Origin of the sequence: Mycobacterium sp. ACS4331, from assembly GCF_001667265.1 — a bacterium.
GTDB lineage: Bacteria > Actinomycetota > Actinomycetes > Mycobacteriales > Mycobacteriaceae > Mycobacterium.
Genome location: NZ_LZHW01000065.1, coordinates 1 through 56,509 on the forward strand (window position 1 = coordinate 1; position 56,509 = coordinate 56,509).

General features: G+C 68.9%; 60 protein-coding genes (1 of these 60 cut by a window edge). 13 read left to right on the top strand and 47 right to left on the bottom strand.

All coding sequences use genetic code 11. The features are described 5' to 3' along the window. The 5 genes from A5727_RS15080 to A5727_RS15100 form a co-directional block, all read right to left on the bottom strand. A partial coding sequence (locus A5727_RS15080) for an HNH endonuclease signature motif containing protein (protein ID WP_157521396.1) occupies positions 1-1,265 on the bottom strand: 1,265 nt, incomplete at its 3' end. A gap of 341 nt (positions 1,266-1,606) precedes the next feature. Beyond that, on the bottom strand, positions 1,607-1,843 hold the full coding sequence (locus A5727_RS15085) for a hypothetical protein (RefSeq protein ID WP_068250741.1): 237 nt from the start codon (positions 1,841-1,843) through the stop codon (positions 1,607-1,609). A 395-nt stretch (positions 1,844-2,238) separates the two neighbouring features. Further along, positions 2,239-2,472: a hypothetical protein gene (locus A5727_RS15090; protein WP_157521397.1), complete on the bottom strand. Its 234-nt coding sequence runs from the start codon at positions 2,470-2,472 to the stop codon at positions 2,239-2,241. Positions 2,473-2,641: 169 nt separating this feature from the next. Then, complete coding sequence (locus tag A5727_RS15095) at positions 2,642-3,073, bottom strand: SRPBCC family protein (protein WP_068250747.1); 432 nt, start codon at positions 3,071-3,073, stop codon at positions 2,642-2,644. Continuing rightward, positions 3,070-3,399 carry an ArsR/SmtB family transcription factor gene (locus tag A5727_RS15100; RefSeq protein ID WP_068250751.1) on the bottom strand — a complete coding sequence of 110 codons (330 nt, stop codon included), beginning with the start codon at positions 3,397-3,399 and terminating at the stop codon, positions 3,070-3,072. Before A5727_RS15100 ends, A5727_RS15095 begins: the two co-directional genes overlap by 4 nt. Before the next feature lie 80 nt (positions 3,400-3,479). On the opposite strand from A5727_RS15100, the gene A5727_RS15105 reads away from it, so the two are divergent. Then, the gene (locus A5727_RS15105) at positions 3,480-4,160 is read left to right on the top strand and encodes a DUF899 domain-containing protein (protein ID WP_068250754.1); all 681 of its coding nucleotides are present in this window, start codon (positions 3,480-3,482) and stop codon (positions 4,158-4,160) included. Positions 4,161-4,269: 109 nt separating this feature from the next. Here the strand turns inward: A5727_RS15105 and A5727_RS27520 are convergent, their stop codons facing one another. The 9 genes from A5727_RS27520 to rplS all read right to left on the bottom strand — a co-directional run bounded on the left by A5727_RS27520 (position 4,270) and on the right by rplS (position 10,567). Beyond that, positions 4,270-4,443: a hypothetical protein gene (locus A5727_RS27520; RefSeq protein WP_157521398.1), complete on the bottom strand. Its 174-nt coding sequence runs from the start codon at positions 4,441-4,443 to the stop codon at positions 4,270-4,272. 195 nt (positions 4,444-4,638) lie between these two features. Continuing rightward, the gene (dprA, locus tag A5727_RS15110) at positions 4,639-5,775 is read right to left on the bottom strand and encodes a DNA-processing protein DprA (protein WP_068250757.1); all 1,137 of its coding nucleotides are present in this window, start codon (positions 5,773-5,775) and stop codon (positions 4,639-4,641) included. Further along, a complete protein-coding gene (locus tag A5727_RS15115) occupies positions 5,772-7,283 on the bottom strand; it encodes a YifB family Mg chelatase-like AAA ATPase (protein WP_068250760.1) in 1,512 nt (503 codons plus the stop codon). The genes dprA and A5727_RS15115 overlap by 4 nt, the downstream gene beginning before the upstream one ends. After that, complete coding sequence (locus A5727_RS15120) at positions 7,283-7,660, bottom strand: YraN family protein (RefSeq protein ID WP_068250764.1); 378 nt, start codon at positions 7,658-7,660, stop codon at positions 7,283-7,285. The genes A5727_RS15115 and A5727_RS15120 overlap by 1 nt, the downstream gene beginning before the upstream one ends. A 98-nt stretch (positions 7,661-7,758) precedes the next feature. Further along, positions 7,759-8,187: a DUF6188 family protein gene (locus A5727_RS15125; protein WP_068250975.1), complete on the bottom strand. Its 429-nt coding sequence runs from the start codon at positions 8,185-8,187 to the stop codon at positions 7,759-7,761. Positions 8,188-8,309: 122 nt separating this feature from the next. Further along, entirely contained in the window at positions 8,310-8,615 is a 306-nt protein-coding gene (locus A5727_RS15130; protein WP_003893809.1) for a DUF2469 domain-containing protein, read from the bottom strand. A 47-nt stretch (positions 8,616-8,662) separates the two neighbouring features. Beyond that, on the bottom strand, positions 8,663-9,358 hold the full coding sequence (locus A5727_RS15135; protein WP_068250767.1) for a ribonuclease HII: 696 nt from the start codon (positions 9,356-9,358) through the stop codon (positions 8,663-8,665). Beyond that, positions 9,359-10,162, bottom strand: coding sequence for a signal peptidase I (gene lepB, locus A5727_RS15140; protein WP_068250770.1), 804 nt, complete (start codon positions 10,160-10,162; stop codon positions 9,359-9,361). Between the two features lie 63 nt (positions 10,163-10,225). Continuing rightward, a complete protein-coding gene (gene rplS, locus A5727_RS15145) occupies positions 10,226-10,567 on the bottom strand; it encodes a 50S ribosomal protein L19 (RefSeq protein WP_068250773.1) in 342 nt (113 codons plus the stop codon). Between the two features lie 315 nt (positions 10,568-10,882). Between rplS and A5727_RS15150 the strand changes: the two genes are divergently transcribed. Further along, positions 10,883-11,800, top strand: coding sequence for a serine hydrolase (locus A5727_RS15150; protein WP_068250778.1), 918 nt, complete (start codon positions 10,883-10,885; stop codon positions 11,798-11,800). On the opposite strand, the gene trmD is transcribed toward A5727_RS15150, so the two are convergent. The 5 genes from trmD to A5727_RS15175 all read right to left on the bottom strand — a co-directional run bounded on the left by trmD (position 11,801) and on the right by A5727_RS15175 (position 14,339). Then, positions 11,801-12,499, bottom strand: a complete 699-nt coding sequence (gene trmD, locus A5727_RS15155) for a tRNA (guanosine(37)-N1)-methyltransferase TrmD (RefSeq protein ID WP_068250781.1) — start codon at positions 12,497-12,499, stop codon at positions 11,801-11,803. It lies immediately after the preceding gene. Continuing rightward, positions 12,496-13,023, bottom strand: a complete 528-nt coding sequence (gene rimM / locus A5727_RS15160) for a ribosome maturation factor RimM (RefSeq protein WP_068250784.1) — start codon at positions 13,021-13,023, stop codon at positions 12,496-12,498. The genes trmD and rimM overlap by 4 nt, the downstream gene beginning before the upstream one ends. A 5-nt stretch (positions 13,024-13,028) precedes the next feature. Beyond that, positions 13,029-13,271 (bottom strand): RNA-binding protein, encoded by a 243-nt coding sequence (locus A5727_RS15165; RefSeq protein ID WP_003878715.1) that lies wholly within the window; start codon positions 13,269-13,271, stop codon positions 13,029-13,031. Continuing rightward, entirely contained in the window at positions 13,268-13,732 is a 465-nt protein-coding gene (gene rpsP / locus A5727_RS15170) for a 30S ribosomal protein S16 (RefSeq protein WP_068250787.1), read from the bottom strand. The genes A5727_RS15165 and rpsP overlap by 4 nt, the downstream gene beginning before the upstream one ends. Positions 13,733-13,919: 187 nt before the next feature. Next, the gene (locus tag A5727_RS15175) at positions 13,920-14,339 is read right to left on the bottom strand and encodes a nuclear transport factor 2 family protein (RefSeq protein WP_068250790.1); all 420 of its coding nucleotides are present in this window, start codon (positions 14,337-14,339) and stop codon (positions 13,920-13,922) included. A 49-nt stretch (positions 14,340-14,388) separates the two neighbouring features. Between A5727_RS15175 and A5727_RS15180 the strand changes: the two genes are divergently transcribed. Both A5727_RS15180 and A5727_RS15185 read left to right on the top strand, forming a co-directional pair. Further along, on the top strand, positions 14,389-15,261 hold the full coding sequence (locus A5727_RS15180) for a D-alanyl-D-alanine carboxypeptidase family protein (protein WP_068250793.1): 873 nt from the start codon (positions 14,389-14,391) through the stop codon (positions 15,259-15,261). Between the two features lie 75 nt (positions 15,262-15,336). Next, positions 15,337-16,152, top strand: a complete 816-nt coding sequence (locus A5727_RS15185; RefSeq protein WP_068250981.1) for a D-alanyl-D-alanine carboxypeptidase family protein — start codon at positions 15,337-15,339, stop codon at positions 16,150-16,152. Position 16,153: 1 nt separating this feature from the next. Here the strand turns inward: A5727_RS15185 and A5727_RS15190 are convergent, their stop codons facing one another. The 6 genes from A5727_RS15190 to ftsY all read right to left on the bottom strand — a co-directional run bounded on the left by A5727_RS15190 (position 16,154) and on the right by ftsY (position 24,681). Beyond that, positions 16,154-17,224, bottom strand: a complete 1,071-nt coding sequence (locus tag A5727_RS15190) for an amidohydrolase family protein (RefSeq protein WP_068250796.1) — start codon at positions 17,222-17,224, stop codon at positions 16,154-16,156. A gap of 2 nt (positions 17,225-17,226) precedes the next feature. Beyond that, positions 17,227-18,789, bottom strand: coding sequence for a signal recognition particle protein (gene ffh / locus A5727_RS15195; protein WP_068250799.1), 1,563 nt, complete (start codon positions 18,787-18,789; stop codon positions 17,227-17,229). A 42-nt stretch (positions 18,790-18,831) separates the two neighbouring features. Next, positions 18,832-21,312, bottom strand: a complete 2,481-nt coding sequence (locus tag A5727_RS15200) for a [protein-PII] uridylyltransferase (protein WP_068250802.1) — start codon at positions 21,310-21,312, stop codon at positions 18,832-18,834. A gap of 87 nt (positions 21,313-21,399) precedes the next feature. Next, on the bottom strand, positions 21,400-21,738 hold the full coding sequence (locus tag A5727_RS15205) for a P-II family nitrogen regulator (RefSeq protein WP_068250805.1): 339 nt from the start codon (positions 21,736-21,738) through the stop codon (positions 21,400-21,402). Positions 21,739-21,777: 39 nt separating this feature from the next. Beyond that, positions 21,778-23,130 carry an ammonium transporter gene (locus tag A5727_RS15210; RefSeq protein ID WP_068250983.1) on the bottom strand — a complete coding sequence of 451 codons (1,353 nt, stop codon included), beginning with the start codon at positions 23,128-23,130 and terminating at the stop codon, positions 21,778-21,780. Positions 23,131-23,313: 183 nt separating this feature from the next. Continuing rightward, complete coding sequence (ftsY, locus tag A5727_RS15215; protein WP_068250808.1) at positions 23,314-24,681, bottom strand: signal recognition particle-docking protein FtsY; 1,368 nt, start codon at positions 24,679-24,681, stop codon at positions 23,314-23,316. A gap of 43 nt (positions 24,682-24,724) precedes the next feature. Between ftsY and A5727_RS15220 the strand changes: the two genes are divergently transcribed. After that, a complete protein-coding gene (locus A5727_RS15220; protein ID WP_068250813.1) occupies positions 24,725-25,174 on the top strand; it encodes a type II toxin-antitoxin system Rv0910 family toxin in 450 nt (149 codons plus the stop codon). Here A5727_RS15220 and smc read toward each other — a convergent pair whose 3' ends face one another. The 6 genes from smc to A5727_RS15250 are packed head-to-tail and all read right to left on the bottom strand — an operon-like array spanning position 25,175 to position 31,624. Further along, positions 25,175-28,759 (bottom strand): chromosome segregation protein SMC, encoded by a 3,585-nt coding sequence (gene smc, locus A5727_RS15225; protein ID WP_068250816.1) that lies wholly within the window; start codon positions 28,757-28,759, stop codon positions 25,175-25,177. 29 nt (positions 28,760-28,788) lie between these two features. Continuing rightward, entirely contained in the window at positions 28,789-29,073 is a 285-nt protein-coding gene (locus A5727_RS15230; RefSeq protein WP_068250819.1) for an acylphosphatase, read from the bottom strand. Continuing rightward, positions 29,070-29,483 carry an OsmC family protein gene (locus A5727_RS15235; RefSeq protein ID WP_068250822.1) on the bottom strand — a complete coding sequence of 138 codons (414 nt, stop codon included), beginning with the start codon at positions 29,481-29,483 and terminating at the stop codon, positions 29,070-29,072. Before A5727_RS15235 ends, A5727_RS15230 begins: the two co-directional genes overlap by 4 nt. Beyond that, positions 29,480-30,349, bottom strand: coding sequence for a bifunctional DNA-formamidopyrimidine glycosylase/DNA-(apurinic or apyrimidinic site) lyase (gene mutM / locus A5727_RS15240; RefSeq protein WP_068250825.1), 870 nt, complete (start codon positions 30,347-30,349; stop codon positions 29,480-29,482). Before mutM ends, A5727_RS15235 begins: the two co-directional genes overlap by 4 nt. A gap of 1 nt (position 30,350) precedes the next feature. Further along, positions 30,351-31,043, bottom strand: coding sequence for a ribonuclease III (gene rnc, locus A5727_RS15245; protein WP_068250828.1), 693 nt, complete (start codon positions 31,041-31,043; stop codon positions 30,351-30,353). Next, positions 31,043-31,624 (bottom strand): YceD family protein, encoded by a 582-nt coding sequence (locus A5727_RS15250; protein WP_068250831.1) that lies wholly within the window; start codon positions 31,622-31,624, stop codon positions 31,043-31,045. The genes rnc and A5727_RS15250 overlap by 1 nt, the downstream gene beginning before the upstream one ends. A 213-nt stretch (positions 31,625-31,837) precedes the next feature. Between A5727_RS15250 and A5727_RS15255 the strand changes: the two genes are divergently transcribed. Beyond that, complete coding sequence (locus A5727_RS15255) at positions 31,838-33,007, top strand: LLM class flavin-dependent oxidoreductase (RefSeq protein ID WP_068250834.1); 1,170 nt, start codon at positions 31,838-31,840, stop codon at positions 33,005-33,007. Beyond that, positions 33,004-34,224, top strand: a complete 1,221-nt coding sequence (locus A5727_RS15260) for an SfnB family sulfur acquisition oxidoreductase (protein ID WP_068250837.1) — start codon at positions 33,004-33,006, stop codon at positions 34,222-34,224. Before A5727_RS15255 ends, A5727_RS15260 begins: the two co-directional genes overlap by 4 nt. Before the next feature lie 3 nt (positions 34,225-34,227). Here A5727_RS15260 and sepIVA read toward each other — a convergent pair whose 3' ends face one another. After that, on the bottom strand, positions 34,228-34,965 hold the full coding sequence (sepIVA, locus tag A5727_RS15265) for a cell division protein SepIVA (RefSeq protein ID WP_068250840.1): 738 nt from the start codon (positions 34,963-34,965) through the stop codon (positions 34,228-34,230). Between the two features lie 94 nt (positions 34,966-35,059). After that, positions 35,060-35,539, bottom strand: coding sequence for a pantetheine-phosphate adenylyltransferase (gene coaD / locus A5727_RS15270; protein WP_068250844.1), 480 nt, complete (start codon positions 35,537-35,539; stop codon positions 35,060-35,062). A 193-nt stretch (positions 35,540-35,732) separates the two neighbouring features. Between coaD and A5727_RS15275 the strand changes: the two genes are divergently transcribed. Further along, positions 35,733-36,824, top strand: coding sequence for a helix-turn-helix transcriptional regulator (locus tag A5727_RS15275; RefSeq protein WP_068250847.1), 1,092 nt, complete (start codon positions 35,733-35,735; stop codon positions 36,822-36,824). Here A5727_RS15275 and rsmD read toward each other — a convergent pair. The 7 genes from rsmD to A5727_RS15310 all read right to left on the bottom strand — a co-directional run bounded on the left by rsmD (position 36,814) and on the right by A5727_RS15310 (position 45,569). Next, on the bottom strand, positions 36,814-37,371 hold the full coding sequence (gene rsmD / locus A5727_RS15280) for a 16S rRNA (guanine(966)-N(2))-methyltransferase RsmD (RefSeq protein ID WP_068250850.1): 558 nt from the start codon (positions 37,369-37,371) through the stop codon (positions 36,814-36,816). The two genes, A5727_RS15275 and rsmD, sit on opposite strands and share 11 nt — an antisense overlap. Beyond that, the gene (locus A5727_RS15285; protein WP_068250853.1) at positions 37,368-40,751 is read right to left on the bottom strand and encodes a pyruvate carboxylase; all 3,384 of its coding nucleotides are present in this window, start codon (positions 40,749-40,751) and stop codon (positions 37,368-37,370) included. Before A5727_RS15285 ends, rsmD begins: the two co-directional genes overlap by 4 nt. A 74-nt stretch (positions 40,752-40,825) precedes the next feature. Further along, positions 40,826-41,680, bottom strand: coding sequence for an HTD2 family dehydratase (locus A5727_RS15290; protein ID WP_068250856.1), 855 nt, complete (start codon positions 41,678-41,680; stop codon positions 40,826-40,828). After that, positions 41,677-42,831: an acyl-CoA dehydrogenase family protein gene (locus tag A5727_RS15295; RefSeq protein WP_068250860.1), complete on the bottom strand. Its 1,155-nt coding sequence runs from the start codon at positions 42,829-42,831 to the stop codon at positions 41,677-41,679. The genes A5727_RS15290 and A5727_RS15295 overlap by 4 nt, the downstream gene beginning before the upstream one ends. Positions 42,832-42,911: 80 nt before the next feature. After that, positions 42,912-43,553 carry a vitamin K epoxide reductase family protein gene (locus tag A5727_RS15300; RefSeq protein ID WP_068250863.1) on the bottom strand — a complete coding sequence of 214 codons (642 nt, stop codon included), beginning with the start codon at positions 43,551-43,553 and terminating at the stop codon, positions 42,912-42,914. Then, complete coding sequence (locus A5727_RS15305; RefSeq protein ID WP_068250866.1) at positions 43,550-44,338, bottom strand: DsbA family protein; 789 nt, start codon at positions 44,336-44,338, stop codon at positions 43,550-43,552. The genes A5727_RS15300 and A5727_RS15305 overlap by 4 nt, the downstream gene beginning before the upstream one ends. A 76-nt stretch (positions 44,339-44,414) precedes the next feature. Further along, entirely contained in the window at positions 44,415-45,569 is a 1,155-nt protein-coding gene (locus tag A5727_RS15310) for an alpha/beta hydrolase (protein ID WP_082949830.1), read from the bottom strand. A 60-nt stretch (positions 45,570-45,629) separates the two neighbouring features. Between A5727_RS15310 and A5727_RS15315 the strand changes: the two genes are divergently transcribed. Then, entirely contained in the window at positions 45,630-46,478 is an 849-nt protein-coding gene (locus A5727_RS15315) for an aldo/keto reductase (RefSeq protein WP_068250871.1), read from the top strand. A gap of 1 nt (position 46,479) precedes the next feature. On the opposite strand, the gene A5727_RS15320 is transcribed toward A5727_RS15315, so the two are convergent. From A5727_RS15320 to A5727_RS15330, 3 genes are read right to left on the bottom strand one after another with little or no spacing between them, the layout of a single operon-like run. Further along, positions 46,480-47,190: an HNH endonuclease family protein gene (locus A5727_RS15320; RefSeq protein WP_068250872.1), complete on the bottom strand. Its 711-nt coding sequence runs from the start codon at positions 47,188-47,190 to the stop codon at positions 46,480-46,482. Then, positions 47,187-49,427 carry an ATP-dependent DNA helicase RecG gene (gene recG, locus A5727_RS15325; RefSeq protein ID WP_068250873.1) on the bottom strand — a complete coding sequence of 747 codons (2,241 nt, stop codon included), beginning with the start codon at positions 49,425-49,427 and terminating at the stop codon, positions 47,187-47,189. The genes A5727_RS15320 and recG overlap by 4 nt, the downstream gene beginning before the upstream one ends. A gap of 4 nt (positions 49,428-49,431) precedes the next feature. Continuing rightward, positions 49,432-51,063 (bottom strand): DAK2 domain-containing protein, encoded by a 1,632-nt coding sequence (locus A5727_RS15330; RefSeq protein ID WP_068250875.1) that lies wholly within the window; start codon positions 51,061-51,063, stop codon positions 49,432-49,434. 194 nt (positions 51,064-51,257) lie between these two features. On the opposite strand from A5727_RS15330, the gene rpmB reads away from it, so the two are divergent. Then, on the top strand, positions 51,258-51,452 hold the full coding sequence (gene rpmB / locus A5727_RS15335; protein WP_068250986.1) for a 50S ribosomal protein L28: 195 nt from the start codon (positions 51,258-51,260) through the stop codon (positions 51,450-51,452). 60 nt (positions 51,453-51,512) lie between these two features. Then, entirely contained in the window at positions 51,513-51,857 is a 345-nt protein-coding gene (locus tag A5727_RS15340; protein WP_068250881.1) for a hypothetical protein, read from the top strand. Between the two features lie 4 nt (positions 51,858-51,861). On the opposite strand, the gene A5727_RS15345 is transcribed toward A5727_RS15340, so the two are convergent. Both A5727_RS15345 and A5727_RS15350 read right to left on the bottom strand, forming a co-directional pair. Next, positions 51,862-52,542 (bottom strand): uracil-DNA glycosylase, encoded by a 681-nt coding sequence (locus A5727_RS15345; RefSeq protein ID WP_068250884.1) that lies wholly within the window; start codon positions 52,540-52,542, stop codon positions 51,862-51,864. 11 nt (positions 52,543-52,553) lie between these two features. Beyond that, a complete protein-coding gene (locus tag A5727_RS15350; protein ID WP_068250887.1) occupies positions 52,554-53,513 on the bottom strand; it encodes a thiamine-phosphate kinase in 960 nt (319 codons plus the stop codon). Positions 53,514-53,644: 131 nt separating this feature from the next. On the opposite strand from A5727_RS15350, the gene A5727_RS15355 reads away from it, so the two are divergent. Continuing rightward, a complete protein-coding gene (locus A5727_RS15355) occupies positions 53,645-53,884 on the top strand; it encodes an Lrp/AsnC family transcriptional regulator (RefSeq protein ID WP_068250890.1) in 240 nt (79 codons plus the stop codon). Next, positions 53,881-54,402, top strand: a complete 522-nt coding sequence (locus tag A5727_RS15360) for a DUF3515 domain-containing protein (protein WP_082949831.1) — start codon at positions 53,881-53,883, stop codon at positions 54,400-54,402. The genes A5727_RS15355 and A5727_RS15360 overlap by 4 nt, the downstream gene beginning before the upstream one ends. Positions 54,403-54,483: 81 nt before the next feature. Here A5727_RS15360 and A5727_RS15365 read toward each other — a convergent pair whose 3' ends face one another. Both A5727_RS15365 and A5727_RS15370 read right to left on the bottom strand, forming a co-directional pair. Beyond that, complete coding sequence (locus A5727_RS15365) at positions 54,484-55,596, bottom strand: D-alanine--D-alanine ligase family protein (protein ID WP_068250896.1); 1,113 nt, start codon at positions 55,594-55,596, stop codon at positions 54,484-54,486. Positions 55,597-55,608: 12 nt separating this feature from the next. Next, positions 55,609-56,509, bottom strand: partial view of a cystathionine gamma-lyase gene (locus A5727_RS15370; RefSeq protein WP_068250900.1) — the 3' portion only. The gene runs 215 nt beyond the window's last position; only the last 901 of its 1,116 coding nucleotides appear in the window; its start codon lies off the right edge, out of view — the gene reads right to left on this strand; the stop codon is at positions 55,609-55,611.

Below are 56,509 nucleotides of genomic sequence, written 5' to 3' on the forward strand. Positions count from 1 at the left end.
GCTGGGCCGAGGAGGTCGGGGAACAGTTCGGCCCCGGCGGGGGTGGTGGTGTAGGTGCGGCCGGTCGGTGAGGTCCACATGATGGTCCCGTCGGCCAGTTGGTGGTCGGTCCAGTCGAGGAAGGTTTTGTCGCGGTGGTGTTCGCGGCAGTAGCAGCCCAGATTCCACGGTGCGGTCGGTCCGCCGGCGGCGGGGTTGGTGTGGTTGAACGGGGCGGTGTGGTCGAGGTCGGCGAACCAGGCGGGGCGGTCACAGCCGGGGAAGCGACACGTCAGGTCGCGGGTCTTGATGAACCGCGCCAGTCCCGCCGACGGGGTGTAGGTGTGGGCCTGGGCGGGGGTGACGGTGGGCCGGGCGACGGGGCGCAGCAGCGCGGTGGGCACCAGGTCGCGGACCTGGGCGGCGTCGATGATCCCGAAGCCCTGCAGGTGGCCGGGCTGGTCACCCTCGCCGGTGACGGTGGCCGCAGAGGCCACCACGTTGATCACGGTGCGCACCACCGGCACACCCGCGGCCCCGTCACCGGTCACGGCGGAGGCGCGGGTGGGGCACTCGGGCTGTCCGCAGTCGCAGACCAGGGGTTGGCCCTGACCCAGCGCGTCGGCGCGGCGCTGCCGCACCGTCCGCGGATCAGCCCCGCACACCGCGGTCGCCATCGCCGACAGGCGGGCGTCGAGCTCCGCGGCGGCCGGGGCGGACAGGATGCCGCGTAATTGGGCGGTGCCGTCGGGTTTGGCGGTGATGGTGACGTGGCGGCCGGCTTCGGCGTGCACGCGGCGTTCCTTGGCAGCCTCGGGGTCGAGGGTGTGGATGGCGGCGTCGACGCTGTCCTGGACGCGGCGGCGTGACCATGACGACCACGCGGTGAGTTTGGCCGTCATCTGTGCGTCGATGTGCGGCATCAGTGTCGTGGTGACGTATTCGGTGCGGGTCAGGATGAGTTTGACGGTGGGCCAATCGACCTCACCGGCGCGCAACAGGGCCCCCACCAGCGGCAGGCGATCGTGGAGGGCTTCGGCGTAGGCGACCATGTCCTGGGCCGTCCGCGGTGCCAGGTTGAGGGCGGCGCCGATCTCGGCGCTGGTGCGGGTCAGGCCGGTGATGACGCAGTAGCCGGGATCGGGATCGTCGGCCTCGGCCTCCAGGGTGCGGTGTTCGAGCAGGCCTGCGATGGCGGCCATGCGGCGGCCGATGAGCATCGATTCGAAGCGGTGGCACGCTTCGATCTCGCTGAGCAGCCCGTCCGGCGAATCATCATCGAACACGTGTTCGATTATGCCGTCACCCACCGACACGCGAGGTGGGCCGGAACCCCCGCTTGTGGACGAAGTCGCAACTGTGGACAACCCAGTTGAAGGCGATCCTTGGGGAGCCGGCTTGGGTGGGCGCCAGTGGCCGATGACGCAGGCGGAGAGGGCGACCGAGAGGTATGCGGCGGCCGACGACGCAGGCGAAGAGGGCAACCCGGCAGTCGCCGCTGGCCGACGACGCAGGCGGAGAGGGCGACCGGGCAGTCTCCGGTGACCGGCAGACGCCAGGCGCAGCACCAGCCATAACAAACCATGAGGGGCACCCCTGTTGGGGCGCCCCTCATGGTGGTGGGTCTTCAGCGACGTGCGGTGCCCGAACCGAACCCGGGACCGGCAACACCGGTCCGCGGGCCACGATCGCCCAGCACACCGAAGTCGTAACCGTAGTCATCGCCGGGAGCACTCAGGCTGTAACCAGCGCCTGCGGCAACCTGCTGAATCTCACCGACCGCGGCCACCGCCGGAGCGGCCAGACCCACGGCCACCACAGCCAGGGCACCAGCAGCGATCGAAGCAATCGAATAGTTCCTCATTGGAATCCCACCTTCTTCATTCCGCGTCTTCCGTCTTGTGGGCGGGAGGCTCATTGTCTGTTCTGACTGATGTAACCGCGACGGGAACTGTTTTCTTCCAACAGATTTCATCACCCACAGCCCTGGCAGGATTTGATCGACCACTGGCAGAATCCAACCCCGAGTGTGAAACCTCACCGAGCCACGAGGATCGACACCACGCAGGTGAAATCTCGACCAAGCCCAGGCCCCATGCGAGACGAACTCGAAGCCTGGCAGGTTGGTCAACGCCCGTCAGGACCGCGGTCGCCTCTACAACACCTACGACGCCGAGATCCTTTCCGTTCAAACCATTTCACCGTAAGAGAAACCATGAGGGGCGCCCCGGTTGGGACGCCCCTCATGGTGGTGGGTCTTCAGCGGCGCGCTGTGCCCGAACCGAACCCGGGACCGGCAACACCTGTCCGCGGGCCACGATCGCCCAGCACACCGAAGTCATCGCCGTAGTCGCCGGGAGCACTCAGGCTGTAACCAGCGCCTGCGGCAACCTGCTCAACCTGACCGATCGCGGCCACCGCCGGAGCGGCCAGACTCACGGCCACCACAGCCAGGGCACCTGCAGCGATCAAAGCAATCGAATAGTTCCTCATTGAAATCCCACCTTCTTCATTCCATGTCTTCCGTCTTGTGGGCGGGAGGCTCACTGTCTGTTCTGACTGATGTAACCGCGACGGGAACTGTTTTCTTCCAACCGATTTCACCACCCACAGCCCTGGCAGGATTTGATCGACAACTGGCAGGATCGAACCAGGAATGCCGTCAGCGAAGTACGCGCGCCAACTGTTCGAAGGTGAGATCCCAGCCGTGCCGGAAGCTCTCGTACTCCTGCTTCGGCAGCAGGGTGTGCTCGATCGCCATCAGCGTCTGCCCGTCCGCGATCGGCGAGAAGGTCACCTCAACGACGCTCACGACGGTGGGGTCCGCCCAGTTCGAGTTGCTCCAGGTGAAACGCAGCAGTCGGGGTCGGTCGATGACCTGGAACTGCCCGACGATCAGGACAGACTCCCCGGAGTCGTCCAGGTCGAAGCGCACGCCTCCCCCGACCCGGGGTTCGACGGCGATCGCGACACAGCGGACCGGCCTCGGGCACATCCAGTCTGCAAGCGATTCCGGGTCCAGCCACTGGTCGAAGACGACCTCGGGCGACGCGGGCATCACCCGCTGCACCCGCACCGTCGCCGTGTCGGTCACGGGGTCCGCTTTCGCCGCAGACGGTCAGAGAGGGCATCGGCCCGCGCCGACCAGAAATCCGCCTGGTCGGCGATCCACTTCTGCGCCATGGTCAGACCGTCCGGCTCCAGAGAGAACCAATGCTCCCGGCCGCGAATCTCGCGGCGGACCAGACCCGCCTGCTCGAGCACACCGATGTGGCGTGACACCCCTGCGAACGTCATCGGCAACGGTGCGGCCAGATCAGTCAGACGCGCGTCGCCGCCCCGGAGCGCCTCCAGGAGCGCCCGCCGAGTCGGATCCGCAAGTGCGGCGTAGGCACGGTCAAGCACCTGATCTTCAACCACCTTGTTGACTATAGACGCGAGACGTGGTGTGCTGAACCAAGCCGACATTCAACATATGAGTTGAATAATTGGGAGGTCGGATGAAACCCGAGATCGTCTCTGCGACAGAGTGGGCCGCCGCCCACGAAAAACTGCTGGCCAAGGAGAAGGAGCACACCCGAGCGGGAGATGCCCTCGCGGCCCTGCGCCGGCGAATGCCTTGGACGAAGGTGGTCACGAACTACAGCTTCGACGGACCCGACGGGCCGGCCACGCTGCTCGATCTGTTCGAGGGGCGGAGGCAGTTGATCATCTATCGCGCATTCCTCGACCCCGGCGTACACGGGTGGCCCGAGCACGGATGCGTGGGATGCTCGCTGATGGCCGACCACATCGGCAACCTCGCACACCTCAACGCGCGCAACACCACACTGGTCTACGCCTCACGAGGATCCCAACAGGACATCGCCCGGGTGAAGTCGCGGATGGGCTGGAACATCCCCTGGTACACCATGATTCCCGATGAGGGTGACCACGCATTCGACACCGACTTCGGGGTTCGGGACTGGCACGGCACCAATGCGTTCATTCGCGACGGCAACGACGTGTTCCGCACCTATTTCATCAACAACCGCGGCGACGAGGCCTTCGTCAACACGTGGACGTTCCTGGACATGACCGCATTGGGCAGGCAGGAGAACTGGGAGGACTCACCGCAGGGATACCCGCAGAGTCCGCCGTACGAATGGTGGAACTGGCACGACGAATACGGCGAGAGCTAGCCCCACCGTCGGTTCGCCGATCCCGAACGAGCGAATTCCCAACCGCCGCACTTACTGGCCGACACAGCATGAGGGGCGCCCCCTCCGGGGCGCCCCTCATGTGGTGGGATCAGCGGCGCGCGGTGCCCGAACCGAACCCAGGACCGGCAACACCGGTCCGCGGGCCACGGTCACCCAGCACACCGAAGTCATCGCCGTAGTCACGGCCCGGAGCGCTCAAGCTGTAACCCGCAGCAGTCGCCACCTCGTTCGCCGAGGCGACGGCCGGAGCGGCCAGACCCACGGCGACCAGGGCCAGGGCACCGGCGGCGATTGCGTTGATCGTCTACTTCGTCATCGGAATACACCCACCTTTCATGTTGTCTGCACACCTGAACCGACACCAGAAGGGTTTTCTTCCAACAGATTTCATCACCCGCCACCTTGGCAGGATGTTGTCGCAGCGGTGGCAGGATCGACCCACCAGGCGCACCACGACTCACTTCACCGGCGGTCTGCGCACCAGCCGCCATGCGCCGCCCTCCTGGGATATCAGGCCCGCAAGCTCCAAGATCGCCAGCGGGCCCAGGACCCGCTGCGGCGGCATGGCGGCATTCACCGCGATCTGCTCGACGGTCGCCACACCACGGCCCGGCATCGCCTCGAACACCACACGTTCGGCGGCCGTGAGCTGATCCAACGGGGTCTGCGGATGCGCCGGATCCTCGGCGAGCTCCCCCACCCGACCGACGATCTCCACGATCTCATCGCTTCGCGACACCAGGTGCGCACCCGACCGCAACAGCACATGGCAGCCCGCCGAGGCGGCCGAGGTCACGGGGCCGGGGACCGCACACCGCACCCTCCCCAGGGCATCGGCCCACGCCGCGGTGTTGGCCGCCCCGCTGCGCAGCCCGGCCTCCACGACGACCGTCGCGCCGGACAGCGCGGCCACCAACCTGTTGCGGGTCAGGAAGCGATGCCGCGCGGGACGGATGCCCGGCGCATACTCCGACACGATCAACCCCGCACTCGCAATGCGATGCAGCAGCGCCGAATGTCCCGCCGGATAGAACACGTCCACACCGCCGGCCAGGACGGCGACGGTGCAGCCCTCGGCGGCCAGCGCAGCCCGGTGCGCCGCGCCGTCGATGCCGAAGGCGCCGCCCGACACCACCGCCACATCGCGCTCCACAAGCCCGCTCGCAAGCTCGGCGGCGACGTGCTCGCCGTAACTCGTGGCCGCGCGGGTGCCGACGATCGCCGCGGCGCGCAACGCGACCTCATCCAGCCGCTGCGGGCCCACCACCCACAACACCAGCGGAGCCCAGCCCCCGGGTCGCTTCTGGACCTTTTCGGACTCGAAGGCCCGGAACGCCAGCGTCGGCCATTCGTCATCGACCGGTGTCACCAGGCGCCCGCCCCGGCGATCCAGCATGTCGAGATCCTGCGCGGCGCGGTCGAGGTCGCGACGTGCCAGGGTTCGCTCACGCAGCTCGTCACCGACACCGCCGCTGCGCACCATTGACGCGGCCTCGACCGGTCCGACCGCATCCACCAGTCGCGTCAGCATGGGGCATGGCGGTTCGACCACGCGCGACAGATAGGCCCAGGCCAAGCGTTCCGCGTCGGTCATCGCGGAGCTCCCGGCTGCCGGAAGCTCAACGCGGTTGCCACGTCCTCACGGCTGGGCGAATCGCGGCCCGCCAAGTCCGACAGTGACCACGCCACCCGCAGCGAGCGGTCCGCACCGCGGACACTGACCACACCGTGGTCCAACGCGGAACGCAGCGGTGCCATCGCCTCGCGACTGAGCCGAAAGGAGCGTCTCAACACCGGACCCGGCACCTCGGCGTTGGTCCGGACGCCGACGATCCTCCACCGCTGCGCCGCGGCCTCGCGTGCCGCCGCGACCCGCGCCCGCACCACCGCGGTCGACTCCCCCACCTCACCTGCCAGCGCCCCGGCCCGCACCGGGTTCATTTCGACCCGAAGGTCGACGCGGTCCAGCAGCGGCCCGGACAGTTTGCCGAGATAGCGCCGCTTCACCCCTCCGGGACAGGTGCAGTCCTGTGGGGCCGCTGGCGCGCACGGACACGGATTGGCGGCCATGATCAGCTGAAACCGGGCGGGATACCGTGCCACGCCGTCGCGGCGCGCGAGCCGGATCTCGCCCTCCTCCAGGGGTGTTCGCAGAGCCTCCATGACGCTCACGCCGATCTCGGCGCATTCGTCGAGGAACAGCACCCCGCGATGCGCACGACTGACCGCCCCGGGCCGCGCCATCCCGGACCCGCCTCCGACCATCGCGGCGACACTCGACGTGTGATGCGGTGCGACGAAGGGCGGCCGAGTGATCAGAGGAGTGCTCTCCGAGAGCAGGCCTGCCACCGAGTGGATGGCGGTGACCTCGAGCGACTCGTCATGCGACAACGGCGGCAGCAGCCCGGGAAGGCGTTGGGCCAGCATGGTTTTACCGATGCCCGGCGGCCCGGTCAGCATCAGATGATGGCCACCGGCAGCGGCCACCTCGACCGCGTATCGGGCCTGAGTCTGCCCCACCACGTCGGCAAGGTCAGCAGTCGAGTCGTCCGCCGACGCCTGCACCTCGACCCGCCCGGCCAGCCGCGTCGATCCCGCCAGCCACGCCTTGAGCTCCCGCAGCGTGCCGACCCCAAGCACCTCGATGTCATCGATCAGGCTGGCCTCGGGCAGATTCTCGAGGGGCACCACGACGGCGGGCCAGCCCTCCCGACGGGCGGCCATGACCGCGGGCAGCACCCCGCGCACCGGGCGGACCCTTCCGTCGAGCGCCAACTCCCCCAGCAGAACGGTGGTGTCCAACCGCGGCCACGGCTTCCTGCGCCCCGCCGCGAGCACCGCACTGGCCAGTGCGATGTCGTACACGCTGCCCATCTTCGGAAGTGTCGCCGGGGACAACGCCAGAACCAGCCGAGACTGGGGCCACTCGCTGCCGCTGTTGGTGATCGCCGAGCGCACCCGATCACGGGACTCCTGCAACGCGGCATCCGGCAGGCCGACCAGGTGCACGCCGGGCAGGCCGCTGGTGATGTCGGCCTCGATCTCCACGACCTCACCGTGCAGGCCTGCGACCGCGATCGAATACGCCCGGCCCAGCGCCATCACGCCACCCCGCGCAGATGGCTGATCTCCGGCGCACGCGAACGACCGATGCGCACCCTGATCACATCGATACGCACGGCCGGCCAATGACGATCCTGCTGTTGCAGCCACATCCCGGCCAACCGGCGCAGCCTGCGCACCTTGGCCGGCGTCACGGCCTCGGCCACACCGCCGAACCCGTCCCCGGTGCGGGTCTTGACTTCGACGAAAACCACTGCGCCCGAATCGTTGTCGGCCGCGATGATGTCGAGCTCACCGTACCGGCAGCGCCAGTTGCGGACCAGTACGGTCAGCCCGAGACCGCCGAGATGCTCGACGGCGAGATTCTCCCCGAGCGCACCGATCTCCGCGCGCGTCCACTGCTTCGACTCAACCATGCGCCCAGACTGACCCGCACAGCTGACAGTTCGCGCACGCGCGGAGGCGAATCCGCCGTGTTGTCCACAGTCACGCGCTCATCCACAACCGCGCAGACTCATCCCGCGCCGGAGTCGTCCTCGTCCTCGTCCTCGGGCAGGTCATGCCGGACGACCCGAACCCGCCCATGCGGCAGGCAGGCCATGTAGCCGTGGTGCTTTCCGTACAACTCCCACGACGTGGCGCTGTCGTCGGGATCCACATCGATGCGATGCCCCCGAGAGAAGTTGAGGTGAAGCGCACCCTCGTCACCGCACCACGCCTGCGTGCACACCGCGCCCGCCAGATCCAACAGCGGCCTCTGCTGAGCAGGCACATGCGACGGGTCGATGACGACCTGTTCTTCGGGGTAACCGTCGATGGGCGGCAGAGTCAACCGCATCGGACGGGAGATGACCAGTTCGTTGTAGTCGTCGAGATCCAGAACCAGGCCACCCCGCAGTGACACCCGCTGGACGGTGCACTTCTCAATCCACTGAGTGAGCATGAGCGCTCCCTTCGCCACGGCAGTGGGGCCAAGCCCCATCTTAGGCGGACACGCTCTGCGAGACTATGAGTCTCAAAAACTGGCGGAGGTCACGAAATCGGCGGAGGCCCGGGAGGCTGCGGCTACTCCGGCAGCCGAAGCTCGGGCTTCTCGACTTCCTCGATGTTGACGTCCTTGAACGTGATGACCCGCACCTGCTTGACGAAGCGCGCCGGCCGGTACATGTCCCACACCCAGGCGTCGGCCAACCGCAGCTCGAAGTACACCTCGCCGTCGGCGTTGCGCGGGATCAACTCAACACTGTTGGCCAGGTAGAACCGGCGCTCGGTCTCCACCACGTAACTGAACTGCCCGACGATGTCCTTGTACTCGCGATACAGCGAGAGCTCCATCTCGGTTTCGTACTTCTCGAGATCCTCAGCGCTCATCTGTCCAGCAGTCCTTCGTGTCCGATCGTCTTGCCTGCCATTGTCGGTTACCCGTTCTCGCGGCGCTGTTCAGGTTCGCACGGAGCCGCGACCCGCCGCACGTTGATGAACGAATAGCGGTGTTGGCTGCACGGGCCCAGCGCCGACAGCGCCGCGGAGTGGGACGGGGTGCTGTAGCCCTTGTGCTCGGCGAACCCGTACCCGGGAAAGTCGTTGTCCATCTCGGCCATCAGCCGATCGCGGCTCACCTTGGCCAGCACGCTGGCCGCCGCGATGCACGCCGCAGCGGCGTCCCCGCCGATCACCGGCAGCGAGGGCATCGGCAGCCCCGGAACCCGGAAGCCGTCGGAGAGCACATAGCCGGGCCGTACCGACAGTCCCGCGACCGCCCGCCGCATGCCCTCGATGTTCGCGACGTGCACACCACGGCGATCCACCTCGGTCGACGGGATGAACACCACGTGATAGGCCAGCGCGTAGCGGCGGATCACCGGGAAAAGCTGCTCGCGCTGCTTCTCGGTCAGCTTCTTGGAGTCGTCGAGCAGCGACAGGCTCTCCAACCGATTCGGACCCAGCACACACGCGGCAACCACGAGCGGACCGGCGCAGGCACCGCGGCCGACCTCGTCGACGCCAGCGACTGGGCCCAGCCCGCTGCGATACAGCGCCGACTCCAGCGTCCGCAGTCCGGACGACTTACGGATCACTGTCCGCGGCGGCCAACACCGGCTCGTCGGGGGCATTCAGTCACCCTGTTGCGGATTGGGCGAGCTGATGCCGCCCCACCGGGTCGGCGGCCACGCGATGAACTGGGCCTTGCCGATCACGTTCTCCACCGGGACGGTCCCGTTGGTGGGGTCCCCGGTGCAGATCAGGCCCTTCTGGAAGTCCTCGGGCGTGCTGGTGCAGTGCGCCCGCGAATCCGCCGAATGGGTGCGGTTGTCGCCCATCACCCACAGCCGGTTCTCCGGCACTGTCACCGGGCCGAACTCGCCGCCCAGGCACGGGATGAGTGCGGGATCGGCCAGCATCGTCTCCGGGTCGAGGTAGGGCTCGTTGAGCCGCTTGCCGTCGACGGTCAGGCCCGTGTCGGTGCGGCACTGGACGGTCTGGCCGCCGACCGCGATGACCCGCTTGACCAGATCGTTCTGGTCGGGCGGCACGAAGCCGACCACCGCCAGCGCGTTCTGCAGCGTGCGGATCGCGGGGTTGTCGGAGCGGATCGACTTGTATCCGACGCTCCACGAGGGCGGGCCCTTGAACACGATGACGTCGCCGGGCTGCGGTTCGCCGAAGCGGTAGGACACCTTGTCGACCATGATCCTGTCGCCGACGCAGCCGTTGCAGCCGTGCAGCGTGGGCTCCATCGACTCCGATGGAATCAGGTAGGGCCGCGCCACGAAGGTCAACATGACGTAGTACAGGCCGACCGCGATCACCACCAGGATGACGGCTTCGCGAAGGGCAGATTTCGCCTTGCTCGGCTTCGCGGAGTCGCCTTCCGGCGGCGATTGCGACGAGTCGGCCGCGTCCTCGGTGTCGGTCACGGGATCAGAGTAGCGATGACGCCGATGAGACCGCGCAGCGCGCGCCCACGAGAGGCGCGAGGATCAGCGCTTCTCCTTGATCTTGGCCTTCTTGCCACGCAGTTCGCGCAGGTAGTACAGCTTCGCGCGACGCACGTCGCCGCGGGTGACCAGCTCGATCTTGTCGAGGTTGGGCGAGTGCACCGGGAAGGTGCGCTCGACGCCGACGCCGTAGCTCTCCTTGCGGACGGTGAAGGTCTCGCGGACGCCGCCGCCCTGACGGCGGATGACCACACCCTTGAAGACCTGGATGCGTTCCTTGGTGCCCTCGATGACCTTCACGTGCACGTTCACGGTGTCGCCGGGGCCGAAGGCCGGGATGTCGTCGCGCAGCGACGCCTGGTCGACGAAGTCCAGCGTGTTCATCGGTGACTCTTCCTTGCGGTAGCGGGCTGGCAGACAGCATCGACGCCTGGTGGCGAGCGGTGCGGTTGCCGAGCCGATGTTCGGGCTTGTCTTGTCCTCGCGCAGCGGGCGATCAAACCTCAGCCCGCGCGGACAACTGCTCAATTGTGCCAGATTGCGCGCACGCAGCGAAATCGCCGCCGGCGAGCAGTTCCGGACACCATCGTGACAGACCGTGGTGGGCTACGCGATCCCGGCACCCGAGGTTAACCTTGACCACACGGGGCACGACACCGCTGCACCCCTAACTCCACACCATCCCGCACGAGGAGAAGCATGCGTCGGCGCCCGATCCTGGTGCGTGGCACGGCGGCAGTGCTGACCGGGGTGCTGCTGGCCAGCAGCGCGGGGTGTGAGGCACGGGTCTACGGCTCTCCGGACCGGCGGTCGGAGGCTCCACAGCTGACGATGGTGGCTCCCAGGGCCCCAGCCGACGCGACCCCGGCGGCGGTCCCGAATGTCGCGGCCGCCTCCTTCGACGGGCTCGAGGCACGTGCCCGCGAGGCGGTGGACGAGGCCTCCGAGAAGGGCGCAGACCTCACCTTCGCGGTGCTCGATCGCGAAACCCGCCAGCAGGTCACCGTCGGCGGCGGCGAGCTGGCCACGGCGTCGGTGGCCAAACTGTTCATCGCCGACGATCTGCTGATGCGCACACGCGACCTGTCCCCCGAGGACCGCGCGTCGCTGGAGGTCATGCTGCGTTCCTCGGACGACGATGCGGCCGAGATCTTCTGGAATCGTGGTGGGGGCGGCGAGATCATCGAGCGGGTCGCGGAGCGCTACGGCCTGACCGACACCGCTCCGCCGGAGCGGGACGGGTGGTGGTTCACCGTCACCTCGGCGCGGGACCTCATCCGCTACTACGACATGCTGCTCGACGGCTCCGGTGGCCTTCCGCCGGAGCGCGCCAACATGATCGTCAACAACCTGGCCCAATCCACGCCCTACGGCATCGACGGCTATCCGCAGCGTTTCGGCATCCCCGACGGCCTTCCCGGGGAACCCGTTGCCGTCAAACAGGGTTGGATGCCCCTGATCGGCAATGACTGGATGCACCTGTCCACCGGCATCGTGGGCCCGGGCCGGCGCTTCATCATGGTCGTCCATTCACTGCAGGCCGCCGACGACGCGACGGCGCGGGCCACGATCACCGAAGCCGTCAAGACCATGTTCCCCGACGGCCGGATTCGGTGACTAGTTCTCGCCCAACAGCTCCGGACCCAGCAGATCGGGACGGCGCGCCCTGGTCCGCTGCAGCGACTGCTCATGCCGCCACGCCGCGACACGCGCGTGGTCACCGGAGAGCAGCACGGGCGGCACGTCCAGGCCGCGCCAACTCGGCGGCCGGGTGTAACTGGGGCCCTCGAGCAGGCCGTTGGAGTGTGAATCCTGTTGGTGGGAAGCCGGATTGCCCAGCACGTCGGGCATCAGGCGCACGACCGCCTCGATCATGACGAGCGCGGCGACCTCTCCCCCATTGAGCACGTAGTCGCCGATCGAGACCTCTTCGACCCGCATCCGGCGTGCGGCGTCGTCGGCCACACGCTGATCGATGCCCTCATAGCGTCCACACGCGAACACCAGGTGTTCCTCAGCGCTCCACCGCGCCGCGGTGGCCTGATCGAAGAGTCGCCCCGCCGGCGTCGGGACCACCAGAACCGTGTCGTCGGTGCAGATCTCGTCGAGGGCCTCACCCCAGACCGGAGCCTTCATGACCATGCCCGGGCCGCCCCCGTACGGGGAGTCGTCGACCGAGCGGTGCACGTCGTGGGTCCAGTCACGCAGATCGTGGACCGCCAGGTCGACGATGCCGGACTCGATCGCCTTGCCGGGCAGGGACTGCCGCAGTGGGCTCAGATAATCCGGAAAGATCGTGATGACATCGATCTTCACAGCTCGTCCAGGTTCAGCAGACCGTCGGGCGGGTCAATCTCGACGAATCCGTCCGACACCGAGACGGTGGGCACGATCGCCGTGACGAATGGGATCAGGATCTCCCGCCCCGCCTCGTTCTTCACGCTCAACAACTCCCCGGCCGCGGTGTGCAGCACCTCAGCGACCCGACCGACGGCGGTGCCGTCGACCGTGCGCACCGCGAGGCCTTCGAGTTGGTGGTCGTAGTACTCGTCGGGTTCGTCGATCGGCGGCAGGTCCTCGGAGTCGACGACGAACAGCGTGCCGCGCAACGCGTCCGCGGCGTCGCGGTCGGAGATCCCGGTCAACCGCACCAACAGCCGGTCGCCGTGCGGACGAACCGACTCGACGGTGAAGGTGCGTGCCGGTTTGTCGCGAGACGCCCTGGCCTGCAGGGTTTTTCCCGCGACAAACCGGGAATCGGGATCGTCGGTGCGGACATCGATGACGACCTCACCGGTGATGCCGTGCGCCTTGGCGACGCGGCCGACGATCAGCTCCATGAGAGCTACTGGTCGGTGTCCACCACGTCGACGCGGATGCCCCGACCGCCGATACCGGCCACGAGGGTGCGCAGCGCGGTGGCGGTGCGTCCCCCGCGTCCGATCACCTTGCCGAGATCATCGGGATGCACGTGCACCTCGACGGTGCGGCCACGGCGGGAGGTGACCATGTCGACACGCACATCGTCAGGGTTGTCGACGATTCCGCGGACCAGATGCTCCACGGCGTCGACGACGACCGTGCTCATTCGGCGGGCGTCTCGGCGGTCTCAGCCTCAGCGGCCTCAGCCTCTGCCGGAGCGGCCTCTTCAGCCTTCTTCGGCGCCTTCTTCTTCTTGAGCGTGGTGGCCTCGCCGCCCGAGGGGCCGTCGGCCTGGGCCAGCGCGGCGTTGAACAGATCCAGCTTGCTGGGCTTGGGCTCCTTGACCTTCAGGGTGCCCTCGGCACCCGGGAGGCCCTTGAACTTCTGCCAGTCACCCGTGATCTTCAGCAGCGCGAGGACGGGCTCGGTGGGCTGTGCACCCACACCCAGCCAGTACTGCGCACGCTCCGAATCGATCTCGATCAGGCTGGGCTCTTCCTTCGGGTGGTACCGACCGATGACCTCGATGGCGCGGCCGTCGCGGCGCGTGCGCGCATCGGCGACGGAGATGCGGTACTGGGGGTTGCGGATCTTCCCGAGACGGGTGAGCTTGATCTTGACAGCCATGTGAAGCTTCTTCTCCTACGATTGCCACGCTGCAATTCAGCGATGCGGGCGGGTTGCCCGGATCCGGTTTTGCCTTACGTGTGTGACGCCGCGCGGCACATCCGGGCCAGCCGGAAGCCGCAGGGCAGACAGCCGACCATTGTGCCAGACCGCGGGGCCGCCACAAAAACCGCTGAACCGGCCGGCCTCAGAGCAGCTTGTCGAAGCACTTCACCTCGACCCGCCGGGTCATCCGCCATCCGAGGTCGGTCCGGAGGAGTTCGTCCTCGTACCAGATCCCGACGAAGAGGATCTGCTTGCGCTCGGAGTCGAAGACCATCGGGTTGAAGCAGATCGTGCGCGCGGTGGCGGTGTCCCCGTCGATCCGGATGTCGAAATTGCCGAGCATGTGCGAGTACGCCGGAAAGTTCGGCAGCACCTCCTTCAGCCATGCCTTGACCTCGGGAAAATGGCCGTCGATGCCTCCGGTGACGCGATAGTCGATGTAGGCATCCGGGGTGAACACGCGGTCGAGGTCGTCGAACCGGCGTTGGTCGATCGCGCTCGAATAGTCGACGAGCAGCTGCTGGATCTCCAGGCGGTCGGAGATCTCCTCCAGGCTGAGCATGCCTCGATTCAACACCGGCCACCGGTGAGCCGCCTTAGGCTGGTGGCCCATGCGCAGACTTCTCGCAGGCGCGGTGGTGCTTGTCAGTGCGGTCCTGGTCGCCCCAGTGGCCGGTGCGGACACCCTCAACGTCCAACCCGCCGGCTCGGCACCGATCCCGGACGGTCCCGCGACGGCCTGGGTGATCGCCGATATGGACACCGGTGAGATCCTGGCGGGCCGCAACGAGAACGAGCATCATGCCCCGGCCAGCACCATCAAGACCCTGCTGGCTCAGGTCGTGCTCGACGAGGTGCCGCTGGACGCGACGATCGTGGCGACCGAGGAGGACACCCACGTCGAGTGCAACTGCGCGGGAGTCGCGCCGGGGAAGGCCTACACCGCCCGCCAACTTCTGGACGGACTGTTGTTGGCCTCGGGCAACGATGCCGCCAACACCCTGGCGCGCATGCTCGGCGGATCCGAGACCGCCGTGGCGAAGATGAACGCCAAGGCCGCCCACCTCGGAGCGCTGGGCACCAACGCCGGCAGCCCGTCGGGCATCGACGGACCCGGAATCCCGATGTGGTCCACCCCGCACGACCTCGCGGTGGTCTTCCGCGGGGCCATGTCGTATCCGGTGTTCGCCGAGATCGTCGCGCAGCCCACCGCGGTGTTCCCCGCCAAGTCCGGTGACCGCGTCCTGGTCAACCAGAACGAGATGCTGGCCCGGTATCCGGGCATGCTGGGCGGTAAGACCGGCTACACCGACCTGGCCCGCAAGACCTACGTCGGTGCGGCCCAGCGTGACGGCCGGCGGCTGGTCGTCGCGTTGATGTACGGGCTGGTCAAGGAGGGTGGCCCGACCTACTGGGACCAGTCGAGCGCACTGCTGGACTGGGGCTTCGGGCTGGGCCGCGGTTCGGCCGTCGGGGTGCTGTAGCCGGTTCGAGACCGCATCGGGGCCGTCAGTTGACCTGCGCTCCCTACGCTTCGGCGAGTGCCTGCGACCAGACCCCTGCGCAGGGCGGTCGCCACGCTGGCCTGCCTGCTGACGCTCGTCGTCCCGGCCGCTGCCACAGCTGAACCCGCGATCCCGGCCGCCTCGGCACCCGACGGCCCGGCCCGCGCCTGGCTGGTCGCCGACATCGACACCGGCGCGATCCTGGCCAGCAAGGACCCGTACGGCCACTACGCACCTGCCAGCACCATCAAGGTGCTGCTCGCGATGGTGGTGCTCGACCATCTGCACCCCAATGCGGCGGTGCGCGCGAGCCAGGTGCACACCCAGGTCGAGTGCTCGTGTGTCGGACTGGTGCCCGGTCAGGCCTACACCACGCGGCAACTGCTCGAGGGCCTGCTGATGGTGTCGGGCAACGACGCGGCCAACCTGCTCGGCGACATGCTCGGCGGCTACCGTGCGGCCATCGCCCGGATGACCGCCAAGGCACAGAGTCTGGGAGCCAAGAACACCCGCGCGATGTCTCCGTCAGGCCTCGACGGCCCCGGCTGGGAGTCCATCACGACGCCGCACGACCTCGCGCTCATCTTCCGGTCCGCGCTGGCCTATCCGCTGATCGCACACATCATGCGCCAGCCGACCGCGTCGTTCCCGTCGCGCACGGGCCTCAAGACACTCACCAACCAGAACGAACTGCTGCAGCGCTATCCCGGCGACCTCGGCGGCAAGACGGGATACACCGACCTCGCCGGAAAGACCTACGTCGGCGCGGCCCAGCGCGGCAACCGCCGCCTCGTGGTGGTGCAGATGAAGGGCAGCGGGGACCTGTACGGGCAGGCGATCGGCCTGCTGGACTGGGGTTTCGCGCAGTGAGCTACCGGTACACCTGACCGCGCAGCATCACCAGTTCCGGGTGCGCCAGCACGCCGGTCTGGCGCGGGTCGGCCGAGTAGCAGACCAGGTCGGCGGGCGCACCGTGGGCCAGCGCCGGACGGCCGAGCCAGTCTCGGGCGGCCCAGGACGCCGCCCCGAGGGCGTCGTTAGCTGACATCCCGATGCCACGCAGCGCCTCCACCTCGTCGGCGATCCTGCCGTGCGCGACGAACCCGCCCGCGTCGGTGCCCGCATAGACCGGCACGCCGGCCTCGCGCGCGGCGCCCACGCGGTCCCGGCATGACGCGTACAGGTCCTGCATGTGCCGGGCATAGGTCGGGTATTTCGTTGCTGCGGAAGCGATTCCGGGAAAGTTCTCGATGTTGATCAACGTCGGGACCAACGCCGTACCGTGCTCGAGCATCAACGGGATGATGTCCTCGGTGATCCCCGTGCCGTGCTCGATGCAGTCGATGCCCGCCTTGATCAGGCCGGGCAGCGCATCCTCGCCGAAGACATGCGCGGTGACGCGGGCGCCGTTGGCGTGCGCGGCATCGATCGCCGCCGTGAGCACGTCGTCAGACCACAGCGGCGCCAGATCCCCGACGCCGCGGTCAATCCAGTCCCCCACCAGCTTGACCCACCCGTCGCCCCAGCGGGCCTGCTGCGCGACGTACTCAGGCAGCTGGGACTCGTCCTCGATGTCGATCGCGATGCCGGGGCCGTACCGCTTGGGCCGGGCCAGATGCCGGCCGGCCCGGATGATGCGCGGCAGGTCCTCTCGGTCGTCGAAGCTGCGGGTGTCGACGGGTGATCCGGCGTCGCGAAGCAGCAGCGCGCCGGCGTCACGCTCGACTTCAGCCTGCTCGACGGCCTCATCGAACTCGACGATCCCGTGCGGGCCGAGGCCGAAATGGCAGTGCGCGTCGACCAGGCCGGGAATGATCCAGCCACCCGCGAAGACGGTCTGCGCACCGGCGACCGGTTCGGCCGACAACACACCGTCGACGATCCACCAGTCGACGGGCTCATCGTCGGGCAGGCCGACACCGCGCAGATGCAGCGGCCCCACGGCTACTTCTGTCCCGGGAACTTCAGCTTCGACAGGTCGAAATCGGCCAGACCGGGCGGCAGCTCGTCGAGCCCGGCGGGCATGCCCGACAGGTCGGGGAAACCACCGGGGACGCCGAGCGGATTGCGCACCTTCGGCGGCGTCGGTCCCCTGCCCTTGCCCTTGCCCTTTTTGCCCTTGGCGTTCTTTCCGCCCTTGCGGTTGTTGGCCTTGCGGCCGACGCCGGGCATGCCGAACTTGCCGGCCATCGAGGACATCATCTTGCGGGCCTCGAAGAACCGGTCCACGAGCTGGTTGACCTCGGACACCGAGACGCCCGAGCCGTTCGCGATGCGAAGCCGGCGCGAGGCGTTGATGATCTTGGGATCCTCGCGTTCCTGCGGGGTCATGCCGCGGATGATCGCCTGCAGCCGGTCGAGCTGCTTGTCGTCGACGGCGGCCAGCGCATCCTTCATCTGCCCGGCACCGGGCAGCATGCCCAGCAGGTTGCCGATCGGCCCCATCTTGCGGATCGCCAGCATCTGCTCGAGGAAGTCCTCCAGCGTCAGCTCCCCGGAGCCGATCTTGGCGGCGGCCTCCTCGGCCTTCTGCGCGTCGAAGACCTGTTCGGCCTGCTCGATCAGGCTCAGGACATCGCCCATGCCGAGAATGCGGCTGGCCATCCGGTCGGGATGGAAGACGTCGAAGTCCTCGAGCTTCTCGCCGGTGGACGCGAACAGGATCGGCACGCCGGTGACCTCACGCACCGACAGCGCGGCGCCACCGCGCGCGTCACCGTCGAGCTTGGTCAGCACCACACCGGTGAAGCCGACACCCGCACCGAACGCCTCGGCGGTCGCGACGGCGTCCTGGCCGATCATCGCGTCCAGCACGAACAGCGTCTCGTCGGGCTGCACGGCGTCGCGGATCGCAGCGGCCTGTGCCATCAGCACATCGTCGATGCCGAGGCGGCCCGCGGTGTCGACGATCACGACGTCGAAGTGCTTGGCCCTGGCCTCAGCCAAGCCCGCGGCGGCCACCGCGACGGGATCGCCGGGTCCGGCGCCCTCGGTCTCGGCGGCATTCGCCGCGGTGCCCGGATGCGGCGCGAAGACGTTCACACCCGCGCGTTCGCCGACGATCTGGAGCTGGCTGACAGCACCGGGACGCTGCAGGTCACAGGCCACCAGCAGCGGGGTGTGCCCTTGCCCGCGAAGCCATTTGGCGAGCTTTCCGGCCAACGTGGTCTTACCGGCGCCCTGCAGGCCCGCGAGCATGATGACCGTCGGCGGGGTCTTGGCGAACACCAGCTGCCGAGTCTCGCCACCGAGGATGCCGATGAGCTCCTCGTTGACGATCTTGACGACCTGCTGGGCGGGATTGAGCGCGCCGGAGACCTCAGCGCCCTTGGCGCGCTCCTTGATGCGGGCGATGAACTCGCGCACCACGGGCAGCGACACGTCGGCTTCGAGCAGGGCCAGACGGATCTCGCGAGCGGTGGCGTCGATGTCGGCGTCGGTGAGCCGGCCCTTGCCCCGCAGGCCCGCCAGCGCACCGGTCAACCGGTCGGACAGGGATTCAAACACGCAGCCAGCCTAGCTGCTGGCCGACGTCGAGCACGGACAGCATCAACTCGCCTCTTCGGCCGGTTTGGCCGGGGGCGGGGTGGGCAGCGCGTCGTACAGTTCGCGCTCGAGCATTTCGCGCTTGCCCTCGAGGCCCGCGCCCACGATGCCGAACACATCCACCACCGAGGACCCCAGTGTCGTGACGCGCGCCCAGTCGATGTCCACGTCGGCTCGCTCGAGCACCGTGGTGAGCACCGCAAGCAGGCCCGCGCGGTCTGTCGCCCGGACCTCGACGATGAGCTGGTCGGGCGTGGCGCCGTCGTGCCAGATGATCCGCGGCGGAGCCGCTGGCGCGTTGATCGGCACGGCCTGGCGCACTTCACCGGCACGCCCGCGGACCGCGGTGCCATCCTGGGTCTCCCGGTCGCGGCGCTGCAGCGCACCGATCACGTCGAGTTCGCCGTCGAGCGCCAGGATCAGCTGCTGCCGCAGGAGTTCCACGGCGGGCGGGTCACCGAAGTGGGGCGCCACCACGAACGAGTTGATCGCCGAGCCCTCGTGGCTGTTGACCGACGCCGAGTACACCCGCAGTGAGTTCAGTGCCAGAACACCGGCTGTCTTGGACAGCAGGCCGCGCCGATCCGGTGCGATCATCGTCACGTTGTAGGTCCGCACGCTGTCGCCCGGTGTCATCTCCACGTACACCCCGCCGACCTCGGCGGCCAACGAAAGGTGTCGCGGGTCAATCTCTTCGGCGTGCGGCAGCGGCTCACCGGCCATCACCAGGCGGCAGCGCCGAACCAGGTCGCCGATCAGCGACGCCTTCCAGTCCCCCCACACACCGGGGCCGGTGGCCAGGGAATCGGCCTCGGCCAGGGCGTCGAGCAGTTCGAGCAGCACCGGATCGCCGCCCACCCTGTTCACCACATCGGCGATCGTCTCGGGATCCTGCAGGTCCCGGCGTGTGGCGGTGCCCGGCAGCAGCAGGTGATAGCGGACCATCGCCGAAAGGATCTCGATGTCAGACGGCCACAGTCCGAGGCGCGTGCCGATCTGGGTCGCCAGTTCGGCGCCGATCACGCTGTGGTCACCTCCCCTGCCCTTGCCGATGTCGTGACACAGGGCGCCCAGCACCAGCAGATCGGGTCGCGACACCCGAGTGGTCAAGGCACTTGCCCGGGAGACGGTTTCGACCAGATGCCGGTCCACGGTCCAGATGTGCACGACATCACGCGGCGGAAGGTCACGGATCGCGCCCCACTCGGGAAAAAGCCTGCCCCACAAGCCGGTTCGATCCAGTGCCTCAACCGTCGCGACCGTGGCGGGACCGGCCGCGAGCATGACCAACAGGTCCTTGAGGGCCTGTCGCGGCCAGGGCGTACGCAGTTCGGGAGCGGAGGCGGCCAGCCGACTCAGCGTCGATGCCGACATCGGCAGACCCGTGGTCGCCGACGCCGCGGCCACGCGCAGGATCAGCCCGGGGTCACGTTCGGGGCGCGCGTCGCGGGCCAGGATCACCTCGCCGTTGAACTCGATGACGCCCTCGTCGAGCGGCCGGCGGGCCGGCCGGCGCAGTGCCGCGAAGCCCCGCTTCGGCAGTGCGTTGCCCGCCGTCCGGATGCCTGCGTCGACGTAGTAGCTGATGGTGCGGGCCGCGTCGGACAGCGCGCGGGCCAGGTCGAAACGATCCCCGATGTGCAGTGCGGCACCGATCTCGTCGGCGTGCTGAGCCAGCAGCAGGTCACGCCCACGGCCCGACACCCGGTGCAGCTCGGTGCGCACGTTGAGCAGCACGCGGTGCGCATCCCCGAGAGATCCCATCGGCGAGGCGAGAAGTCGGCTGGGATAGATGTCGGCCAACTGGGCGATCGCGAGCGCGTTGAGCAGTTGCACGTCGCGCAGACCGCCGCGCCCGCATTTCAGGTCGGGCTCGGCCCGGTGCGCGATCACGCCACTGCGCTGCCACCGCGCCTCGGTGTGCGCGACGAGTTCCTCGAAACGGCCCGCGATTCCCGTCCGCCACTGTCGGCGGGCCCCGCCGATCAGCAGGGCGGACAGGTCGGCGTCACCGGCGATGTGCCGGGCCTCGAGCATCGCCAGGCCGGCCGAGATGTCATCGCTGGCCACCTGCAGTGCCTCGGGCACCGTGCGGACACTGTGGTCGATGCGAATGTTGGCATCCCACAGCGGGTACCACAGAAGTTCGGCGACCTGGGTGACGATCTCCGCCGGCATGTTGTCATGCAGCAGAGTCAGGTCGAGGTCGGAGTGCGGCACGAGTTCACCGCGGCCCAGGCCCCCCGTGGCGACGATGGCGAATCCACTGGTCGGCGTGACCCCGATCTCGGTTGCCTTTGTGGTCAGCCAGAATTCGTGCAGATCGAGCAGCGCATCCCGCAGCCCGGCGGCATCCAGTCGATGCACGGAGCCGGCCAGCAGGTTGTTCACCGCTGCGGCAAGGTCTTTCGCGGGCTTGGACGCGCCCGCCGCCGGCGCCCCCCAACGGGAGGCTCCGGCGGCGGGTTCTGGTTTCTGGCCCATATTCGTCCTCTCTTTCCCCCTGCCGATCAACGCTCACCGGTCAGGTGAGGTCGAGGACGACGCGGAACCCTCAGAAACCGTTGCGCATCAAAGGGCGTCGCTGCCTCGCTCACCCGTGCGGACACGCACGACGGTGTCGACTGGACTCACCCAGACCTTGCCGTCACCGATCTTCCCGGTCCGGGCCGCCGCGACGATGATGTCCACGACCTTGTCGACGGCCGAATCCTCGACGACGACCTCGACGCGGACCTTGGGGACGAAGTCCACCGAGTACTCCGCACCTCGGTAGACCTCGGTGTGCCCCTTCTGACGGCCGTAACCCTGGACCTCACTGACGGTCATCCCCAGGATGCCGGTCTGCTCCAGTCCTGTCTTGACATCTTCGAGCGTGAACGGCTTGACGATCGCCGTGATCAGTTTCATTTAGTTGATCCCTTCCAAGACACTGTCGATTGTTCCCGATCAGGCGAGTTCGTAAGCAGTTTCTGCATGCTCGGTCTCATCGATGCCGGTGTGCTCGGCCTCTTCACTGATGCGCCAACCGAGCGGCTTGACGATGAAGGCGATGATCGTGGTCAGGACCGCGGTGAACAGGACCGCCGCCAGCGCGATCACAACCTGGACCACCAGCTGCTCGAAGCCTCCGCCGACGAACAGACCGGTGTCGGTGGCGAAGAAGCCCAGCGAGATGGTGCCCCACAGGCCGGCGACCAGGTGCACGCCCACGACGTCGAGCGAGTCGTCGTAGCCGAACTTGTACTTCAGCCCGATGGCCAGCGCCGACAACGTACCGGCGATGGCGCCGACGACCAGGGACCAGATGGGCGTCAGGTTGCCGCACGCAGGGGTGATGGCGACCAGGCCGGCGACGATGCCCGACGCGGCACCCACGCTGGTGGCGTGCCCGTCACGCAGACGCTCGACCAGGAGCCAGGCCAGCATCGCTGCCGCGGTGGCGGCGGTGGTGTTGATCCAGACCAGGCCCGCGGCCATGTCGGCGGCACCCTCGGAACCCACGTTGAAGCCGAACCAGCCGAACCACAGAATGGCCGCACCCAGCATGACGAACGGGATGTTGTGCGGGCGGAACGCGGTCTTGCCGAATCCGGCGCGCTTGCCCAGCAGGATCGCGAGCACCAGCGCGGCCATGCCGGCGTTGATGTGAACCACGGTGCCACCGGCGAAGTCGATGGGCGCCACGTTGGCCGCGCCCTCGTCGTCAACCCCGAACAGCTTCGCGGCGATGCCCTTCTCGGACCCGGACAGCAGGCCGCCACCCCAGACCATGTGTGCCAGTGGGAAATACACAAACGTCACCCAGAGACCACCGAATACCAGCCAGGTGCCGAACTTCATCCGCTCGGCGACCGCGCCGCTGATCAGTGCGACCGTGATGACCGCGAAGGTCAGCTGGAAGGCGGCCCACACGATCGCGGGGACCGTGCCGAATCCGCCGGAGACGAACGCCTCGACACCGTTGATCTCGCGGGTCTCGGTCAACTGGTTGAGACCGAAGAGGGCGATGGGATTGTCGAAGATGCCCGCGATGCTGTTCCCTCCGGTGTGACTCGAGGAGAAGGACATCGAGTAGCCCCAGAGCACGTAGATGACGCCGACGACACCGATGGAGGCGAACGACATCATCATCATGTTCAGGACTGACTTCTGCCGCGACAGGCCGCCGTAGAAGAACGCGAGGCCAGGTGTCATGAACAACACCAGCGCTGCGGCCGTGAGCACCCATGCGGTGTCACCGGCACTCAGGCCGTCCGGCCCGAATGGCAAAAATGCTTCGTCTGGCAAGGCTAAGACCACTTTGTGTGAACCTCCTCGGGGAATGGGCGCCGACAGGATCGGCGTCACGAGAAGACTCTTTTGCCGAGGTTTCACTCGTGGTTCTGTCGTGTTTCTTCGATGTGAACGCACAGCCGGTAACCGTTACGCTCACGTTTCGTCGCACAGTGACAGCGCATTCCCCGCCCAGACAGGCGGTTTCGGTCAGCCCAGCAGTGCGTCCACGAACGCGTCCGGTTCGAACGGCGCGAGGTCGTCCGCGCCCTCCCCCAGCCCCACCAGTTTGACCGGAACACCCAGCTCCTGCTGCACCCGGAAGACGATGCCACCCTTCGCCGTTCCGTCGAGCTTGGTCAACACCACACCCGTGATGTCGACCACCTCGGCGAACACCTTGGCCTGCGCCAGACCGTTCTGGCCGATCGTCGCGTCGAGCACCAGCAGCACCTCGTCGACCGCGGCGCGCTTGCTCACCACCCGCTTGACCTTGCCGAGTTCGTCCATCAGACCGGTCTTGGTGTGCAGCCGGCCCGCGGTGTCGATCACCACCACGTCCGCGCCCGCGACGATGCCCTTGTCGACCGCGTCGAAGGCCACCGAGGCCGGGTCCGCGCCCTCCGGGCCGCGCACCACCTCGGCGCCCACCCGCGAGGCCCAGGACTGCAGCTGATCGGCGGCCGCCGCGCGGAACGTGTCCGCGGCGCCGAGCACCACACGGCGCCCATCGGCGACCAGGACGCGGGCCAGCTTGCCGACCGTCGTCGTCTTCCCCGTCCCGTTGACGCCGACGACCAGCAGCACCGACGGCGCGTTGTCGTGCGGCAGCGCCTTGATCGACCGGTCGAACTCGGGATGCAGCTGCCCCACCAGCGCCTCGCGCAGCACCGCGCGGGCGTCCGCACCCGTACGCACCCCGCTCGCGGCCAGCCGGGCCCGCAACTGCTCCATCACCGCGGCCGTGACCGTCGGACCGAGGTCAGCGATCAGCAGGGTGTCCTCCACGTCCTGCCAGGAGTCCTCATCCAGGTCACCACCGCCGAGCAGGCCCAGCACGCTCTTGCCCAGCGCGTTCTGCGACTTCGCCAGCCGCCCGCGGAGCCGGTCCAGGCGGCCCTCGGTGGGCGCGATGGTGTCGATCTCAACGGCCGGTGCGGGTTCGGGTTCGGGAACCGGCGCGGGCTCGGGCTCGGGGATCGGGACGGGAGCCGGCTCGGGCGCGGGTTCGGGGATCGGGACGGGCGCGGGCTCGGGTTCGGGGATCACCTCCGGCTCGGGCGTGGGCGTGGGCGCCGGGGCCACATCGGCTTCGGGCAGGCGCACGTTGGAGATGGTGCGCTTGCGGGCGTCCCGCGGTATCTCGGCGTCGTCCCCGATGACGGGGATCTGGTCCTCGCTGCGGCTGAACGTGATGCCGGAGCCGGCCGTATACCCGCCGGAGCGGTCGATCGCCTTGTCGGCCTCCGCGGGCGGCAGGCTGATTCTGCTGCGCCGATAGCGCACCAGGCCGATGATGAGCGCGGCGATGACCAGGACGGCGACGACCGCTACGGCGATCCAGAGACCTTGTGACACCCAGCCATTGTTTCAAAGCCGCCCAGTGGGTACCCGCCCACCCATGGCAACCGTCGACATATCCGAGTCCTCCACCCTGACCCCCGCCGCGGCCTGGGCACTGGCCTCCGACCTGCGGCGCTTCGACGACTGGCTGACCATCTTCGGCGGCTGGCGCGGCCCGGTGCCCGACTCCATCGACGAGGGCACCGAAGTGTCGTCGCTGATCAAGGTCAAGGGCTTCCGCAACGTCATCCACTGGCGGGTCACCGGCTACGACGAACCTCGGCGCATCGCGCTGCGCGGCCGCGGTCGCGGCGGCATCGAGATCCAGCTCACCATGTCGGTGGCCGAGGAACGTGCGGGGTCGACGTTCCACCTGGTCGCCGAACTCCGCGGCGGCCTGCTGTCCGGGCCGGTGGGGCGGCTGGTGGCCAAGGTGCTGGAGTCCGACGTCCGGCGGTCCGTGCGGAATCTGGCGGCCCTGGCCCCGGTCGACGCCGAGCGGCGCTAGCTACCCGGTGCCGACGAGTTCCTGGCCGCGCATCCGCTGCGAGATCACCTGGGTGATGCCGTCGCCCTGCATGGTGACGCCGTAGAGCGCGTCGGCGATCTCCATCGTCGGCTTCTGGTGGGTGATGACGATCAGCTGGGAGCGGTCCCGAAGCTGCTCGAACAGCCCGATGAGCCGGCGCAGGTTCACGTCGTCGAGCGCGGCCTCGACCTCGTCCATGACGTAGAACGGCGACGGCCGGGCCCGGAAGATCGCGACCAGCATCGCGACCGCCGTCAGCGACTTCTCGCCGCCGGACAGCAGCGACAGGCGCTTGACCTTCTTGCCGGGCGGGCGCGCCTCGACCTCGATGCCGGTGGTGAGCATGTCGGACGGGTCCGTGAGCAGCAGCCTGCCCTCACCCCCCGGGAACAGTGACGAGAACACCTCGCTGAACTCACGTTCGACGTCGGCGTAGGCCTCGGTGAACACCTGCAGGATGCGCTTGTCGACGTCCTCGATCACGTCCAACAGGTCCTTGCGCGCCGCCTTGACGTCCTCAAGCTGTGTCGAGAGGAAGTTGTAGCGCTCCTCCAGCGCCGCGAACTCCTCGAGCGCCAGCGGGTTGACCCGGCCCAGCTCGGCCAGTTCCTTCTCGGCGCGCTTGGCCCGGCGCTCCTGGGTCGGACGGTCGAACGGCATCGGCGCGGGCGCGGTCACCTGCTCGCCGCGTTCGCGGGCCTGCTCGTACTCGGCCATCTCCAACTCGGTGGGCGGCAGCGCGACCTGCGGCCCGTACTCGGCGACCAGGTCGGCCGCGGCCATCCCGAACTGTTCGAGCACCATCTGCTCAAGCTGTTCGATGCGCAGGGCGGCCTGCGCCTTGGCCATCTCGTCGCGGTGCAGCGAGTCGGTCAGCGCCGCGATCCGGGTGTTGAGCGCGTCGACCTCCTCGCGAGCCGCCGTCAACGCGGCGGCGCGACGCTGCCGTTCGGCGGCCAACTGATCGCGCGACGCCGATGCGGCGGCCACCACGCCGGCCAACCGCGCGGCGACCGCGCGGCCCGATTCGGCCACCGCTGCGGCCACTGCGGCCGCATGTTCACGCGCGGCCGCGGCGCGCTGGGCCCGCTCGCGTGCCTCACGTTCGGCGGCCGCGGCACGGCGCAGTGAATCAGCCCGGCCCCGAACGGCATTCGCGCGCTCCTCGGCGGTGCGCACGGTCAGTCGGGCTTCAACCTCGGCACTGCGGGCCTCGTCGGCCGCCGCGGTGAACAGTTCCCGGTCGACCGGTTCGGCCACGTCCTCGGCCGGGATGTCCTGGGCGTTGTGCAGCCGCGTCTCGAGCTCGGTCAGTTCGGCGACGGTCTGCGCGCGACTCGACTCGAGTTCGGCGCGCTGGTCCATCTGCCTGCGGAACTCCTCGTCGGCGATCCGAGACTCCTGCCCCAGCCGGCCCAACTGTTCGTAGATCTGCGAGATCGCCGCGTCGGACTCGTTGAGTGCGGCCAGCGCCTGCTCGGCGGCATCGGAGCGGGCCGCCTGCTCGGCGACGGCACCGGCCAGGGCCGCGGACAGCTCGGCGGACTGCGTCTCGGCCGCCGCGAGTTCGGCGCGCGCCGTCTCGATCTGCGTGGCGATCTCGAGGGTGGACGGCTTTCGGTCCGACCCGCCCGTCACCCAGCCCGGTCCCACCAGGTCACCGTCCGAGGTCACGGCGCGAAGCTGCGGCTGCGTGGCGATGAGGTCGACCGCCGAATCCAGGTCACCGACCACGACGACGTCGCCGAGCAGCGCCGTGACCGCACCCCGCAGCCGATCCGGTGCCTCGATCAGGTCCAGCGCCCAATGGGCTCCGGCGGGCAGCTCACCCGAGGCGCGAGGCGGCACCGGCCAGTCTCCGACGACGATCGCCGCGCGGCCGCCGTCGGCGGCCTTGAGGGCCTGCACCGCCGTGCGCGCGGCGTGCGGGTTCTCCGCCGCCATCGCGTCGGCCGCCGTGCCGAGCACCGCGGCAAGCGCGGTCTCATAACCGGGCCGCACCTTCAACAGCTTGGCGACTGTCCCGAAAAGCCCGTTCCCAGAATGGTTCTCGGCCAGCCAGGCGGCGCCGTCCTTGCGGTCCAGGCCCACCGCGAGGGCGTCGATGCGTGCCAGCAGTGAGGCGACGAGCCGCTCGGAGGCGCGCTCGGCGCTCTGCAGTTCGGCGACCCTCTCGTCGGCCAGCCGCAGCGCGGCCACGGTGCGGTCGTGGTGCTCGTCGAGGCCCACTTCGCTCTGGTCCAGCTCGCCCACGCGACTCTGCACCGTCTCGAATTCGGCCTTGGCGATCTCCGCCCGGGACGCGGCCTCCTCGATGCCCTCCGTCAGCCGGGCCACCCGGTCGTCGATCGATTCGACGCGGGCCCGCATGGTCTCGACCTGGCCGGACAGCCTGGCCAGCCCCTCCCGACGGTCGGCCTCGGCCCGCACCGCGGCCAGGTGGGCGCGCAGGGCCTCGGTCGCGACGCGCTCGGCCTCGGCGAGCGCCGACCGGGCGCCGTCGAGCCGAATCCGGGCCTCCTCGAGTTCGGCCAGCAGCTCCTGTTCCTGCTCGGCGATCGCGTCGGCCTCGGCCTCGAGTTCGTCGGGGTCGCGGCCGCCGGTGTGCACCGGCTGAGCCTCCAGCAGCTGGGCGCGCTCGGAGGCGATCCGCACGGTCGCGCTGACCCGTTCGGCCAGCGCCGACAGCCGAAACCAGGTCTGCTGGGCGCGGTCGGCCCGCTCACTGAGGGTGGCCACGGCGGTCTCGTGCTCGGTCAGCTCCTCGGCGGCCACCGCGAGGCGCTCCACGGCCTCCTCGTGCTCGCGGCGCAGGGCCGCCTCGGTGCCGCCGACGCCGTCGAACTCGGCCTGCCGGGTCACCAGGTCGTCGGCGGCCAGCCGCAGTCGGGCATCGCGCAGGTCGGCCTGGATGGTCTGCGCGCGCCGCGCCATCTCGGCCTGGCGGCCCAGCGGTTTGAGCTGACGACGCAACTCGGTGGTCAGATCCGTCAGCCGGGCCAGGTTGGCGGCCATGGCGTCGAGCTTGCGGACCGCCTTCTCCTTGCGCTTCCGGTGCTTGAGCACCCCGGCGGCCTCTTCGATGAAGGCGCGGCGGTCCTCAGGCCGCGACTCCAGAATCTGGGAGAGCCGGCCCTGGCCGACGATGACGTGCATCTCCCGGCCGATGCCCGAGTCCGACAGGAGTTCCTGGACGTCCATCAAGCGGCAGCTGCTGCCGTTGATCTCGTACTCGCCGGCACCGTCGCGGAACATCCGGCGCGTGATCGACACCTCGGAGTACTCGATGGGCAGCGCGTTGTCGGAGTTGTCGATCGTCAGGGTGACCTCGGCGCGGCCCAGCGGCGCGCGCGTCGAGGTGCCGGCGAAGATGACGTCCTCCATCTTGCCGCCGCGCAGGGTCTTGGCCCCCTGTTCGCCCATCACCCACGTCAGCGCGTCGACGACGTTGGACTTGCCCGAACCGTTGGGGCCGACGACGCAGGTGATGCCGGGCTCGAACCGCAGAGTCGTGGGCGCGGCGAAGGACTTGAATCCCTTCAGCGTCAGACTCTTGAGGTGCATGGCAGGCCAGCGTACCGGCCCCGGCCAGATCAACGTTCAGCGAAACCCTGGATCGGCTCGATGTTCTCCGACCAGTCCGAGATGACCTTGTCCACCTGCCCCGGTGTGGCGGGGCAGCCGAGCAGTTCCAGCAGCTGTTCGCACGCCCGTCGCGGGCCCTGCGCCACCACCAGGACGCGGCCGTCGGCCTGGTTCTTGGCGTAGCCGGTCAGCCCCAGTTCGAGCGCGCGGGAGCGGGTCCACCAGCGGAAACCCACGCCCTGCACGTGACCGTGCACCCAGGCGGTGAGCCGGACCCGCGGTTCCTCGGTCACGATCGGTGGTCGTCGATGTCGAACGTGACCTGCGTGCCGGCCTTGAGCGTCCGGCCGACGGTGCAGACCTGGTCGATCGCGCGGTTGACCACGGTGCGCAGGCGTTCAGCCTCGGCCTCGGTCAACCCGGACAGGTCGATCCGCAGCGTCTCCTCCAGCAGGGGATAGACCTCACGCTCGCGATCGGCGGGGCCGTCGACCTCGATGGTGGCGTCGTAGTCGTCACCGAGGCGGCGCGACAACGGTGCGTCGCTGGCCATGCCACTGCAGGCCGCGAGCGCGATCTTCATCAACTCACCCGGTGTGAAGACGCCGTCGACGCTCTCCGATCCCACGAACACCTCGGCACCCCGGGAACTGCGCCCGGTGTAGCGGCGGGTGCCGGTGCGTTCGACCCACAGTTTGGTCATGACTTTCTCCTGGGTTTGGGTTGGCAGCGTGGACAGTAGAACGACGAGCGGTTCATGAACCGTTCCCGGCGGATGATCGCCCCGCACCGCCGGCACGGCTCTCCCTCACGCCCGTAGGCATCCAGCGACCGGTCGAAGTATCCCGACTCCCCATTGACGTTCACATACAGCGAGTCAAAGGATGTGCCGCCCTGGGCCAGCGCCTCGCGCATCACCTCGGCGGCCGCGTCGAGCACCTCCGCGAGCTTGGGCCGACTCAGCGTCTCCGCGATACGGCTGCCGTTGACCTTGGCGCGCCACAGCGACTCGTCGGCGTAGATGTTGCCGACTCCCGACACCACGGTCTGATCCAGCAGTTGGCGCTTGATCTCAGAATGCTTGCGGCGCAACACTTTCACGACGGCATCACGGTCAAACAGCGGATCCAGCGGATCGCGGGCGATGTGGGCGACGGGGACCGGCACCGCACTGCCGTCAACCTGCACCAGGTCAGCCAGCTGCCACCCGCCGAAGGTCCGCTGGTCCACAAAACTCAGGGCCGTGCCGTCGTCGAGCAGGGCCGCGATGCGCACATGGTCACTGCGGGGCACGGGCCCGAGCAGCATCTGACCGCTCATCCCGAGATGCACCACGAGCGCCTGCTCCCCCACCCCGTCCTGATCGGCGAACAGCAGCCACAGGTATTTCCCGCGCCGACCGGTTCCGGTGATCTGCGCGTCGAGCAGCCGGGCGGTCAGGTCGGCGGGACCGGCCTCGTGGCGGCGCACCGCACGCGGGTGATGCACCCGCACAGCGCTCAACCTCCGGCCGACGACGTGTTCGGCGAGGCCGCGGCGGACGACCTCGACCTCCGGGAGTTCGGGCATGTCAGGCCTGGTCCAGCGCCGTCCACGCGGTCGCTGCGGCCTTCTGCTCGGCCTCCTTCTTGGACCGGCCCACGCCCGCACCGTATTCGACGTCCATCACCACGACCGTCGCGGTGAACTGCTTGTCGTGGTCCGGACCGGTCGAGGTGACCAGGTAGGTCGGCGAACCCATTCCACGTGCCGCCGTGAGCTCCTGCAGGCTGGTCTTCCAGTCCAGGCCCGCCCCCAGTGTGGGTGCGGTGTCGATCAGGGGTCCGAACAGACGCAGGATCACCTGACGTGCGACGTCGATGCCGTGGTGCAGGTAGACCGCCCCGAGCAGCGACTCCATGCCGTCGGCCAGGATGCTCGACTTGTCGGCGCCGCCGGTGTTCATCTCACCCCGGCCCAGCAGCAGGTAGGCGCCCAGGCCATCCTCGGTCAGGTCGCGCGCGACATCGGCCAGGGCATGGGTGTTGACGACGCTGGCACGCAGTTTGGCCAGATCCCCCTCCGAGCGCTCGGGGTGGCGATGGAACAGTTCGTCGGTCACGGTCAGGCCCAGCACCGCATCGCCGAGGAACTCCAGGCGCTCGTTGGTGGGCAGTCCGCCGTTCTCGTAGGCGTAGCTGCGGTGGGTCAGGGCCAGCGTCAGCAGTTCGTCGGGCAGCGTCACGCCGAGCGCGTCGAGCAGTGGCCGCCGGGTCTCGTCCATCACGAATCCTGGCCCGGTTCTGTGACTTTCAACTCCCTGAGCTTGGCCCAGCGGGGGTCGATGACGTCGTGGGAGTGGTCGGGCTCGGCCTGGGCGAGCGGCACGCCGCAGTGCTGGCACAGGCCCGGGCAGTCCTCGGAGCACACCGGGGACAGCGGCAGTTCGAGCCCGACGGTGTCGATGATGACCTGCTCGAGATCCACGGCGTCGTCGACGACATGACCGACCTCGTCGGCCTCGGTGCTGGCCTCGGTCGCACTGTCGGGGTAGGCGAACAGTTCGGTGATCCCGATGCTGACCGAACCCGTCGTCGGCTCGAGGCAGCGCGAGCACTCGCCGACGGTCGGGGCCGTCACGGTCCCGGTGACCAGCACACCCTCGGAGACCGATTCGAGCCGCAGGTCGAGGTCCATCGGCGCCCCCTCGGCGATCGCGACGAGGTCCAGGCCGATGCGGGAGGGACTGGGAACAGTCTCGGTGTGGGTCATCATGGAGCCCGGACGCCGACCCAATCGCGAGACGTCGATCGAGAGCACCGACTTCGGGTGCCGCTGTGCCGCCTTTGCTCGTGCTCCAGACATAGCCTTCGATTCTACTTGGGACACAGCGCTGACCGCCCAGGCCAGCCGATGTGGACGCGGTAGGAATCACGATGATTTTTTTCCCGGCACCTCACGGGTGCGAGGTCTGACCGTTCGCAATGCCGCCGCAGCGCAGCGGCCGTCACCGCACGCGCGGAACTTCGCGGCGGCTCCGCACACCACAATGGAGACCCCGCCTCGAAAGGATGGTTCGTGTCCCTCAAGCTGCACTGGTTCCTGCCCACCTACGGCGACAGCCGCTCGATCGTCGGGGGCGGCCACGGAACGCCCGCCGGCGCGGCCGGGGGTGACCGCGATGCGTCGATCGACTACCTGGCCTCGATCGTGCGCGCCGCGGAGACCTTCGGTTTCACCGGTGCCCTGATCCCGACGGGCGCCTGGTGCGAGGACGCGTTCGTCACCGCGGCGCTGTTGGCGCGCGAGACCACGTCGCTGGCGTTCCTGGTGGCGTTCCGGCCCGGACTGGTCAGCCCCACGCTGTCCGCGCAGATGGCCGCGACGTTCGCACGCCATGCGCCGGGTCGCATCCTGCTCAACGTCGTCGTCGGCGGCGAGGCCCACGAGCAGCGCTCGTTCGGTGACCACCTCGAGAAGGACGCGCGCTACCACCGCGCCGACGAGTTCCTCGACGTCGTGCGCCGACTCTGGGCCGGCGAGACCGTCACGCGCAGGGGCGAGTACATCGACGTCGAAGGGGCCGCACTGGCCAAACCGCCGAGCCCGATTCCGCCGCTGTACTTCGGTGGCAGTTCCGCCGCCGCGGGCCCGGTGGCCGCGCGGCACTCCGATGTCTACCTGACCTGGGGTGAGCCGCCCGAGGCCGTGGCCGAGAAGATCGCCTGGATCCGCGGCCTCGCCGAGGCCGAGGGTCGAACCGTGCGATTCGGCATCCGGCTGCACACCATCTCGCGCGACACCTCCGAGGAGGCGTGGGCGCAGGCCGACCGCCTGGTGGCCGCCCTCGACGAGGACGTCGTGCGCAGGACCCAGGAGGGGCTGGCGCGCAGCCAGTCCGAGGGGCAGAAGCGCATGCTGGCGCTGCACGAGGCCAATCGCGCCGACGGCACCTGGCACGACGCCCGCAGCCTCGAGATCGCGCCGAACCTGTGGTCCGGTGTGGGCCTGGTGCGCGGCGGCGCGGGCACCGCCCTGGTGGGAAGCCACACCGAGGTCGCCGACCGGATCGCCGAATACGCCGCGATCGGGATCGAGGAGTTCATCTTCTCGGGTTACCCGCACCTCGAGGAACTGTTCTGGTTCGGCGAGGGCGTCGTGCCCATCCTGCGCGAGCGCGGACTGTTCGACCAGGGCGCCGACTGCGGCGGCCACGTGTCGATTCCGTTCGTCGGCGCCGCACGATGACGGCACAGGTTGCGGTGACCCGAATCTCGTCCGCACAGGAGGCGCTTGCCGCGGCGGGCCGACTGAGCCAGGACTTCGCGACGGCCGCGGGCCACCGCGACGCCGAGCGGCAGCTGCCCGCCGAACAGGTGCGCGCCCTCTCCGACGCCGGACTGCTGGCGTTGTCGGTACCCGTCGAGTTCGGCGGAATAGACGCCCCGGCAACGGTTTTGGCCGAGGTCTTCCGTCTGATCGCGGAGGCCGACCCGTCGTTGGCGCAGATTCCGCATTCGCACTACACCTTCCTGGAGGTTCTGCGGTTGCAGGGCACGCCGGAGCAGCAGGCGTTCTTCTACGATGTGGTGCTCGCCGGTGCGCTGTTCGCGAATGCCCAGACCGAACGCGGGCCGCATCCGATCAACGTCGACGCCACTGCCCTGGTGCCCGACGGCTCGGGTGGCTACGTTCTCAACGGCCGCAAGTTCTACTGCACCGGATCGCTTTTCGCCGACTGGCTGATCGTGCGCGCGTCACTGGTCACGTCGGCCGACGAGCAGACATGCGCCTCGACGCCCAAAGCCGTCGCGTTCGTTCCCGCCGACGCCGGGGGCGTTCAGATCGTCGATGACTGGGACGGTATGGGGCAGCGCACCACGGCGTCGGGCACCGTGTCGCTCGACGCGGTGCGTGTTCCAGCCGAGCACGTGGTGCCGTTCACACCGATCTTCGACTCCCCGAGCACCTACGGTGCGCGCGCCCAGCTTCTGCACGCGGCCCTCGACGTCGGTATCGCGACGGGGGCCCTGGCCGAGGGCGTGCGCCAAGCCGCAAAGGCGCGACCGCATTTCGAGGCCGGCGTAGAGAGCGCGGTCGAGGATCCCACGCTGGTGCAGACCGCCGGTCAGCTCACCGTGACCGTGCGCGCCGCGGAGGCTCTCCTGGCGCGAGCCGGCGAGCTGGTGGACGCCGCCGCCGCGCATCTGAACGAGGACACTGCCGCCGAGGCGTCGGTGGCGGTGGCGATCGCGAAGGTCGCGGCCACCAGGGCCGCCCTGGAGGCCTCCAGTGCGCTGTTCGAGCTCGGCGGAACCCGCAGCGCGTCCGGCACCGCCAACCTGTCGCGGTTCTGGCGTGATGCGCGCACCCATACGCTGCACGACGCCAGCAGGTGGAAGCTTCAGCACATCGGCCGGTTCACCCTGTCAGGGACGAAACCGCCACGGCACGGCCAACTCTGAGAGTCACCTCTGGACGTAGTCGTGGGTGCCCGCGGCCGTCCGAAGCTGGTGGCGGCCCCGACTCACCGAACGCAGTGTGCCGTTGAGGTAGTCCTCGAACTCGGCGAGCTTGTTGTCGACGTAGATGTCGCATTCACCGCGCAGGCGGTCGGCCTCGGCATGTGCGGCGTCGATCAGGCGGGTGGCCTCAGCGGTCGCGGTGTTGACCACCTCGGTCTGGGACACCAGGCGCTGCTGCTCCTTGATGCCCTCCTGAACGGCCTTCTCGTAGGACAGGTTTCCGCTCTCGACCAGCCGGTCGGCCTCGGCCTTGGCGCGTCCGAGGCTGGCCTCGTAGTCGCGTTTGGCGTTGGCGGCCAGTCGGCTGGCCTCCTCGCGAGCCTCGCCGACCATCCGGTCGCAGTGCGCCCGGGCCTCGGCCACCATCCGGTCGGCCTGCGACTTGGCGTCCGACAGAAGTCGATCGGCCTCGGCGCGGGCATGCCCGAGCGTGGACTCGGCCTCCGTGGTGGCCGACGCCACCATGCCGTCGGCGTGCTGACGCGCGTCGCGCAGCATGCCGTCACGTGCGTCGAGCACATCCTGGGCGTCGTCGAGTTCACCAGGGATGGCGTCCTTGATGTCGTCGATGAGTTCCAGGACATCACCCCGGGGAACCACGCAACCAGCGGTCATCGGCACCCCACGCGCCTCTTCGACGATCGCACTCAGCTCGTCAAGAGCTTCAAAGACTCGGTACACGGCGCACCCTCCAGGCGTAGTCGTTGTTACAAGTGTGCCTGGTGTTACGCCTGTGACTGCGTTTCCGACGCCGGTGTGTCGAGGATTTCTCCGGTCAGCGGCCGCGCAGTCTGTCCTGCAGACGCCGGTTGACCACGTCGGGCAGCAGGTCCGTGACATCACCGCCGAGGGTCGCGACCTCCTTGGCCAACGACGACGACACGAACGAATACTTCGGGGCGGTGGCCACGAAGAACGTGTCCACGCCGGCGACGTGCCGGTTCATCTGCGCCATCTGCAGCTCGTATTCGAAGTCGGTGCCGGTCCGCAGGCCCTTCACGATGGCCGTCAGCCCACGCGCCCTGGCGAAGTCGACCACCAGTCCCTGACCCGACTCGACCCGCAGGTTGGGCAGGTGTGCGCAGGACTCGGTGATCAACTCGATGCGCTCCTCGACACTGAACATCCCCTTCTTGTTGGGGTTCACCAGGACCGCGACGACCACCTCGTCGAACTGCGCGGCGGCCCTTTCGAAGACATCGATGTGTCCGAGGGTGACGGGGTCGAAGGATCCGGGGCACACGGCGCCACTCATGGATCACGACGCTAGCAGGCGGCCGTCGAAGGCTGCCCCCGAACCTTCGTCGGCCACCGGCCACAGCCCCCACGACAGGATCGGTTGCCAGAACCGACACAGACACCCAACACCGCTCGCTGCTCCGACACCTCATCCGTTCGGTTGAAATCCTCTACAGTTCGGCACACACGGACAGCAGTTCTGGAGGCCCATGGTTGCACTCGACGACTTCTCCCGGATGGTCGCCGGTGTGTACGCCGCGGCCCTGACCCCGCAGACCTGGCTGTCCGCGATCAGAGACATCAGCGACACCCTGGGTGCGCACAGCTGTGCGCTGGTCCTCGGCGGGCCGATCGAGCGAACCGTCAAGGTCGCCAATCTGCCTCCCGAGGTGGGTCAGGCCTACATCGAGTACTACGCCAGACTCGACTTCATCCTCGAGGCCGTCGAGCGCGGTCCCATCGGGCAGCTGAGTCCCACGGCGCCGCTGCGCGCGCTGAATCCGCACTCCGAGTTCGACGCCGACTGGATGCGCCCCAACCGATTGGACGACGGTCTGTTCGTCCGGCTCACCAGTGGCGCGGCCACCACGACGTTCCTGGTGGCGGACTCCGAGAGCGATGAGGGTTTCGCCACCCCGGAACGCATCACAGTGATCAATGCGCTTGTCCCCCATCTCCAGCAGGCCCTGCGCACCGAACACGCGCTGCGTGAGAGTGCGCTCGGCACAGCCGATGTCGCCGCGACGGCCGAGGCCGTCCGGCACGGCGTCGCCGTGGTGACCGCGGACTCGTCGCTCGTCCACATGAACTCGGCGGCCGCCGAGATACTCACCGCCGGTGACGGACTCATGCTGCACGGGGGCCGGGTCGAAACCGGGCGAAGCGCCACGACGGCGCGGTTGGCACGCAGTGTCGGCCGCGCCGCGACCGGGGATGCGTCCGGCGTGCGCGGTGGCGACTCGCTGTTGTGCGCGCGCCCGTCCGGGCGCAGACCCTATGTCGTCCACGTGTTGCCCTCGGAGGTCGTCGAACCGCGCCAGCCCCGGGCCCTGGTGATCATCGTCGATCCAGAACAGCAGATCGATCCGCCGGCGGCTCTGCTGCGCAGGCTCTACGGCCTGACTCACGCCGAGGCCGAGGTGGCGGTGCGGGTGCTGCGCGGCGACGGACTCAAGCCGATCGCCGAGGAGTTGTCGGTGTCACTGGCCACCGTCAAGAGTCAGCTGCAGCGGGTCTTCGAGAAGACCGACACGCACCGGCAGGCAGAACTGGTGCGCCTGCTGTTGTCGATCACCCGGTGACGCGCTCGGCGAACTCGACCGTGGTGTCGCCGTAGCGACGCGCCTTCAACGGTTCCCATCCGGCCGGCCACGCCAGCGCCTGCGCCGACGAGGGGCGTTCGATGACGGCCAGTCCGCCGTCAGCCACCCAACCCTGGGTCAGCGCCACGAGAATCGCGCCCACCTCGGCACTGCTCACGTCGTAGGGCGGGTCGGCGAACACCAGATCGAACTGCCCCGTGGCTCCGGCCCCCAGCACGGCGTTGACCGTCCCGCGTCGCACAGTCGCGCCCGTGAATCCCAGCGCCGTGATGTTCGTCGCGATCACACCCGCGGCCCGCGCGTCGGACTCGACGAACAGCGCCGACCCCGCACCGCGCGACAGCGCCTCCAGGCCCAGCGCGCCCGAACCGGCGAACAGGTCCAGCACCGCCAGACCCGCGAAGTCGATCCGCGCGGCAAGCACGTTGAACAGCGATTCGCGCACGCGATCGGTGGTGGGCCGAGTGCCGCGGGGCGGCACGGCGATCCGACGACCGCCCGCCGACCCGCCGATGATGCGGGTCAGTCGACCACCACCAGCAGGTCACCGCCCTCGACCTGGGCGGTCGCCGAAACCGCCACGCGTGCAACGGTTCCCGACTTGGGTGCGGTGATCGCGGCCTCCATCTTCATGGCCTCGATCGTCGCGATGGTCTGACCACTCTCGACGGCGTCACCCGCCTCCACGTTCACCGTGACGACCCCGGCGAACGGTGCCGCGATGTGGTCGGGATTGCCCCGGTCCGCCTTCTCCGCGGTCGGAACGTCGGCCGCGATCGACCGGTCGCGGACCACGACCGGCCGCAGTTGTCCGTTGAGGATGCACATCACGGTGCGCATACCGCGTTCGTCGGCCTCCGAGATCGCCTCGAGCCCGATGAGCAGCTCGACACCCTTCTCCAACCGAACGCGATGCTCGTCGCCGTACCGCAGGCCGTAGAAGAACTGGTTGGCGCTGAGCCGGGAGGTGTCTCCGTACTCCTCGCGGTGCGCCTCGAACTCTTTGGTGGGCCCCGGGAACAGCAACCGGTTCAGGGCGGCCTGGCGCTTGGGGCCCGGGGCCGCCAACAGCGCCTCGTCGTCGGCGCTCAACTCCTGCTCGGGCCGGGCGGGACCACGACCCTCAAGAGCCTTGGTGCGCAACGGTTCCGGCCATCCGCCGGGCGGGTCGCCGAGCTCGCCGCGGAGAAAGCCGATCACACTGTCGGGGATGTCGTAGCGAGCCGGGTCGGCCGCGAACTCCTCGGCACTGACGCCGGCGCCCACGAGCGCGAGTGCGAGGTCGCCGACGACCTTGCTCGACGGGGTCACCTTGACCAGGCGCCCCAGCACCCGGTCCGCGGCGGCATAGTTGGCCTCGATCTCCTCGAACCGGTCCCCGAACCCCAGCGCGATCGCCTGCTGGCGCAGGTTGCTCAACTGGCCGCCGGGAATCTCGTGGGTGTACACGCGGCCCGTCGGCGCGGGCAGACCCGACTCGAACGGCCCGTACACCTTGCGCAGCGCCTCCCAGTAGGGCTCGAGATCGCACACCGCGTCCAGCGAGATGCCGGTGTCGAACTCGGTGTGTGCCGCGGCCGCCACGATCGAACTCAGCGCGGGCTGGCTCGTGGTGCCGGCCAGGGGCGCCGCGGCCCCGTCGACCGCGTCGGCGCCGGCGTGCCAGGCCGCCACGTAGGTGGCCAACTGACCGCCCGGGGTGTCGTGGGTGTGCACGTGCACCGGCAGGTCGAAGCGCGACTTCAGCGCCGAGACGAGCTTCTGGGCGGCGGGCACCCGCAGCAGGCCGGCCATGTCCTTGATCGCCAGCACGTGCGCGCCGGCGTCGACGATCTGCTCGGCGAGCTTGAGGTAGTAGTCCAGCGTGTAGAGGGTCTCGCGCGGGTCGGACAGGTCGCCGGTGTAGGACATCGCGACTTCGGCCACCGCCGTGCCGGTTTCCCGCACGGCATCGATCGCCGGCCGCATCGACTCGACGTTGTTCAACGCGTCGAAGATCCGGAAGATGTCGACGCCCGTCGCGGTGGCCTCCTGCACGAACGCGTTGGTGACCACCTCGGGATACGGCGTGTAGCCCACGGTGTTTCGGCCCCGCAGCAGCATCTGGAGGCAGATGTTCGGCAGCGCCTCGCGCAGCGCCGCGAGCCGCTCCCAGGGGTCCTCCTGGAGGAATCGCAGCGCGACGTCATAGGTGGCACCGCCCCAGCACTCGATGGACAGCAGCTCGGGGGTCATGCGCGCGATGTACGGTGCGACGGCCAACAGTCCGGTGGAGCGCAGGCGCGTGGCCAGCAGAGACTGGTGCGCGTCGCGGAAGGTCGTGTCGGTGACCCCGACGGCCTTCGAGTCACGCAGCCACCGTGCGAAACCCTCCGGCCCCAACTCCATCAGGCGCTGTTTGGAGCCCGACGGCGGCGCGCTGCGCAGGTCCAGGGCCGGCAGCTTGTCATGGGGATACACCGTCGAGGGGCGCTCGCCGTGGGGTTTGTTGACCGTCACATCGGCCAGATAGTTCAGGATCTTGGTGCCGCGGTCGGCGCTGCTGCGCGCCGTCAGCAGGTGCGGCCGCTCCTCGATGAAGGACGTGGTGACCCGGCCCGCCTCGAAGTCGGGGTCGTCGAGCACCGCCTGCAGGAACGGGATGTTGGTGGACACGCCGCGAATCCGGAACTCCGCCACGGCCCGGCGGGCCCGCCGCACGGCGGTGGCGAAATCCCTTCCCCGACAAGTCAGTTTGACCAGCATCGAGTCGAAGTGTGCGCCCACTTCGGCGCCCAGGTTGGTGCCGCCGTCGAGCCGGATGCCCGCGCCGCCCGGCGAGCGGTAGGCACTGATTCGGCCGGTGTCGGGCCGGAAGCCGTTGGCGGGGTCCTCGGTGGTGATCCGGCACTGCAGTGCCGCGCCGTGCACCTGCACCGAATCCTGGCTCAGGCCAAGGTCCTGCAGGCTCTCCCCCGCGGCGATCCGCAACTGCGACGACACCAGGTCGACGTCGGTGATCTCCTCGGTGACGGTGTGCTCGACCTGGATGCGGGGATTCATCTCGATGAACACGTGCTCGCCGCGCTCGTCCAGCAGGAACTCCACCGTGCCCGCACACGAGTAGCCGATCTGGCGGGCGAACGCCACCGCGTCGGCGCAGATCCGTTCCCGCAGAGCGGGATCCAGATTCGGCGCGGGCGCCAGCTCGATCACCTTCTGGTGCCGGCGCTGTACGCTGCAGTCCCGCTCGAACAGGTGGATCACGTTGCCGTGGGTGTCGGCCAGGATCTGCACCTCGATGTGGCGGGGGTTGACCACGGCCTGCTCCAGGAACACCGTCGGATCCCCGAACGCCGACTCGGCCTCCCGGCTGGCGGCTTCGATCGCCTCCCGCAGCGCCTCCGGATCGCTGACCCGTCGCATGCCGCGCCCGCCGCCGCCCGCGACGGCCTTGACGAACACCGGGAACTCCATCGACTTCGCGGCCGCGAGCAGCTCCTCGACGTCGGCCGACGGGGCCGAGGACGCCAGCACCGGCAACCCGGCCCTACGCGCCGCGTCGATCGCGCGGGCCTTGTTGCCCGTCAACTCCAGCACCTCGGCCGAGGGGCCGACGAACGTGATGCCCGCCGATTCGCACGCAGCGGCCAGGCCGGGATTCTCCGACAGGAACCCGTAGCCCGGGTAGATCGCGTCCGCCCCGCAGGCCTGTGCCGTCGCGACGATCTCGTCGACGTTCAGATAGGCCCGGACGGGGTGCCCCTCCTCGCCGATCTGATACGACTCGTCGGCCTTGAGTCGGTGCACCGAATTGCGGTCCTCGTACGGGTAGACGGCCACCGTCGAGAGCTTCAACTCCGTGGCGGCGCGGAACGCACGGATCGCGATCTCACCGCGATTCGCGACCAGGACCTTTGAGATCATGCGCCAAGAATACTGACACCGGAAATCTCACCGAGACCTGGCCGCGCGCCGTGAGATTCCGCGCCCGAGAACGACTATCTCAGCGTGGCCGTGGCCGAGGCGTGCACGTCAGCCGCACCGGAGACCACGGCGAGCTCGATGGGATCTCCGGGCCCGCCTTGGACCCGGATCTCGTCGCCGACGAACACCGGCTTCTGCAGTCGGAAGCTGAAGTCTGCGATCTGGCGGTCGGGGACCTGGGCGCGCACCAACTCGGCGAGGTACACCGCGAGCAGCGGCCCGTGCACGACGAGCGCCGGGAACCCCTCGATCGAGGTGGTGTAGGCCTCGTCGTAGTGGATGCGGTGAGCGTTGCCGGTCAGCGCGCTGAACCGGAACAGCAGCGCGGGATGGGTCTGGGGGTGGCCCACCCACGGCGTCTGCGGCGCGGGCAGCGGTGCAGTGACCCGGGCGAACGGCGTGGCGGCGCCGTCGTCACTGCGATAGACCAGGTCCTGCTCCTCGACGATCCGCACGTCACCGTCCTGGCGATGGGTGTGCCGGACGGTGACGAAGAGCAGTTCCCCGGTGCGGCCGTGTTTGACCGCGGTCTTGACCACCTCGGAGTGCCGCGTCGCGGGCACCCCGATGATCAGCGGCGCCGTCACCGAGAGGCGCCCGCCCGCGAACATCCTGCGCCGGTTGGGAATCGGCGGCAGAAAATGACCCTGAAGGGGGTGCCCATCGGGGCCCAGTTCCGCGGTGCGCGGCCAGTCCAGGAAGTGCACCCACTGCCACAGCAGCGGCAGGGGTTCGCCGGGGCCGGGGGCGGCGGCGAGATCGAGGGTGGCCGCCAGCTGTGCCACGCGCTCGGCGGAGATCACGTCGTGGGAATCGATCGGGCCGGGCTCCCAGCCGGCGACGTGGGCCGCGAGTCCGCTGTCGTTCACGTGTCGAGCCCTCCGCGCTTGATCAACTGTTTGGCGATGACGCCCTTCTGGATCTCGTTGGTGCCCTCGCCCACGATCATCAGGGGCGCGTCCCGGAAGTAGCGCTCCACGTCGTACTCGGTCGAGTAGCCGTAGCCACCGTGCACCCGCACCGCGTCGAGCGCGATCTGCATCGCGGTCTCCGACGCGAACAGCTTGGCCATTCCGGCCTCCATGTCGCAGCGCTGTCCCGAGTCGAACTTCTCGGCCGCGGCGAGCAGCAGTGAGCGCGCAGCGTAGAGCCTGGTGCCCATATCGGCAAGCATGTTGCCCACGGCCTGGTGTTCCCAGATGGGCTTGCCGAAGCTCTCCCGGTCCTGCGCGTAGGCCAGCGCGTCGTCGAACGCCGCGCGGGCCACGCCGGTCGCGCGGGCCGCGACCTGCAGGCGGCCGACCTCGAGCCCCTTCATCATCTGCGCGAAGCCTCTGCCCTCCTCGGTTCCCAGCAGCGCATCAGCGGGCACTCGGCAGTCGGCGAAGTTCAATTCGCAGGCCTCGACGCCCTTGTACCCGAGCTTGGGCAGATCCTTGGAGATGGTGAAGCCCGGCAGCTTCTCGACCAGCAGGATCGAGACGCCGCTGTGCGCGGGGCGGGCCTCGGGATCGGTCTTGCACAGCAGCGCCACCAGATCCGAGCGACGCGCGTTGGAGATCCAGGTCTTGCTGCCGTTGACGATGTACCCGTCCCCGTCACGGCGCGCGACGGTGCGCATGGCCTGCAGGTCGGAGCCACCACCGGGTTCCGTCAGCGCCATCGTGGCGCGGAGTTCACCGGTCGCCATGCGGGGCAGGTAGCGCTGCTTCTGCTCCTCTGTGCCGAACAGGACGAGCAGCTTGGAGACGACGGTGTGCCCGCCCATCGCCCCGGCCAGGCTCATCCACCCGCGTGCGAGCTCCTCGGCGACCTGCACGTAGCACGGCATCGAGACCGCCCCGAAGCCATACGGTTCGGGGATGGACAGACCGAAGATCCCGATCTGCTTCATGGTCTCGATCAGCTCTTCGGGATAGGTGTTGGCGTGCTCGAGTTCGCGCACGACCGGGCGGACCTGCTTGTCGACGAAGTCACGCACCGTCGCGACGATGGCCTCTTCCTCAGGCGCGAGCTGCATCACAGGCCCCCTTTTCTTTAACGAGCATTAGATAATGCGCGGGGACGGGCGGGCAAGGCTTCCCCCTTGCCGCGGCCATGTCAGATCAGGGTGGACCAGTAGTCCCAGAACCGCACCAGGATCATCAGCACGACGGCCGTGAACCACAGCGTCACGATCGACCAGCGCCACTGGTACAGCACCCGCAGCACGACGTTGCCGGCCAACGGTCGCAGAGCGATCGACGCCACGACGACCAGAAGCGGGATGGTCACCGCCCACACCACCATGCAGTACGGGCACAGCGCGCCGATGCGGTAGAGGCTCTGGAAGATCAGCCAGTTGACGAAAACCGCACCCAGCGTGGTCCCGATCGCCAGACCGACCCAATACCACTGCGGCAGACGCACTTTCGCGACTGCCAGAACACCGGTCACGATCACCACGGCGAACGAGACGATGCCGATCAGAGGATTGGGGAAGCCGAACAGACCCGCCTGCGGGGTCACCATCACCGAGCCGCAGGACAGGACCGGGTTGATGCTGCAGGACGGGACGTAGGACGGGTCGACCAGCAGTTCGATCTTCTCGACGGTCAGCGTGAACGATGCGACGAAGCCGAGGACGCCCGCGATCAGCACCCACAGCGCACTGGGCCGACCCACCGCCACGCCGCGGCGAGCGTCGCCGCGGCCGCCCGCGGTTTCGGTGCCGGCGACCTCGACGGTGGGTTCGGCGGTCATGGCGCGGGTGCCGGGGCGGGAACCGGAGCCGGCGCGGGTGCCGGGGCGTCCAGGGCCGGGACGTCTCCGACGATCTCCTTCACCTTGGCGATCAGAGCGTCGGGGGTGCTGACCTTGAAGTCCTCACCGTTGACTCGCACGGTCGGGGTGCCCGTGACCTTGGTGGCGCCGGCCAGGCCGTCGACGATGTCGTTGAACTTCCCGCTGTTGACACAGTCCGGCACGCTGCCGACCACGCCCGCCTGCCTGGCGATCTCGATCAGTTTGGCGTTGTCGGGGGCGTCCGCCGAGTTCTCCGCGGGCTGCTGGGCGAACAGCGCCGTATGGAAACGCTGGAACACCTCTTTGTTGGGCGTGGTGTCGGCCTCGGCGACGCAGTAGCCGGCGTTGGCCGCACGCGTCGAATAGTTCTGGTTCTGCGGCGAATCCAGGATCGCCAGCATGTAGTAGTCGGCGGCGACCGCTCCGGACTCGACCAGCTTGTTGATCGTCGGACCGAACTGCTGCTCGAAGATCGCGCAGTGCGGGCACTGGAAGTCCTCGAAGAGGCTGAGCACCACCTTGGGTTCTTCGGTGCCCTCGTTCTTGATCAGCGACGTCGACTCCACCCGCACGGACTTGATCGCCTCCGAGCGCTTGGCCTCGCCGTTCTTGACGATGTAGAGCACCAGCCCCACGGCGAAGATGACGACGACGGCCGTCAGTCCGATCTGAACCGCGAGGTTGCGCTTGCGGTCGGCCGCCTTCAGGTCGTACTTGGCGGGGCGTTTCGATGACTTGGCCACAGGTGTCTTGATCCTCGTGCTTGCAGGGCGTCGATGATTGGCGGGTCCCAGCCTACCGGCGGTCCACAGCGCCGCCTCAGGCGCGCCGCAGATGCGCCCGCAGGGCCGACGTCACCTCGTCGATGGCCCGCCGGCATCCGCCGCCGAGCGCGCGGAAGTTCATGAATCCGTGCACCAGTGTGCCCATGGACCGCAGATCGCATCCGACACCGGCCGCCGCCAGTGCGCGCGCATACCGTTCGCCCTCGTCACGCAGCGGATCGAAGCCCGCGGTGACCACCAACGCGGGCGGGAGGCCGGACAGGTCCGACGCCCGCATCGGCGAAACCCGCGGGTCGGCGACCGACATGCCGGAGCCGTTGACGTAGGCGTGGCCACAGAAGTCCAGATCGCGCTGGGTGAGCACCAGCCCCTCGGCGAACAGCGTGCGGGATCGGCTCGGCGCGGTGAGGTCCGTCCACGGGTACAGCAGCACCTGCAGGGCGGGCAGGGGGGCGCCCTCGTCACGGGCACGTTGCGCCACGACGGCCGCCAGGGCACCGCCCGCGCTGTCCCCCGCGACCGCGACCCGGGCTGGGTCGGCGCCCAGGGCCGCGGCGTGCTCGACCGCCCACAGGTAGCCCGCCCAGGCATCATCGGCCGCGGCGGGCGCCTTGTGCTCAGGCGCCCGGCGATAGTCGATCGACAGCACGTGCACACCCGCGTCGTGGCTGATCAGCCCGCACAGCGCGTCATAGGCGTCCAGGTCACCCAACACGTAGCCGCCGCCGTGGAAGAACACCACCAGCGGGGCGGGCCCGGCGGTGTTGGGAGCCTCGGTGTTCGGAGCGTAGTGGCGTGCCGGGATGTCGGGCTGCCCGTCGAGCCGACCGGGCACGGTCACGGTCGAGACGGCGACCGGTGCGGGCGGACCACCGAGGGCGATACACAGGTCCCGCATCGCCTGCCGGCTGTCGGCGAGATTGGTCTCGTCGAGCACCAGTCCGGGCGTCCCCGCCGCGCGCAGCGACATGGTGAACAGATGCAGGGTCGGGTCCAGAGTGTTCCCGTCGACCACGACCCGGCGCCGGCCCGTGAGCGCACGTTGCACGACCACCGGCAGGGCGGGCAGAACGGACGCAGTCAATTTCGAACCCGCCCGCAGGGCCACCATGGGTGGTCGACGTCGACGCTTCGGCGGTGGCGGCAGCAGCACATCGGTCACGCCCACCGACGGTAGTCGGCGCGGCATCGCGGGGAAACCGGGTGAGTAATATAGGGCCGCTCAACATCACTTCAACAGGTAGGTGACATGACGTCGACTGGCCAGTCGGGGGCCGTCCCGGCCATCGGACTCAATGACGAGAACACCATTCCGGCGCTGGGCCTGGGAGTCGGTGAGCTGTCCGATGCTGAGACCGAACACGCCGTCGCCACGGCACTCGAACTTGGTTACCGGCTGATCGACACCGCGGCGGTCTACGGCAACGAGGCCGCGGTGGGCAGGGCCATCCGGGACTCGGGCATCCCCCGCGCCGAAATCTTTGTCACCACCAAGCTCGCCAACGCCGACCAGGGCTTCGGCTCCGCGCAGGACGCCGTGAAGGCCAGCCTCGAGCGGCTGGGGCTGGACTACGTCGACCTGTACCTCATCCACTGGCCGATGCCCGGCCAGGGCAGGTTCGTCGACAGCTTCGCCGGCATCCTCAAGGCCCGCCAGGACGGGCTCGTCCGCTCCGCGGGCGTCGCGAACTTCACTCCTGAGCACCTCGCCGACCTGATCAACCTCACTTACGTCACACCCGCGGTCAACCAGATCGAACTGCATCCGCTGCTCACCCAGACCGAATTGCGCGCCGCCAACGCCCAACACGGCGTCGTCACCGAGGCGTACGGACCCCTGGGTGTCGGCAGGCTGCTGGACAACGAGACGGTCACCGCGGTGGCCGCCGGATACGACAAGTCCCCGGCGCAGGTGCTGATCCGGTGGAGCCTGCAGTTGGGCAATGTCGTGATCCCCCGCTCGTCGTCGGCCGAGCGGATCGCGGCCAACCTCGACGTGTTCGACTTCGAGCTGAGCGCGCAGGACATGGACCGGCTCAGCGCGCTGGACAGCGGCACCCGGTTCCGTCCCGATCCCGAGACCTACACGGGCGTCTGATTCACCCGGTGGGACAGGTGCCGGCCGCGGCGCGCAGTCGATCCGCCGAGGCCGCGTCGACACTGAGGCGGTAACCGCGCAGCACCTCGGCGAACTGCACCGCGTACTGGCACCAGAACGCGGTGTTGGGCGGCATCCAGACCGCGGGCTCGGAATCACCCTTGTCCTGGTTGGCGCCGCCGGAGACCGCGAGCAGGTTGGCCGGATCGTTGGCGAACCGCCGACGCAGATCCTCCGGCCAGGCACGGGCCCCCATATCCCAGGCCAGGGCCAGCGGGACGATGTGATCGATCTGGACCGACGCGCCGATCTGGTTGCCGCGCACGAAGGCCACGGTCGCGTTGGTGTACGGATCGTGCAGCGTGCCGGTGGCCACGGCCGTGGGACAGCGTTTGATCGCCACGAACGTCTTGGCGACCAGGTCGCGGTTGAGGATGTCGTTGCGGGTGTCACAGCCGTTGCGTCCACCCGGTGCGTCGGTGTCGTCGGTCCAGGCGTCGCCGAACGCCGCGCGGTGGTAGTCGTAGCCGCGGATCCGCAGCGGCACCACCGGGATTCCGGCCAGGATGTCGACGCCGGGTTCGACGGTCGGCGGCCCCTCGGCCAGCGCCACGGACTGGGACCGCTCCCCCACCCCGGCCACCGTCGTCGCGGCGACGACCACGGTCAACGCCGCCACGGCCAGCAGCCACAGCAGCGTCATCCGTCTCATGACTTCTCCATGTAGACGATGCGTTCCCCGGTGAACCAGGCCGCCAACTGGGCCATCCCGGGATCGTCGGGGATCGTCTCGTAGGCGTTCATGCAGAAGGCCCGGGCCTCCTCGATGATGTCGCGGTGGTCGATCAGGGACAGCAGCCGCAGACCGAATGCGCGGCCGGACTGGTTGCGGCCCAGCACATCTCCCTCGCGACGCTCCAGCAGGTCCAGATCTGCGAGCTCGAACCCGTCGAGGGTGGAGGCCACCGCCTTCAGGCGCGTCGCGGCCCTGGACGCCTCCGAGAGCGACGTCACCAGCAGGCACAGGCTCGGATGCTGGCCGCGACCGATTCGACCGCGCAGCTGATGCAGCTGGCTGATGCCGAACCAATCGGCGTCGTAGACCACCATCACCGTCGCGTTCGGCACGTCGACGCCGACCTCGATCACCGTGGTGCACACCAGCACATCGATCTCACCGGCGCGGAAGGCCGCCATCACGGCGTCCTTCTCGTCAGACGGCAGCCTGCCGTGCATGAGCCCCAGTCGCAGACCCGCCAACTGTCCGGCCTTGAGCCTGCCGAAAAGCTCGACGACCGAGGTGGCCTTCCGGCCCGACTGGTCCTGACTCGCCTGGTCCGGTGCCGCCTTGTCGTCGTCGTCGATGCGCGCGGTGACGACGTACGCCTGTCGTCCGTTCGCCACCTCCTCGCGAATCCGCACCCACGCCCGATCCAGCCATTTGGGCTTCTCGTTCGCGAAGATCACGTTGGTGGTGATCGGCTGCCGGCCCCGCGGCAGCTCGCGCAGCGTCGACGTCTCGAGGTCGCCGTACACCGTGAGCGCCACGGTCCGCGGGATGGGCGTCGCGGTCATCACCAGAAGGTGCGGTGTGGTGCCGTCGGGCGCCTTGGCGCGCAGCTGATCCCGCTGCTCGACACCGAACCTGTGCTGCTCGTCGACCACCACCATGCCGAGTCGGTGGAACTCGACGGCATCCTGGAGCAGAGCATGCGTCCCGATGACTATTCCGGCTGCGCCCGAGGAGATCTCGGCGCGCGCAGCCCGCTTCTGGGCCGCGGTCATCGATCCCGTCAGCAGCGCCACGCGGGTGGCCTCCTCCGCGCCGCCGATCTCGCCGGCCATCGCCAGGGGGCCCAGCACATCCCGCATGGATCGGGCATGCTGCTCGGCCAGCACCTCGGTGGGCGCCAACAGGGCGCACTGGTGGCCCGCGTCGACCACCTGCAGCATGGCCAGCAGAGCCACGACGGTCTTGCCGGACCCGACCTCGCCCTGCAGCATCCGGTTCATCGGACGCGGTCCGGCCAGCTCGCCCGAGATGACGTCGAGGACTTCGCGCTGACCTCCGGTCAGTTCGAACGGCAGGCGCTGGCGCAGTCCGGCGACCAGCCCGTCGTGGCCCAGCGGCGCGGACGGTCCGGCCTCGGCGAGTTCACTGTGCCTGCGCTGCATGAGCGCCCACTGCAGACCGGCTGCCTCGTCGTAGCGCAGCCGTTCGATCGCACGGTCGCGCTCCTGAGCGTTCTCGGCCATGTGCACGGCCCGCAGGGCGGCGTCCTCGGACATCAGACCACGTTGCCGCACAATCGATTCCGGCAGCGGATCCGGGACCGGGTCGAGCACCGCGAGCACCTGCCGCACGCAGGCGTAGATGTCCCAGCTCTGCAGTTTGGCGCTGGCCGGGTAGATCGGGAAGAAGTCGCGCTCGAACACCGAGATGTCGAAGCCGCCGTCAGCCTCGGCAGCTTCGGCGATGGAGCGGAGTTCCTTGCTGCCCTTGAGCTCTCGGCCATGCGGGTGGTCCAGCACGAGGTAGGCCGGATGGCTCAGCTGCATGGTCCGCCGGAACCACTTCACCTCGCCGGAGAGCATGACCTTGGTGCCGACAATCAGGTTCGGCGCTATCCATTCGGCGTTGAAGAACGTCGCCGTCACCTCGGGTGTGCGCTTACCCAGGGTCACCACAAGGTATTTGCGCTGACGCTTGCCGGGCTGCGGCCTCATGTCCTTGAGGACGTGCTTGGTGATGGTGTCGACGAACGTGACGTGCTCGCCCTCTTCGAGGTCGAGAGCCTCACCCTCGTCGCGCACACTCATGCCCTCGCTGTACTTGCGCGGGTAGTGCCGCAGCAGATCGTCGACCGTGCGGATGCCGAAGGTCTCATCCAGCGCCTTGGCGGCCTTCTTGCCGACGATGAAGTCCAGGCGGTCTCCGAGTGTGGCCACGGCGTTACTCGACTCCGATGATCAGGGCGTCACCGTCGTGTCCGGTGGCGTAGGTGACCACTTCGGTGCCCAGGTGATGCCGGTGCACGTGTTCGCTGAGCAGCACGCCGACCTGCTCATCGACCCGCGCGCCCATCAGAACGGTGACCAGTTCACCGCCCACGCCGAGCAGCAGGTCGATGAGGCCGCGGCCCGCAGCCACGACGTCGTGGCGGACCACCAGCACCTCGTCGCCGAAGATCCCGAGCCCGTCGCCCACCCGGCACGGACCGGCCCAGGTCAACGCGTCCTCCTCGGCCACCCGCACGGAGCCGAACCGGGTCGCGCCTGCCGCGGCCGCCATGGTGTAGCCGTCGTCAACGGCCTGGCGGGCACGATCGTGCACCGCCAGCGCGGCCAGGCCCTGCACCATCGAGCGAGTGGGAAGCGGGACCACGTCGATGCCCCACCCGATGGCCGCGGTGCACCCCGCGACCAGTTCCTCGGCGGCGACATAACCGTTGGGCAGCACCAGAACCGACGCGGCGCCGGTGTCGACGACGGCGCGCAGCAGCTGCCGGGCGCTGACCGCGGGACCACCCCCGTCGGGTTGTGTGCGCAGCACCGCGGCGCCCTCGTCGGCGAACAGGTCCGCCGCGCCGTCGCCGTCGACGACGGCCAGCACCGCCCGATCCCGGCTCCAGCCACCCGATCCGGCACCGACCGGCCCCGTCCGCAGGGACGAGATCTGGATCCGGCTGGGGATGCCGAGGTCCAGCGCGGCCTCGACGGCCGCCCCGGCGTCGTCGGCATGCACGTGCACGGAATGTCCGACATCGGGGACCGCCGCGATCACCACAGAGTCGCCGAGGGCTTCGAGACGCTCCCGCAGCACCTCGACGGAACCGGGTGCGCATTCGGCCAGCACGTACATCACCTCGAACGCGGGAGCCGCCGTCAACGGCGTCTCGGGAGCCCGCCCCTTCGGTTCGTAGGCGCCGCGCTGGGGGGCGTGGCCCGTGACGGTCTTGGCCAGTGCGTCGATCAGCACCAGGAGGCCACGTCCACCCGAGTCGACGACACCGGCCTCGGCCAGCACCGCGAGTTGGTCAGGGGTGCGGTCGAGGGCCACGGCCGCGGCCTCCGCCGACGCCGGCACCGCGTCCGCGAGGTCGCCACCCTCGGCCACACAGTGTTCTGCCGCCGTCGCGGCCGCCTGCAGCACCGAGACGATGGTGCCCGGGACGGGTTCTCCGCCCATGGCTTCGACCACCAGTGCCACCGCGTGGCGCAGGATCGCCGCGTACAGGCGCGCGTCGACCTCGTCCACCTCGCCGGCGGTGTCGGCCGCCGCAGAGTCGACGACGTCGGCGAACGCGCGCAGGATCTGGGACAGGATCACCCCGGAGTTTCCCCTGGCGCCGTGCAGGGCCCCACTCGACAGTGCGCTGGCCATCGCCACGAGGTCACCGCGGCCGACCGCATCGGCCTGCGCGACCGCCGAACGCATGGTGAACAGCATGTTGGTGCCGGTGTCGGCATCGGCGACGGGGAAGACGTTGAGGCGGTTGATCTCGTCGGTGTGCGTGATGAGGTCACCGACGCACGTGTGCGCCCACACTCCGAGGGCGGCGCCGTCGAGTCGACGATCCGACATCGGTGCCCCTTCCTTGCCGCCCCACTGCGGGCGCAAGCCTAGTCGGCGCGGCTGACATGAGTGCTCATCCGCGGCGCGACTCAGCCCATTTTGGTGATCGTCGCGATCGTCGGTATCCTGGTCAGGTTGTCGGGTCACCCGTGATCGGTCGTTGGCCCCAGTACTGATGAGCTTTACGTAGAGGAGTGGTGACCATGGCTGCCGTGTGCGATGTCTGCGGCAAGGGGCCGGGCTTCGGCAAGTCGGTGTCGCATTCGCATCGTCGGACCAGCCGTCGCTGGGATCCGAACATCCAGGTTGTGCACGCGGTGACCCGCCCCGGCGGCAACAAGCAGCGCATCAACGCCTGCACCTCGTGCATCAAGGCCGGCAAGGTCGTGCGCGGCTGAGCCTGCCGGCTCCGCTTCGGCCTGTGTTTCAGGCCACATCAGGTCGGGTAGGCAGCGGCAATGACCGCAACTCCTTCCCGACCTGTCACTCTCGTCGCTGCTCTCGCCGCGTCCGGCCTGCTGCTGGCCGCGTGCGGGAACAACGATTCCGGTGACACCGAAAAGACGACTTCGGAGACCACCACCACCACGACCTCGGTCGAGACGACCGAGACCGAGACGGTGACCACGTCAGTCCCCGTCAACCCGTCGCCGGCCACCGAGACTCCGATGGCACCCGGGCCGACAGGAGACGGTGGCGGTGACGTCGAGATCACGATTCCGTCGCCGCCGGCCATTCCCTCCCCGCCGCCGATCCCCGACATCCCGTCGCCGCCGCCGATCCCGGCGATCCCCAACCCGTGACGGATTAGGGCAGGCGCCAGTCGACGGGGTCCGCGCCGCGGTCGGCCAGCAGTTTGTTGGCCCGGCTGAACGGCCGCGACCCGAAGAATCCGCGGGACGCCGACAGCGGCGACGGGTGCGGCGACTCGATCACACCGCAGTCGGGTCCCAGCATCGGCTTGAGGGTCGATGCGTCCCGCCCCCACAGGATCGCCACCAGCGGGCCGGGCCGGGCGGCCAGCGCCCGGATCGCGCATTCCGTCACGGCCTCCCAGCCCTTACCGCGGTGCGAGGCGGGCGTGCCAGGACTCACCGTGAGCACCCTGTTGAGCAGCATCACGCCCTGTCTCGACCACGGCGTCAGATCGCCGTTGGACGGCTTGGGCAGGTCGAGGTCGCGCCCGTATTCGGCGAAGATGTTCTCCAGGCTTCGCGGCAGCGGTCGCACCTCGGGGGCCACCGAGAAACTCAGTCCGACCGCATGGCCGGGTGTCGGATACGGGTCCTGCCCGACGATCAGCACACGCACCTGGTCGAACGGAAAGGTGAAGGCCCGCAAGACATTCGGGCCAGCAGGCAGATACCCGCGACCTTCTGCCAATTCCGCCCGGAGGAACTCCCCCATTCTGCTGACCTGTTCGGACACGGGGGCCAGGGCGTGCGCCCAACCCTCGTCGATGAGTTCGTTCAACGGCCGCGCAGTCACGAGGGACCAACCTAATTGAATGACTCCCAGCCGCGCGCACCGGTCCACGCGCGGCCGTCGACGGTCACCGTCGGCTCCCCCTCGACAACCTCGCCGATGGACCGCCACCCCGGCGGCAGTGCGCCGGGGAAGCTGGCGACCAGGGCGTGGTCCTCGCCCCCGCCGAGCACCCAGTCCCACGCGTCCCCCGCCGTGACGGCAGCGGCGCCGGCGAGCGACTCGACATCCGGCGTCAGCGCCGCGCCACTGAGCGCGATCCCCACCCCCGAGGCCGTCGCGAGGTGGCCCAGGTCTGCCAGCAGGCCGTCGGAGACGTCAGTCATCGCGGTCGCACCCGCGTCCGCGGCGGCAGGGCCCTGGCCGTAGGGCGGTTCGGGCACCAGGTGGCTGCGGACAAGGTCGGGAAATGCGACGCAACCGGCGAGCAGCAGCGTGTATCCCGCCGCCGACCGGCCGAGTGCCCCCGCCACCGCGACGGTGTCACCGGGCTGAGCGCCGCCGCGCGGCACCGCGGTCCGCCCGCCCAGGTCGCCGAACACCGTCACCGACACCACCCACTGCGGGCTGGCCACCAGGTCGCCGCCGATGATCGAGGCTCCCCCGCAGCGCTCGGCCTCGGCCCACATCCCGTCGGACAACTGCAGCGCCGCACTGGCGGCGGTGTCGGGCGGAGCGCCGAACGCCACGACGAAGGCGGTCGGATGCGCACCCATGGCCTCGACGTCGGCGGCATTCTGCGCGATCGCCTTGCGGCCGATGTCGTGCGGATCCGACCAGTCCCGCCGGAAATGCCTGCCCTCGACCAGCATGTCGGTGGAGATCACGACGCGGCCATCGGGCACCGCGAGAACCGCGGCATCGTCACCCGGACCGACGAGCACCGAATCGGACAGGGTCCGTCCCGCGACCAGTCGGTCGATCACGGAGAACTCGCCCATCTCATTCAGCGTCGGGTCCAAATCGTCGGGCATCTCACCTCCAGAGCGGGCCTCACTGGTCTGAACACCGTCCCCACCTGCGGTAAATTCATTCAGTCGGCCTGCGCCGCCTCGGTCAGCGGCGCGGAGACGTCAGTGTATGAGACAGGTGAGGAGACATCCGCGTGGTCGAGGCGTTCATGCTGATCCAGACCGAGGTCGGCCGCGCAGAGGTGGTGGCCAAGCAGGTCGCCGCTCTTCCCGGTGTGTTGTCGTCGGAGTACGTCACCGGCCCGTACGACGTCGTGGTGCGGGTGACGTCGGAGAACCTGGCCGATCTGCAGGCGACGGTGGTCTCCAGCGTGCAGGCCGTCGAGGGCATCACCCGGACCCTGACCTGTCCGATCGCCGTCGCCTCGGCGTGACCGAAACCGACGGACCGCCGCGGGCGGTGTTCATCGCCGCACTCGTGGTGGCGGTCGCGGCACTCGTCGGGGTGATCATTGTCGCGGCCAACCAGGAGCCTGCCCCCGTGCCCATCGCGGCGGTGCCCGCCCCGCGGGCGGCGGATCCGGCATGCGCGGAACTCATCGCGGCCATGCCAGACAGTCTCGGCGACTACGAGCGCGCCGAGCTCGCACCTCCGGCGCCGCCGGGAACCGCCGCCTGGCGTGGCGATGACGAGGCCGAACCCGTGATCCTGCGGTGCGGCCTCGACCGCCCTGCGGATTTCGTCGTGGGTTCGCCGCTGCAGATGGTCGACGATGTCAGCTGGTTCCGGGTCGCCGAAGGCAACCGCGTCACGTGGTTCGTGGTGGACCGCGCGGTGTACGTGGCCCTGACCCTGCCGCAGAACTCCGGGGCCACCCCGATTCAGGAGATCTCTCGGACCGTCAGCGCGACGCTGCCCGCCAAGGACATCGATCCCGCGCCAGCGCGCTGAGTTTTCGCGCCGAGGGGCGACTTGTGGACACGTTCGCCCAGGAAGGCCCGTAAACAACTCGACTCTCGGCGCCGCTCAAACTCAGCGCAGCCCCGTGCCCCGAGCCAGCGCCGTCTCCACCATCGTCGCCAGCAGCGTCGGGTAGTCCACGCCGCTGGCCGCCCACATCCGCGGGTACATCGAGATCGTGGTGAATCCCGGCATGGTGTTGATCTCGTTGATCACGGGCCCGTCCTCGGTGAGGAAGAAGTCCACCCGGGCCAGGCCCTGCCCGTCGATCGACTGGAACGCGCGGATGGCCAGTTGACGGATCTCGTCGGCGACATCGTCGTCGACCTTGGCGGGCACGTCGAGTTCGGCCGCATCCTCGAGGTACTTGGTGGCGAAGTCGTAGAAGCCGTCTTCGCGGCCTCGGACCCCGGCCACCCGAATCTCACCGACCGTGCTGGCCTCGAGGTGGCCGTCGGGGAACTCCAGAACACCGCACTCGAGTTCACGGCCGACGATCGCGGCCTCGACGATGACCTTGGGGTCGTGCTGGCGAGCCGCGGCGATCGCGGCGGGAAGGTCAGCCCACGAGGTCACGCGACTGACACCGATCGAGGAACCCGCTCGGGCGGGCTTGACGAAGACGGGCAGCCCGAGGCGCTCGCGCTGTTCGGGCGCCAGCGTGGCCTGGTTGGCCCGCAGCACCACCTGGTCGCCGATCGGCAGACCCTCCGACGCCAGCAGCTTCTTGGTGAACTCCTTGTCCATCCCGGCCGCACTCGCCAGCACGCCAGCCCCGACGTAGGGCACGCCGGCGAGTTCCAGCAGACCCTGGATGGTGCCGTCCTCGCCATAGGGGCCGTGCAGGATCGGGAACACGACGTCGACGGACGCCAGCACCGCACCCGCCTCGGAGGCGTCCAGGGACAGCAGTTCGCCGCGCCGGTGCGGATCGGCCGTCAGCGCCAACGCCGTACCGGAGGCGTCGGTGACCTGGGGAAGTCGGCCGTCGACGATCGCGAGCGTGGCCGGTGTGGCGTCGGAGAGCACCCATCCGCCCTGCGCCGTGATGCCGACCGGAACGACGTCGAACCGCGCCGGATCGAGATTGCGCAGGATGCTTCCGGCCGAGACACAGGAGATGGCGTGCTCACTGCTGCGGCCACCGAACACGACAGCCACTCGAACACGCTTTGGGACGCTCACAACTCCAAGAGGCTACCGCCCCGTGTCCGACAGAGCGCGCTCGATGTCGGCCACCAGGTCGTCGGTGTCCTCGATGCCCGCCGAAATCCGGACGAATCCGTCCTTGACGTCATCACCCCACCGCGCCCGTCGATCGACGGAGGTGTGAATGCCGCCGAAACTCGTCGCCGCGACCAGCAGTTCGCTGCGTTCCACCAGTCGGTGCGCGGCCGCGGCGTCGTCAAGTTCGGCCGAGACCAGACCACCGAACCGCGCCATCTGGGTGCACGCGACCGGATAGGACGGGTCGCTGGGCAGTCCCGGGTACCGCACGGAGCGCACCGCGGGATGGCTGGCCAGCATCGTGGCCACGGCCTGTGCGTTGACACACTGGCGTTCGAACCGCAGGCCCGCGCTGCCGAGGCTGCGCAACACCAGCCAGGTGTCGAAAGCACCCAGCACCGCTCCCGACAGCAGACGCTCGCGCGCGACCGCCGCCATCAGGTCCGGTTGGCTGCCCGCGACATAACCCGACAGCAGGTCACTGTGACCCGACAACGCCTTGGTGGCGCTGGCGACCACCAGGTCCGCGCCGAACGAGAGCGGCTGCTGCGCCAACGGTGTCGCGGTCGTGTTGTCCACCACCAGCCGGGCGCCCTTTCGTCGGCAGACCATGCCCAGCTTGTGCAGGTCGACGACGTCGAGGCTGGGGTTCGCGGGGGTCTCCGCGAGCACCACGTCAGCGTGCTCGGCCTGTTCGAGCATGTCGTGACACGACGCCAAGTGGACCGTGATCCCTTGGGATGCAAGGTATTCGGTGGCATACGCGCGTACCTGGTAGTAGCCGTCGGCGGGTATCACCAGAACCGAACCCGGTGTGGTCAGGGTCCGCAGCACCGCACTGATCGCGGCCATGCCGGAGCCGAACACCAGG

Bases quoted from the DNA above. Each gene is read 5' to 3' on its own strand.
- dprA (WP_068250757.1), bottom strand. From the start codon at position 5,775: ATGACCGACGCGGAACGCTTGGCCTGGGCCTATCTGTCGCGCGTGGTC.
- coaD (WP_068250844.1), bottom strand. From the start codon at position 35,539: ATGAGTGGCGCCGTGTGCCCCGGATCCTTCGACCCCGTCACCCTCGGA.
- A5727_RS15115 (WP_068250760.1), bottom strand. From the start codon at position 7,283: ATGGCGCTGGGCCGGGCGTATTCGATCGCGGTCGCAGGCCTGCACGGT.
- rpsP (WP_068250787.1), bottom strand. From the start codon at position 13,732: ATGGCTGTCAAGATCAAGCTCACCCGTCTCGGGAAGATCCGCAACCCC.
- A5727_RS15300 (WP_068250863.1), bottom strand. From the start codon at position 43,553: ATGACCGCCGAACCCACCGTCGAGGTCGCCGGCACCGAAACCGCGGGC.
- A5727_RS15135 (WP_068250767.1), bottom strand. From the start codon at position 9,358: ATGCCCCCGACGAGCCGGTGTTGGCCGCCGCGGACAGTGATCCGTAAG.
- A5727_RS15085 (WP_068250741.1), bottom strand. From the start codon at position 1,843: ATGAGGAACTATTCGATTGCTTCGATCGCTGCTGGTGCCCTGGCTGTG.
- A5727_RS15235 (WP_068250822.1), bottom strand. From the start codon at position 29,483: ATGACCAAACTGTGGGTCGAACGCACCGGCACCCGCCGCTACACCGGG.
- rpmB (WP_068250986.1), top strand. From the start codon at position 51,258: ATGGCTGCCGTGTGCGATGTCTGCGGCAAGGGGCCGGGCTTCGGCAAG.
- A5727_RS15175 (WP_068250790.1), bottom strand. From the start codon at position 14,339: ATGCTCAGCCTGGAGGAGATCTCCGACCGCCTGGAGATCCAGCAGCTG.
- A5727_RS15310 (WP_082949830.1), bottom strand. From the start codon at position 45,569: ATGCCGCGCCGACTACCGTCGGTGGGCGTGACCGATGTGCTGCTGCCG.
- A5727_RS15250 (WP_068250831.1), bottom strand. From the start codon at position 31,624: ATGTCTGGAGCACGAGCAAAGGCGGCACAGCGGCACCCGAAGTCGGTG.
- A5727_RS15130 (WP_003893809.1), bottom strand. From the start codon at position 8,615: ATGAGCGCTGAGGATCTCGAGAAGTACGAAACCGAGATGGAGCTCTCG.
- rimM (WP_068250784.1), bottom strand. From the start codon at position 13,023: ATGGAGCTGATCGTCGGCCGCGTCGCCAAGGCGCACGGCATCACCGGT.
- A5727_RS15295 (WP_068250860.1), bottom strand. From the start codon at position 42,831: ATGCAGCTCGCGCCTGAGGAAGAGGCCATCGTCGCGACGGTGCGTGAC.
- A5727_RS15205 (WP_068250805.1), bottom strand. From the start codon at position 21,738: ATGAAACTGATCACGGCGATCGTCAAGCCGTTCACGCTCGAAGATGTC.
- A5727_RS15315 (WP_068250871.1), top strand. From the start codon at position 45,630: ATGACGTCGACTGGCCAGTCGGGGGCCGTCCCGGCCATCGGACTCAAT.
- A5727_RS15320 (WP_068250872.1), bottom strand. From the start codon at position 47,190: ATGAGACGGATGACGCTGCTGTGGCTGCTGGCCGTGGCGGCGTTGACC.
- rplS (WP_068250773.1), bottom strand. From the start codon at position 10,567: ATGAACACGCTGGACTTCGTCGACCAGGCGTCGCTGCGCGACGACATC.
- A5727_RS15165 (WP_003878715.1), bottom strand. From the start codon at position 13,271: ATGAGCACGGTCGTCGTCGACGCCGTGGAGCATCTGGTCCGCGGAATC.
- A5727_RS15105 (WP_068250754.1), top strand. From the start codon at position 3,480: ATGAAACCCGAGATCGTCTCTGCGACAGAGTGGGCCGCCGCCCACGAA.
- mutM (WP_068250825.1), bottom strand. From the start codon at position 30,349: ATGCCCGAACTCCCGGAGGTCGAGGTCGTCCGCCGCGGCCTCGCCGAA.
- A5727_RS15340 (WP_068250881.1), top strand. From the start codon at position 51,513: ATGACCGCAACTCCTTCCCGACCTGTCACTCTCGTCGCTGCTCTCGCC.
- A5727_RS15350 (WP_068250887.1), bottom strand. From the start codon at position 53,513: ATGCCCGACGATTTGGACCCGACGCTGAATGAGATGGGCGAGTTCTCC.
- A5727_RS15260 (WP_068250837.1), top strand. From the start codon at position 33,004: ATGACGGCACAGGTTGCGGTGACCCGAATCTCGTCCGCACAGGAGGCG.
- A5727_RS15090 (WP_157521397.1), bottom strand. From the start codon at position 2,472: ATGAGGAACTATTCGATTGCTTTGATCGCTGCAGGTGCCCTGGCTGTG.
- smc (WP_068250816.1), bottom strand. From the start codon at position 28,759: ATGCACCTCAAGAGTCTGACGCTGAAGGGATTCAAGTCCTTCGCCGCG.
- rnc (WP_068250828.1), bottom strand. From the start codon at position 31,043: ATGGACGAGACCCGGCGGCCACTGCTCGACGCGCTCGGCGTGACGCTG.
- A5727_RS15180 (WP_068250793.1), top strand. From the start codon at position 14,389: ATGCGCAGACTTCTCGCAGGCGCGGTGGTGCTTGTCAGTGCGGTCCTG.
- A5727_RS15220 (WP_068250813.1), top strand. From the start codon at position 24,725: ATGGCAACCGTCGACATATCCGAGTCCTCCACCCTGACCCCCGCCGCG.
- A5727_RS15285 (WP_068250853.1), bottom strand. From the start codon at position 40,751: ATGATCTCAAAGGTCCTGGTCGCGAATCGCGGTGAGATCGCGATCCGT.
- A5727_RS15330 (WP_068250875.1), bottom strand. From the start codon at position 51,063: ATGTCGGATCGTCGACTCGACGGCGCCGCCCTCGGAGTGTGGGCGCAC.
- A5727_RS15150 (WP_068250778.1), top strand. From the start codon at position 10,883: ATGCGTCGGCGCCCGATCCTGGTGCGTGGCACGGCGGCAGTGCTGACC.
- A5727_RS15125 (WP_068250975.1), bottom strand. From the start codon at position 8,187: ATGCTCACTCAGTGGATTGAGAAGTGCACCGTCCAGCGGGTGTCACTG.
- A5727_RS15275 (WP_068250847.1), top strand. From the start codon at position 35,733: ATGGTTGCACTCGACGACTTCTCCCGGATGGTCGCCGGTGTGTACGCC.
- A5727_RS15120 (WP_068250764.1), bottom strand. From the start codon at position 7,660: ATGGTTGAGTCGAAGCAGTGGACGCGCGCGGAGATCGGTGCGCTCGGG.
- A5727_RS15200 (WP_068250802.1), bottom strand. From the start codon at position 21,312: ATGGGCCAGAAACCAGAACCCGCCGCCGGAGCCTCCCGTTGGGGGGCG.